51 protein-coding genes and 1 pseudogene (1 of these 52 running past the window's edge) are annotated in these 56,447 nt (G+C 67.0%); 27 read left to right on the top strand and 25 right to left on the bottom strand.

All coding sequences use genetic code 11. The features are described 5' to 3' along the window. The 4 genes in view from lpdA to B2R83_RS15840 are tightly spaced (at most 4 nt apart) and all read right to left on the bottom strand, a layout consistent with a single transcriptional unit that may run on beyond the window. A protein-coding gene (gene lpdA, locus B2R83_RS15855; protein ID WP_292043274.1) for a dihydrolipoyl dehydrogenase crosses the window boundary here: on the bottom strand, positions 1–540 show its 5' end (the start). 873 nt of this gene lie to the left of the window's left edge; the window shows 540 of its 1,413 coding nt (coding positions 1–540); its start codon is at positions 538–540; the stop codon falls past the left edge of the window. Between the two features lie 4 nt (positions 541–544). Then, positions 545–1,897 carry a dihydrolipoamide acetyltransferase family protein gene (locus B2R83_RS15850; RefSeq protein WP_292043272.1) on the bottom strand — a complete coding sequence of 451 codons (1,353 nt, stop codon included), beginning with the start codon at positions 1,895–1,897 and terminating at the stop codon, positions 545–547. Between the two features lies 1 nt (position 1,898). Then, positions 1,899–2,948, bottom strand: coding sequence for an alpha-ketoacid dehydrogenase subunit beta (locus B2R83_RS15845; RefSeq protein ID WP_414674437.1), 1,050 nt, complete (start codon positions 2,946–2,948; stop codon positions 1,899–1,901). 2 nt (positions 2,949–2,950) lie between these two features. Beyond that, a complete protein-coding gene (locus B2R83_RS15840; RefSeq protein WP_292043265.1) occupies positions 2,951–4,183 on the bottom strand; it encodes a 3-methyl-2-oxobutanoate dehydrogenase (2-methylpropanoyl-transferring) subunit alpha in 1,233 nt (410 codons plus the stop codon). A gap of 245 nt (positions 4,184–4,428) precedes the next feature. Here B2R83_RS15840 and B2R83_RS15835 point away from each other — a divergent pair, with 245 nt between their 5' ends. After that, a complete protein-coding gene (locus B2R83_RS15835) occupies positions 4,429–6,012 on the top strand; it encodes an EAL domain-containing protein (RefSeq protein ID WP_292043262.1) in 1,584 nt (527 codons plus the stop codon). A gap of 43 nt (positions 6,013–6,055) precedes the next feature. Here the strand turns inward: B2R83_RS15835 and B2R83_RS15830 are convergent, their stop codons facing one another. Both B2R83_RS15830 and B2R83_RS15825 read right to left on the bottom strand, forming a co-directional pair. Then, on the bottom strand, positions 6,056–7,948 hold the full coding sequence (locus B2R83_RS15830; RefSeq protein WP_292043261.1) for a CocE/NonD family hydrolase: 1,893 nt from the start codon (positions 7,946–7,948) through the stop codon (positions 6,056–6,058). Between the two features lie 182 nt (positions 7,949–8,130). Continuing rightward, positions 8,131–9,504: an amino acid permease gene (locus B2R83_RS15825; RefSeq protein ID WP_292043260.1), complete on the bottom strand. Its 1,374-nt coding sequence runs from the start codon at positions 9,502–9,504 to the stop codon at positions 8,131–8,133. A 450-nt stretch (positions 9,505–9,954) separates the two neighbouring features. Here B2R83_RS15825 and B2R83_RS15820 point away from each other — a divergent pair, with 450 nt between their 5' ends. Next, entirely contained in the window at positions 9,955–10,611 is a 657-nt protein-coding gene (locus B2R83_RS15820; protein ID WP_292043258.1) for a PEP-CTERM sorting domain-containing protein, read from the top strand. Here the strand turns inward: B2R83_RS15820 and B2R83_RS15815 are convergent. The 3 genes from B2R83_RS15815 to B2R83_RS15805 all read right to left on the bottom strand — a co-directional run bounded on the left by B2R83_RS15815 (position 10,608) and on the right by B2R83_RS15805 (position 13,212). Beyond that, positions 10,608–10,973 carry a hypothetical protein gene (locus B2R83_RS15815; RefSeq protein WP_292043256.1) on the bottom strand — a complete coding sequence of 122 codons (366 nt, stop codon included), beginning with the start codon at positions 10,971–10,973 and terminating at the stop codon, positions 10,608–10,610. The two genes, B2R83_RS15820 and B2R83_RS15815, sit on opposite strands and share 4 nt — an antisense overlap. Positions 10,974–11,072: 99 nt before the next feature. Then, positions 11,073–12,233, bottom strand: coding sequence for a DUF3616 domain-containing protein (locus B2R83_RS15810; protein ID WP_292043253.1), 1,161 nt, complete (start codon positions 12,231–12,233; stop codon positions 11,073–11,075). Between the two features lie 91 nt (positions 12,234–12,324). After that, positions 12,325–13,212 (bottom strand): RNA polymerase sigma-70 factor, encoded by an 888-nt coding sequence (locus B2R83_RS15805; RefSeq protein WP_292043246.1) that lies wholly within the window; start codon positions 13,210–13,212, stop codon positions 12,325–12,327. A 208-nt stretch (positions 13,213–13,420) separates the two neighbouring features. Here B2R83_RS15805 and B2R83_RS15800 point away from each other — a divergent pair, with 208 nt between their 5' ends. After that, positions 13,421–13,870 (top strand): carboxymuconolactone decarboxylase family protein, encoded by a 450-nt coding sequence (locus tag B2R83_RS15800; protein WP_292043289.1) that lies wholly within the window; start codon positions 13,421–13,423, stop codon positions 13,868–13,870. A 20-nt stretch (positions 13,871–13,890) separates the two neighbouring features. Here B2R83_RS15800 and B2R83_RS15795 read toward each other — a convergent pair whose 3' ends face one another. From B2R83_RS15795 to hmgA, 8 genes are all read right to left on the bottom strand, one after another. Further along, a complete protein-coding gene (locus B2R83_RS15795) occupies positions 13,891–14,877 on the bottom strand; it encodes a DMT family transporter (protein ID WP_292043238.1) in 987 nt (328 codons plus the stop codon). A 78-nt stretch (positions 14,878–14,955) separates the two neighbouring features. Continuing rightward, positions 14,956–15,969, bottom strand: coding sequence for an amidohydrolase family protein (locus B2R83_RS15790; protein ID WP_292043230.1), 1,014 nt, complete (start codon positions 15,967–15,969; stop codon positions 14,956–14,958). A 194-nt stretch (positions 15,970–16,163) separates the two neighbouring features. Continuing rightward, positions 16,164–16,574, bottom strand: coding sequence for a secondary thiamine-phosphate synthase enzyme YjbQ (locus B2R83_RS15785; RefSeq protein WP_292043223.1), 411 nt, complete (start codon positions 16,572–16,574; stop codon positions 16,164–16,166). Between the two features lie 40 nt (positions 16,575–16,614). After that, positions 16,615–18,921, bottom strand: a complete 2,307-nt coding sequence (locus B2R83_RS15780) for a putative bifunctional diguanylate cyclase/phosphodiesterase (protein WP_292043219.1) — start codon at positions 18,919–18,921, stop codon at positions 16,615–16,617. 125 nt (positions 18,922–19,046) lie between these two features. Beyond that, positions 19,047–19,748 carry an MBL fold metallo-hydrolase gene (locus B2R83_RS15775; RefSeq protein WP_292043212.1) on the bottom strand — a complete coding sequence of 234 codons (702 nt, stop codon included), beginning with the start codon at positions 19,746–19,748 and terminating at the stop codon, positions 19,047–19,049. Between the two features lie 57 nt (positions 19,749–19,805). Next, on the bottom strand, positions 19,806–20,612 hold the full coding sequence (locus tag B2R83_RS15770) for a TlpA disulfide reductase family protein (RefSeq protein WP_292043205.1): 807 nt from the start codon (positions 20,610–20,612) through the stop codon (positions 19,806–19,808). 57 nt (positions 20,613–20,669) lie between these two features. Beyond that, positions 20,670–21,998, bottom strand: coding sequence for a hemolysin family protein (locus B2R83_RS15765; protein WP_292043197.1), 1,329 nt, complete (start codon positions 21,996–21,998; stop codon positions 20,670–20,672). Positions 21,999–22,117: 119 nt separating this feature from the next. Beyond that, the gene (gene hmgA / locus B2R83_RS15760) at positions 22,118–23,425 is read right to left on the bottom strand and encodes a homogentisate 1,2-dioxygenase (RefSeq protein WP_292043191.1); all 1,308 of its coding nucleotides are present in this window, start codon (positions 23,423–23,425) and stop codon (positions 22,118–22,120) included. Positions 23,426–23,574: 149 nt separating this feature from the next. On the opposite strand from hmgA, the gene B2R83_RS15755 reads away from it, so the two are divergent. The 5 genes from B2R83_RS15755 to B2R83_RS15735 all read left to right on the top strand — a co-directional run bounded on the left by B2R83_RS15755 (position 23,575) and on the right by B2R83_RS15735 (position 27,868). Further along, the gene (locus B2R83_RS15755; RefSeq protein ID WP_292043186.1) at positions 23,575–24,480 is read left to right on the top strand and encodes a LysR family transcriptional regulator; all 906 of its coding nucleotides are present in this window, start codon (positions 23,575–23,577) and stop codon (positions 24,478–24,480) included. A 44-nt stretch (positions 24,481–24,524) separates the two neighbouring features. After that, complete coding sequence (gene hppD, locus B2R83_RS15750) at positions 24,525–25,613, top strand: 4-hydroxyphenylpyruvate dioxygenase (protein WP_292043184.1); 1,089 nt, start codon at positions 24,525–24,527, stop codon at positions 25,611–25,613. Between the two features lie 75 nt (positions 25,614–25,688). Beyond that, positions 25,689–26,036, top strand: coding sequence for a CidA/LrgA family protein (locus tag B2R83_RS15745; protein ID WP_036212656.1), 348 nt, complete (start codon positions 25,689–25,691; stop codon positions 26,034–26,036). Continuing rightward, entirely contained in the window at positions 26,029–26,766 is a 738-nt protein-coding gene (locus B2R83_RS15740; RefSeq protein ID WP_292043174.1) for an LrgB family protein, read from the top strand. Before B2R83_RS15745 ends, B2R83_RS15740 begins: the two co-directional genes overlap by 8 nt. Before the next feature lie 79 nt (positions 26,767–26,845). Further along, positions 26,846–27,868 carry a patatin-like phospholipase family protein gene (locus B2R83_RS15735; RefSeq protein ID WP_292043167.1) on the top strand — a complete coding sequence of 341 codons (1,023 nt, stop codon included), beginning with the start codon at positions 26,846–26,848 and terminating at the stop codon, positions 27,866–27,868. A 58-nt stretch (positions 27,869–27,926) separates the two neighbouring features. Here B2R83_RS15735 and B2R83_RS15730 read toward each other — a convergent pair whose 3' ends face one another. Beyond that, positions 27,927–28,523 (bottom strand): hemerythrin domain-containing protein, encoded by a 597-nt coding sequence (locus B2R83_RS15730; RefSeq protein ID WP_292043165.1) that lies wholly within the window; start codon positions 28,521–28,523, stop codon positions 27,927–27,929. A gap of 352 nt (positions 28,524–28,875) precedes the next feature. Between B2R83_RS15730 and B2R83_RS15725 the strand changes: the two genes are divergently transcribed. Further along, positions 28,876–29,898, top strand: coding sequence for a manganese catalase family protein (locus tag B2R83_RS15725; RefSeq protein ID WP_209586601.1), 1,023 nt, complete (start codon positions 28,876–28,878; stop codon positions 29,896–29,898). 55 nt (positions 29,899–29,953) lie between these two features. Beyond that, complete coding sequence (locus B2R83_RS15720; RefSeq protein ID WP_292043161.1) at positions 29,954–30,877, top strand: ZIP family metal transporter; 924 nt, start codon at positions 29,954–29,956, stop codon at positions 30,875–30,877. Positions 30,878–30,897: 20 nt separating this feature from the next. Here B2R83_RS15720 and B2R83_RS15715 read toward each other — a convergent pair whose 3' ends face one another. Then, positions 30,898–31,527: a dienelactone hydrolase family protein gene (locus tag B2R83_RS15715; RefSeq protein WP_292043144.1), complete on the bottom strand. Its 630-nt coding sequence runs from the start codon at positions 31,525–31,527 to the stop codon at positions 30,898–30,900. A 130-nt stretch (positions 31,528–31,657) separates the two neighbouring features. Between B2R83_RS15715 and B2R83_RS15710 the strand changes: the two genes are divergently transcribed. Both B2R83_RS15710 and B2R83_RS15705 read left to right on the top strand, forming a co-directional pair. Next, a complete protein-coding gene (locus B2R83_RS15710) occupies positions 31,658–32,251 on the top strand; it encodes a TetR/AcrR family transcriptional regulator (protein ID WP_292043142.1) in 594 nt (197 codons plus the stop codon). Positions 32,252–32,406: 155 nt separating this feature from the next. Then, positions 32,407–32,748: a hypothetical protein gene (locus tag B2R83_RS15705; protein WP_292043135.1), complete on the top strand. Its 342-nt coding sequence runs from the start codon at positions 32,407–32,409 to the stop codon at positions 32,746–32,748. Positions 32,749–32,819: 71 nt separating this feature from the next. Here the strand turns inward: B2R83_RS15705 and B2R83_RS15700 are convergent, their stop codons facing one another. Next, positions 32,820–34,163, bottom strand: coding sequence for an MFS transporter (locus B2R83_RS15700; protein WP_036212642.1), 1,344 nt, complete (start codon positions 34,161–34,163; stop codon positions 32,820–32,822). 195 nt (positions 34,164–34,358) lie between these two features. Between B2R83_RS15700 and cyoA the strand changes: the two genes are divergently transcribed. Genes cyoA through B2R83_RS15655 form a run of 9 tightly spaced genes read left to right on the top strand, consistent with a single transcriptional unit; the run spans position 34,359 to position 42,244 of the window. Further along, a complete protein-coding gene (gene cyoA / locus B2R83_RS15695) occupies positions 34,359–35,405 on the top strand; it encodes a ubiquinol oxidase subunit II (protein ID WP_209586606.1) in 1,047 nt (348 codons plus the stop codon). Positions 35,406–35,407: 2 nt separating this feature from the next. Continuing rightward, a complete protein-coding gene (gene cyoB / locus B2R83_RS15690; RefSeq protein WP_292043120.1) occupies positions 35,408–37,411 on the top strand; it encodes a cytochrome o ubiquinol oxidase subunit I in 2,004 nt (667 codons plus the stop codon). A gap of 7 nt (positions 37,412–37,418) precedes the next feature. Beyond that, on the top strand, positions 37,419–38,054 hold the full coding sequence (cyoC, locus tag B2R83_RS15685) for a cytochrome o ubiquinol oxidase subunit III (protein ID WP_051996673.1): 636 nt from the start codon (positions 37,419–37,421) through the stop codon (positions 38,052–38,054). Continuing rightward, positions 38,051–38,452, top strand: coding sequence for a cytochrome o ubiquinol oxidase subunit IV (gene cyoD, locus B2R83_RS15680; RefSeq protein ID WP_292043119.1), 402 nt, complete (start codon positions 38,051–38,053; stop codon positions 38,450–38,452). The genes cyoC and cyoD overlap by 4 nt, the downstream gene beginning before the upstream one ends. Continuing rightward, complete coding sequence (locus B2R83_RS15675; protein ID WP_292043118.1) at positions 38,453–39,256, top strand: SURF1 family protein; 804 nt, start codon at positions 38,453–38,455, stop codon at positions 39,254–39,256. A gap of 15 nt (positions 39,257–39,271) precedes the next feature. After that, complete coding sequence (locus B2R83_RS15670; RefSeq protein WP_307189298.1) at positions 39,272–40,612, top strand: ATP-binding protein; 1,341 nt, start codon at positions 39,272–39,274, stop codon at positions 40,610–40,612. Beyond that, positions 40,609–41,151: a response regulator transcription factor gene (locus B2R83_RS15665; protein WP_292043117.1), complete on the top strand. Its 543-nt coding sequence runs from the start codon at positions 40,609–40,611 to the stop codon at positions 41,149–41,151. Before B2R83_RS15670 ends, B2R83_RS15665 begins: the two co-directional genes overlap by 4 nt. 10 nt (positions 41,152–41,161) lie before the next feature. Continuing rightward, complete coding sequence (locus tag B2R83_RS15660; protein WP_292043116.1) at positions 41,162–41,554, top strand: c-type cytochrome; 393 nt, start codon at positions 41,162–41,164, stop codon at positions 41,552–41,554. Between the two features lie 6 nt (positions 41,555–41,560). Beyond that, complete coding sequence (locus B2R83_RS15655; RefSeq protein WP_292043115.1) at positions 41,561–42,244, top strand: MOSC domain-containing protein; 684 nt, start codon at positions 41,561–41,563, stop codon at positions 42,242–42,244. On the opposite strand, the gene B2R83_RS15650 is transcribed toward B2R83_RS15655, so the two are convergent. Next, positions 42,241–42,999 carry a ZIP family metal transporter gene (locus tag B2R83_RS15650; RefSeq protein WP_292043114.1) on the bottom strand — a complete coding sequence of 253 codons (759 nt, stop codon included), beginning with the start codon at positions 42,997–42,999 and terminating at the stop codon, positions 42,241–42,243. The two genes, B2R83_RS15655 and B2R83_RS15650, sit on opposite strands and share 4 nt — an antisense overlap. 83 nt (positions 43,000–43,082) lie before the next feature. Here B2R83_RS15650 and B2R83_RS15645 point away from each other — a divergent pair, with 83 nt between their 5' ends. From B2R83_RS15645 to B2R83_RS15630, 4 genes are all read left to right on the top strand, one after another. Continuing rightward, positions 43,083–43,517: an acetyltransferase gene (locus tag B2R83_RS15645; protein WP_292043113.1), complete on the top strand. Its 435-nt coding sequence runs from the start codon at positions 43,083–43,085 to the stop codon at positions 43,515–43,517. Between the two features lie 266 nt (positions 43,518–43,783). Beyond that, positions 43,784–44,878, top strand: a complete 1,095-nt coding sequence (locus B2R83_RS15640; protein WP_292043112.1) for a hypothetical protein — start codon at positions 43,784–43,786, stop codon at positions 44,876–44,878. Continuing rightward, a complete protein-coding gene (locus tag B2R83_RS15635; RefSeq protein WP_292043111.1) occupies positions 44,871–46,121 on the top strand; it encodes a cation:proton antiporter in 1,251 nt (416 codons plus the stop codon). Before B2R83_RS15640 ends, B2R83_RS15635 begins: the two co-directional genes overlap by 8 nt. Further along, positions 46,118–47,329: a YbdK family carboxylate-amine ligase gene (locus B2R83_RS15630; protein ID WP_292043110.1), complete on the top strand. Its 1,212-nt coding sequence runs from the start codon at positions 46,118–46,120 to the stop codon at positions 47,327–47,329. Before B2R83_RS15635 ends, B2R83_RS15630 begins: the two co-directional genes overlap by 4 nt. A 15-nt stretch (positions 47,330–47,344) precedes the next feature. Here the strand turns inward: B2R83_RS15630 and B2R83_RS15625 are convergent, their stop codons facing one another. Continuing rightward, positions 47,345–47,833, bottom strand: a complete 489-nt coding sequence (locus B2R83_RS15625; protein ID WP_292043109.1) for a MarR family winged helix-turn-helix transcriptional regulator — start codon at positions 47,831–47,833, stop codon at positions 47,345–47,347. A 118-nt stretch (positions 47,834–47,951) separates the two neighbouring features. Here B2R83_RS15625 and B2R83_RS15620 point away from each other — a divergent pair, with 118 nt between their 5' ends. Together B2R83_RS15620 and B2R83_RS15615 are read left to right on the top strand one after the other, a co-directional pair. Then, positions 47,952–50,762: a bifunctional diguanylate cyclase/phosphodiesterase gene (locus B2R83_RS15620; RefSeq protein WP_292043108.1), complete on the top strand. Its 2,811-nt coding sequence runs from the start codon at positions 47,952–47,954 to the stop codon at positions 50,760–50,762. A gap of 132 nt (positions 50,763–50,894) precedes the next feature. Continuing rightward, entirely contained in the window at positions 50,895–53,420 is a 2,526-nt protein-coding gene (locus tag B2R83_RS15615; RefSeq protein WP_349681054.1) for a PBP1A family penicillin-binding protein, read from the top strand. 8 nt (positions 53,421–53,428) lie between these two features. On the opposite strand, the gene B2R83_RS15610 is transcribed toward B2R83_RS15615, so the two are convergent. The 3 genes and pseudogenes from B2R83_RS15610 to B2R83_RS15600 all read right to left on the bottom strand — a co-directional run. Continuing rightward, positions 53,429–54,004 (bottom strand): M23 family metallopeptidase, encoded by a 576-nt coding sequence (locus B2R83_RS15610; RefSeq protein WP_292043107.1) that lies wholly within the window; start codon positions 54,002–54,004, stop codon positions 53,429–53,431. A 64-nt stretch (positions 54,005–54,068) separates the two neighbouring features. Further along, on the bottom strand, positions 54,069–55,934 hold the full coding sequence (locus tag B2R83_RS15605) for a sensor histidine kinase (RefSeq protein WP_292043106.1): 1,866 nt from the start codon (positions 55,932–55,934) through the stop codon (positions 54,069–54,071). Positions 55,935–56,031: 97 nt separating this feature from the next. Next, positions 56,032–56,447 (bottom strand): annotated as a pseudogene (locus tag B2R83_RS15600) (hypothetical protein); the annotation flags it as partial.

Here is a 56,447-nt window from a genome sequence, read left to right as displayed (position 1 = left end):
CTGCGGAATCTCACCAGGCGAGAGCGCTTCGGTCGAGGAGATGACCGGACCGCCGAAGGGCATGAAGGGCAGCTCCACCGCTTCGGAACCGCTGGCCAGCAGCATGTGCTCGCAGCGGATGCGTACCGAGGCCACGCTGTCGCCGTCGGCGCGCACCTCGACGGTCTTGCCGTCCAGGATGGTCGCCCAGCCGTTCACCAGCTTGACGCCGTTCTTCTTGAGGAGGGCGCCGACCCCGCCGGTCAGCTTCTTGACGATGCCGTCCTTCCAGGCCACCGTGCGTTCGAGGTCGATGCGCGGGGCGGCGGTGGAGATGCCGAGCGGCGAAGTCTCGGCCGCATAGCTGCGCGCCTTGCAGAACTCCTCGGCTGCGTGGATCATCGCCTTGGATGGGATGCAGCCGATGTTCAGGCAGGTGCCGCCGGGCGCGGCGCCTTCGACCAGCACGGTCGGCACGCCGAGCTGGCCGGCGCGGATGCCGGCGACGTAGCCGCCCGGCCCGCCGCCGATGATCAGGAGTGTGGTAGTCAGTGTCTCCATATGCTCACTCCACGAAGATGGTGGCCGGGGTTTCGAGGTAACCGCGGATGGTCTGCACGAACTTGGCCGCCACCTGGCCGTCGATGACGCGGTGGTCGAACGAAGACGACAGGTTCATCATCTTGCGCGCCACCATGGCGCCATCCTTGATCACCGGACGGTCGACGATGCGGTTGGGGCCGATGATCGCCACTTCCGGACGGTTCAGCACCGGGGTGGTGACGATCCCGCCCAGCGGGCCCAGGCTGGTGATGGTGATGGTCGAGCCGGTCAGCTCGTCGCGGGTGGCGCGGCCGGCGCGCGCGGCATCGGCCAGGCGCGCCACCTCGGCGGCCGCTGCCCAGGGGTCGAGCGTCTCGGCGTGGCGCACCACCGGCACCATCAGGCCGGCCTCGGTCTGGGCGGCGATGCCCAGGTGCACTCCCTCGAACTGGGTGAGGAGGTTGTTGGTGTCGTCGTAGCGCGCGTTCATCATCGGATACTGGCGCAGCGCCAGCACCACGGCGCGCATCAGGAGCGGCAGGAAGGTCAGCTTGCCGCGCTCGGCGCCATACCTGGCGTTGAGCTGGGTGCGCAGGGCTTCCAGTTCGGTGACGTCGACTTCTTCCACGTAGGTGAAGTGCGGGATGTTGCGCTTGGCTTCCTGCATCTTCTCGGCGATCTTGCGGCGCAGGCCGATGACCGGCGCCGATTGTTCGCCCTCGCGCTTGGCGTAGCGCTCGTCGCGGCCTGCGGTCTGCGCGCTAGCGCGGCGGCCCGCCACGTGGGCGTCGAGGTCGGCGTGCAGGATACGGCCCGCGGGGCCGCTGCCGTGCACGAACTGCAGTTCGATCCCGAGGTCCCACGCGCGCTGGCGCACGGCCGGCGCGGCCAGCGGCTTTTCGCCCTCGGCGCGCATCGGCGCCGGGCCGTTCTGGTACGAACGCTGCTGTGGCGCCTGCGGTTTCGATGGCGGTGGCGCCGCCGGCGCGGCCGCCCTGGCGCTCGTAGCGTGCGAGGCCTCAGCCTGCGCCACCGCTTCCAGCTGCGGTTCCGCGACTTCTTCGCTTGGTGCCGTTGCGGTGGCGGACTTGACCGGTTCCTGTTTCGCCTTCTCGCCGGAGAAGTTGCCGGCGCCTTCGACCTCCAGGCGGATCAGCTCCGCGCCCACCGCCAGCGACTGGCCGACCGCGCCGCCCAGGCTGGTGATGGTCCCGGCGACCGGCGAGGGAATCTCGACGGTGGCCTTGTCGGTCATGACGTCGGCCAGCACCTGGTCTTCCTTGACCGTGTCGCCCGGCTGCACGTGCCAGGCGACGACTTCGACCTCGGCGATGCCTTCGCCCAGGTCCGGCATCTTGATGACATGAATGCCCATATTATTTTCCCTCCAGCGCACGTTTCAGGGCCGCGCCGACACGGTCGGGCCCAGGGAAATAAGCCCATTCCTGCGCATGCGGATACGGGGTGTCCCAGCCGGTGACGCGCTCGATCGGCGCCTCCAGCTGGTAGAAGCAGTGTTCCTGCACCAGGGCCGCCAGCTCGGCGCCGAAGCCGCTAGTGCGGGTCGCCTCGTGCACGATGACGCAGCGCCCGGTCTTCTTGACCGAATTGACGATGGTCTCCAGGTCCAGCGGCCAGATGCTGCGCAGGTCGATCACCTCGGCGTCGACGCCGGACTCAACCGCCGCCGCTTCCGAGACCCAGACCATGGTGCCGTAGGCCAGCACGGTCACGTCATTGCCCGGGCGGACGATGTTGGCCTTGTCCAGGTCCACCGTGTAGTGCCCGGTCGGCACGTTGCCCAGCGCGTGGCCGGACCATGGCACCACCGGACGGTCGTGGTGGCCGTCGAAGGGGCCGTTGTACAGGCGCTTGGGTTCCAGGAAGATCACCGGGTCGTCGTTCTCGATCGAGGCGATCAGCAAACCTTTCGCATCGTAGGGGTTGGACGGCATCACGGTGCGCAGGCCGCATACGTGGGTGAAGAAGGCTTCCGGGCTCTGGCTGTGGGTCTGGCCGCCGTAGATGCCGCCGCCGCAGGGCATCCGGATCACCATCGACGAGGTGAATTCGCCCGCCGAGCGGTAGCGCAGGCGCGCCGCTTCCGACACGATCTGGTCGGTGGCCGGGTAGAAGTAGTCGGCGAACTGGATCTCGACCACCGGGCGCAGGCCGTAGGCCGCCATGCCCACCGCGGTGCCGACGATGCCGCCTTCGGAGATCGGCGCATCGAACACGCGCGACTTGCCGTATTTCGCTTGAAGGCCATCCGTGACGCGGAACACGCCGCCGAAATAGCCGACGTCCTGGCCGTACACCACGACGTTGTCGTCGCGTTCCATCATCACGTCCATGGCCGAGCGCAAGGCCTGGATCATGGTCATCGGCATGGTTGCCGTTTCTTTTGGTATGTCGTCTCGCGCCATGCTCACACTCCCAGTTCCTGGCGTTGCCGGCGCAGGTGCTCCGGCATGTCCTTGTACACGTCCTCGAACATCGTGGCGGCGCTCGGGGCGCGCTCGTCGCCCAGGATGCCGTAGGACTCGGCTTCTTTCTGGGCCGCGAGGACTTCCGCCTCCAGTTCGGACTGCACGCGCTCGTGCTCCTCGTCCGACCACCAGCCCTGCTTGGTCAGGTACTGGCGCAGGCGGGCGACCGGGTCGCCCAGCGGGAAGTGCTGGAAGTCGTCGGCCGGGCGGTAGCGCGAGGGGTCGTCCGAGGTCGAGTGCGGGCCGGCGCGGTAGGTGACCCATTCGATCAGGGTCGGGCCCAGGTTCGAACGGGCGCGTTCGGCCGCCCAGCGCGACGCGGAGAGCACGGCCAGGAAATCGTTGCCGTCCACGCGCAGCGAAGCGATGCCGCTGCCGATGCCGCGGGTGGCGAAGGTGACGCTCTCGCCGCCGGCAATCGCCTGGAAGGTCGAGATCGCCCACTGGTTGTTGACCACGTTGAGGATGACCGGCGCGCGGTACACGTGGGCAAAGGTCAGGGCCGTGGAAAAGTCGGATTCGGCGGTGGCGCCGTCGCCGATCCAGGCCGAGGCGATCTTGGTATCGCCCTTGATCGCCGAGGCCATCGCCCAGCCCACTGCTTGCGGATACTGGGTGGCCAGGTTGCCGGAAATGGTGAAGAAACCGGCGCGGCGCACCGAGTACATCACCGGCAGCTGGCGGCCCTTGAGCGGGTCGCGCTCGTTCGACAGCAGCTGGCAGATCATCTCGACCAGCGGCACCTGCTTGGCGATCAGCAGGCTCTGCTGGCGGTAGGTCGGGAAGTGCATGTCGCCGTCTTCGAGGGCCAGCGCCTGGGCCGTGCCGAGGGCTTCCTCGCCGAGCGAGAGCATATAGAAGGACATCTTCTTCTGGCGCTGGGCGATGACCATGCGGGCGTCGAAGATGCGGGTTTTCATCATGGTGCGCAGCCCGAAACGCAGCAGTTCGGGATCGACCTCGGGCGCCCAGGGACCGACGGCGTCGCCGTTCTCGTCCAGGACGCGGATCAGGCCGGTGGCGATGTCGCTCGTATCGAGCGGCGCCACGTCGACGGGCGGACGCCGGACGGCGCCGGCGGGACTCAATTGCAGGTACGAAAAATCGGTCTTGCAGCCCGGGCGGCCGGTAGGCTCCGGTACATGCAGCGACAGAGGCTTACTCTGACTCATAAACGCTTCCCCTTTGTAAGGTGACTTGCGGCAAGCATGATAAGGCGAACGGCCGCGCACACGAAGTCCTTTTCATATTGCTATGCAGCATAGCGAGCCCGGCAGGGTAGGTGCTCACGCTATTGCATGCTGTATCGGCGGCGGTACAAGGGCGTGTCAGGCGCCCGGTGCGGATTGCGGGCCGCGCGCGGCGTCTGTAGTATGGGACTGCCGCAGTATGCCTTCATGCCCGCGCGCAGGGAAACATGAAAAAGACCGCCGTCGTTCTGCTGACGCTCCTGCTGGCGACTGCCGGGATCGGCGGGCCGATCCTGCTTGCCATCGAGGAATCGCAGCGGCAAGCCTTCAAGGCGGAAAGCGCGCATGCGCTCGGCTATGCGCGTGACGTCGTGATGCGCGGCGACGAGACCGCCGCGCAGGTGGCCGCTGCCGTCAAGCGGCTGGCCCCGTACGCGGACGCACCCTGCGCGCCGGCGAGTATCGACCTCATGCGCGAGATCGACCTCGGCTCGACCTATATCCAGGCGGTCGGCTACGTCGAGGGCAACCGGATGCTCTGCTCGTCCATCGTCGGCAGCGCGCGCGTGCTCGAACTGGGCGAGCCCGCCTACCGCAGCGAGACCGGCGCCGTGGTGCGCACCGACGTGCACTTTCCGTTCGCGCCCCAGTATGCCTTCCTGGTTTTGCAGTACGGCAGCTATGCCGCCATCCTTCACGCACAATTGCCGATCGATACGGCCAAGAGCGAGCCTGACGTGTCGCTGGCCGTGGTGCCGCTCGACTTCTACGCGCCGATCAGTGCCCGCGGCCATATCGACCCCGCCTGGTCGAAACGCCTCGGCAGCGCGCGCGAGGCGGTGTTCGAGGAGGATGGCCACGTCGTTGCCGTGGTGCGTTCTTCGAGCTTCGGCACGGTCGGCATCGCCGCCGTGCCGCTGCACTACCTGGAAGACCGATCCCAGGATTTCGCGGCCCGGCTGGTGCCGGTAGGCATGCTGGCCGGCATCGCGCTGGCCTGCGCGATCCTGTACCTGGCGCGCCAGCAGATGGCCTTGCCCTATGCGGTGCGCTCGGCGCTGCGGCGCAAGGAATTTTTCCTGGAATACCAGCCGGTGGTCGAACTGCGCAGCGGCCGCATGACCGGCGTCGAGGCCCTGGTGCGCTGGCGCCGGCCCACCGGCGAGATCGTCATGCCCGAGCTGTTCATTCCCATCGCCGAGCAGGACGACACCATCGTCAAGCTGACCCACCAGGTGCTGGAACTGGTCTGCCGCGATATCGGCTTCTACCTCGAGACGCATCCTGACTTCCATATCGGCATCAACGTGGCGCCGGCCGACTTCCATGCGCCCGATTTCCTCGACAAGCTGCAGGCCACGCTCGAGCAGATGGGCGCGCATCCGTCCAGCATCATTCTCGAGGTGACCGAGCGCGGCATGCTCGACCCAGTGGTCGCGCGCGAGACCTCGGGCGCCTTGCGCCGGCACGGCTTCGCGATCGCGATCGACGACTTCGGCACCGGCTATTCGAGCCTGTCCTACCTCGAATCGCTGGAGCTCGATTTCCTGAAGATCGACCGCAGCTTCATCGAGGCGATCGGCACTGGGGCGCCGACCAGCCAGGTGGTCGGGCACATCATCGCCATGGCGCGCGACCTCGGGCTGCGCATGATCGCCGAAGGGGTCGAAAGCCAGGCCCAGGCGGAGTTCCTGCTGCGGCACGGGGTGCAGTACGCGCAGGGCTGGCTGTTCGGACAGCCGATGTCCTTCGCCGAGGTCCTGCGCCGGATGGAAGAGGCGGAGGAACCGGCGGCGCGTGTGGCCGGCTAGGACCTCGCCGGCCGCGCCGCCAGCGTCGAGCCGCCGGGCTGCCTCACTGCACCACCGGCAGCTCGATATAGCTCTGGTTGGCGGCGTCGTGGTGCACCGCATTGTCCGCCACCACCCCGGTCTTCTCACTTTCGTTCGGCCCGCCGGTATTCAGGTTGCGCACGAATTTCGGGAAGTTGGACGAGGTGACTTCGACGCGGATGCGGTGCCCGGCACCGAACTGGATCGCGGTGGCGATCGGGCTCGGACGGATGGTCACGACCTCACCCGGCGTGAGCATCTCAGGCTTGTCGAAACCCTTGCGGTAGCGCGCGCGGAAAATGGTGTCGCCGATGATCCAGGCGGTGCCGTCCGGCGCTACGTCGACCAGCTTGACGGCGAAGTCGGTATCCTTGGCGTTCGAGGAGACCTTCAGCACCGCATCCACGAAACCGGCCACGCTGACGGCCTTCGGCAGCGGGTCGCTGGTGTAGACCAGCACGTCGCTGCGCGCCTCGACCGGACGCTGGTCGAAGGCGCCTGGCACCACGATGCCGCCGTTGCAGCAGTCGCCGCCGCCGATGGTCTGCACCGGATTCATCGGGTCATAGCGGTAGCGATCGGCCGCTTCGCCCGCACCGGGCGCCTGCGGCAGCAGGCGGCCGTCGCCGTACAACGAGTTCGCCTTCCCGCCGGAGCGCAGGTACAGGCGCATCGGCTTGGCTTTTTCCGGCGGCCAGGTGCCCGCGCTCTGCCAGCGGTTGGCGCCCATCTCGAAATAGCGCACGTGCGGGGTATTCGCGGGGAAGGCCTTGGTGTCGCCCTTCAGCCAGCGGTCGAACCAGCCGTAGATGGCGCCGTCGACGTCGAAACTGGTATCGCCCATATTGCGCTCGCCGATGGTGTTGTTCGGGCCGAGACGGGAGAAGGCGCAATGCACGTTCGGCGCCACCACCGCGTACTGGTTGGCGCTGGCTTCCTTGTCGGTGCCGGCCGCGGCGGCGTGCTTGAACAGCTCGAGGTTGGGGCCGATCGAGACGTCGTACCAGCTGTTGAACCACAGCGCCGGCACGCCCCAGCCCATGCCTTCGTGGTACAGGCCGCCTTTTTGCCAGGCCGGGTCGCTTGGCGTGCGCTTGATTAGTTCTTCAAAGGTGCCGGCCGGCTCGCCCAGCGAGCTCAGCAGCTGGTCGACCGGCAGGTGCTTGATCTGCTTGTTCCAGTCGACCTGCGGCTTGGCCGGGTTCAGGTCGTTGTAGGCCTCGACGCGGGCGCGCAGCTTGTCGTCGGCGATGGCGGGCAGCTGGGCGCGCAGCGGATTGTCGACGCCGTACAGCCAGACGAAGAACAGGTTGCGCGGCACGCCGCCGGTGTACCAGTTGCCTTGTTCCTGGAAGCGGCCGACCTTGCCGATGCCGGCGCCGGACGCCATCGGCACCATGGCCGCGTGCGCCGGGTGGTTCAGGCCGGCGAGGGCCAGTTGCCACTCGGCCGAGGACGAGCAGCCGAGCGTGCCGACCTTGCCGTTCGACCAGTCCTGCCTGGCGATCCAGCTCAGGGTGTCGTAGCCGTCGTTCTGCGGATTGCCCAGGATTTCCCAGTCGCCGCCCGAGAAGTAGCGGCCGCGCTCGCTCTGTACGATGAAGGTGTAGCCGCGCTTGACCGATTCGAGCACGTAGCGCTGGGTCGAGCCTTTCAGCTTGCCTTCGTTGTACGGCGTCTTCCACAGGATGGCGGGCAACTTGCCGCTGGCGTTCTTCGGCATGTAGATGTCGGTCGACAGCGTGATGCCGTCGCGCATCGGCACCATCACGCTGAGGCGGGACGTGGCGATCAGCGCCAGTTCCTTTTCCAGGGCTTCCTGGCTGTACTTGCTGTAGTCCTGCGCCGCGACGACGACGTGGGCGTCGGCCGCGAACAGGGCGAGTGCGACGAAACTGGCGACAATCTTCTTCAAGCTGACTCCTTCGGCTCATGGATGAGGAATGGCCGGGCGGCGCTGGGCGGCCCGGACAAGCACATGGAATGATGCTCCACTGGAGTAATACTTTATCAACAGTCCGGCTGTTGAGCTAGCGCAACATGACAAAATGACTCGCCAGTCATGAAACCCGCGCGCGCTGTCGCTTTATCGCGTCTTTACGCCACCGGTGCGATCGTGGCGCCTGCCAGCTTGCGCTGGCGCAGCCAGTAGCCCAGCGCCAGCAGGGCCAGCCAGGCCGGGATCATCCACACCGACAACTGCAGCCCCGGCGTCAGGTACATCACCACGATGATGCCGGCCAGGAAGGCCAGGCACAGGTAGTTCGTGAGCGGGAACCAGGGGCTGCGGAAGGCGGTCGCCTGGCCCGCCGCCTGTTTGGCGCGGCGGAAGCGCAGGTGGCTCCAGCACACCATGCCCCAGTTGATGACTAGCGCCGCCACTGCCAGGCCCATCAGCATGCCGAAGGCGTCGCGTGGCAGGAAATAGTTGACGCAGATGCAGATGCCGGTGGCCACCGCCGACACGCCCAGGGCGGCCAGCGGCACGCCGCGCTTGCTGACCTTGAGCAGGGCGCGCGGCGCGTTGCCCTGTTCGGCCAGGCCGAACAGCATGCGACTGTTGGCATAGGTGCAGCCGTTGTAGACCGACAGGGCGGCCGTCAGCACCACCAGATTGAGGATGTTGGCCACCGCATTGCTGTCCAGCGCGGCGAAGATCAGCACGAAGGGGCTGCCGCCGGTGACGACCTTCTGCCACGGATACAGCATCAGCAGCACGGCCAGGGCGCCGACGTAGAAGATGGCGATGCGCCAGATGGCCTGGTTGATGGCGCGCGGGATGGTGCGGCCCGGGTTGTCGGCTTCGGCCGCGGTGATGCCGATCATTTCCAGGCCGCCGAAGGAGAACATGATGACCGCCATCGACAGCGCCAGGCCGGCGAAGCCGTTCGGGAAGAAGCCGCCGTGCTGCCACAGGTTGGCCACGCCGGCCTGGGGACCGGCCGTATCGCTGATCAGGAGGTACAGGCCGAACACGATCATGCCGACCACGGCCGCCACCTTGATGATGGAAAACCAGAATTCCAGCTCGCCGAAGGTTTTCACGTTGAGCAGGCTGAGGGAATTGACGAGCACGAAGAAGGCGAGCGCCGAGACCCAGGTCGGGATGTCCGGGAACCAGTACTGGACGTAGATGCCGAGCGCGGACAGCTCGGCCATGCTGACGAGGATGTACATCACCCAGTAGTTCCATCCGGAGACGAAGCCGGTCATCGGGCTGCCGTACTTGCTGGCGAAATAGCCGAAGGAACCGGCGACCGGCTCGTCGACGATCATTTCGCCGAGCTGGCGCATGATGAGGAAGGCGACCAGGCCGGCGATCGCATAGCCGAGCAGGGCGGAGGGGCCGGCTTGCTGGATGGTCTGGGCCACGCCCAGGAACAGGCCGGTGCCGATGGCGCCGCCGAGGGCGATCAGCTGGATGTGGCGGTTCTTTAAGCCGCGTTTGAGTTCATGCTTGGCGGTGTCCATCGTCGGCCTTAAGCGAAAGTTGCCTTAAAGCCAGCGATTCTACTGCAAGCAGGGCCGCGATGGACGGCGCGCCTCCCGAAAGGTGGTCGACACGCCGCCCGGGCGGATCAGAAGCGGCGGTAGCTGCGGCGTCCCATCGGATAGCGTTGCGCCATCTTGCCGCCGAATTTTTTCCAGAGCAGGCCTGCAATGGCCATCATGATCATCTTGCGCATGGCGATTCTCCAATCAATGAAAGTGGACGGGCCACGGTGTGGCGTGGCGATGGAAACAGCTTAGCAAAAGGACGATTCAGGCGGCGCGAGCCTCAGGAAGCGAGTGTCGGTAAATTTGACACGCGCTCGATCTTCAGGACGCCGACGCGGACTACTTGATTAATTCTTAAGCAAACTTTCCTGCAGGCATAAAGATTGCTTGAAAGTCGGTTACAACATTTCATAAGGATGTCCCATGAAGCTCACGCCTGGCCTGAAAGCCATCGCCTGCGTCGCCATGTTTGCGGCGAGCCAATTTGTCGCGTCGAATGCCGCGGCTAGCCTGATCGACTTCGAAGAGGTCGCCGACTGGACCGAGCTCACTCCCTCCGGCATGAGCGCCTCAGGCTACAAGCTGGCCATGGGCGACGGCGGAAATGCCGGTGCTTTTTCCTTCATCATTGCGGGCACCGGCGACAGTACAGGGCTGAGCGGGAATGGCAGCACGCGCCTGGTGAACTTCAATGGCGCGAACGTGACCCTCTCGGCCGCGAACCAGGGGGCGTTCGACCTGTTCAGTTTCGACGGCGGCGAGAGCTGGTTCGGCGACGAGCACTTCTGGGCAGACCGGATCAGCGTGGTCGGGACCCTGGCAGGCGGCGGCACCGTCACCCAGACCTTCGACCTGGACCTCGTCAAGCATGCTGTCTCGGGCATGCAGACCTTCACCCTGGACGCCAGCTTCCGCAAGCTGCTGTCGGTCACCTTCAGCGGCATCGGCGGCAATCCGGAATTTTCGATCGATAACATTTCGGTGAATGCGGTGCCGGAGCCGGCATCGGGCGCACTCCTGCTGCTGGGCGCTGCCGGCATTGCGGCCGTGCGGCGCCGGCGCGCCATGCCCAGGGCTTAACCCGGCATCAGGAAGAAGGCGATGACACCTGCCAGGCTGGCGCCGAGCATCATCAGCAAGAAGCCCGACATGCGGGCCAGCGACACCAGGCGGCCGCCCTGGGGACGGCTGCGCAGCAGGTAGAGGGGAATGCCGATCGGCGCCATCGCCACCACGGCCGTGCTCATCCAGCGTGGGCGCCGGTACAGCCGCGCCTCGCTGTCCAGGCGATACCAGTAATAGGGCAGGAAGCTCAGCAGGAAGGCCGAGAGCAACATCCACCACACGGGCATGTGTACGTGGGAGGCGGCGTACAGGGCGTCGGACATGCCGCAGGCAAACATGAGCGCCAGCAGCGCCCACAGGGTATTCTTGGGAGTCATTGCGTTGATTCAGGAGCGAGGCGTCGAGAATACCACCGGCGCCTGGCCGCGAAATTCAACAAAAATCACGGGCGTGCGGAAATATGCGCCCTTCATGAATTATTTCGCAGGCTTGCCAGCAAGGGGGCGCTCGCGCCGCGGCAGCGTGAAGACGTCCGCCACCAGGGTACTGTCGCCGATCTGCCGGCTGGGCGAGGCTGAATCGTGCACCACCAGCAGCGTGTCGCGCCCATTCTTGTCGACCGCGAATAGCGCGATGCCTTCGGGGTGATCGACCCCATGGCCGAAGGGCAGCTCCAGCACCCGTTCGAGCTGGTCCGCCGCCATCACGCATTCCTTGCCAGGCTGGGTTGCGCCGCGCCAGCGGAACAGGGTCACCGGCCCGTCCAGGTCCATGGTCGGCCCGGCCAGCACGAGGATGTCCTTGCCGTGCACGCACAGGTCGCGGATGCCGAGCCCGCCCAGGTCGAGGAAGTGCTTGCGGTACAGGCGACCATCGTCGTCCACCGGGGCCAGGCGCAAGCGGCCCGGCTGCTCGTCCTCGACGAGCGCCACTTCCACTACCAGCGCCCAGCCGCGCAGCACCGGCCCGCGCAGGCCGAGCAGCAGGTGCTTGCCGGCCACGGCCAGGCCCTCGATGTCGAAACCGTTGTCCTTGCCGGGAATGGACAGGAAGGGACCGAGGTGCTCGTCCTTGCGCAGCAGGGCGGTCAGTTCGTTGCCCTGATGGTCGCCGCGCAGCATCGCGGCAGTGCGCAATTTGCCTTTGCGGGTGCTTTCCTTTTCCAGGGTGTAGCCGTCGCCGTCCCGGCACACCGGGATCCGCGCCAGCAGGTAGCGGTTGGCATCCAGGCTGACGCTGGCGAGGCGCTTGTGCGCCTTCCTGACGCCGTCGCCGTCCTTCGGCTGCTTGCGCCGCAGGCTGTGCGAGCCGGCCAGCCACAGGTACTTGCCGTCGCAGGCCAGGCCCTCGATGTCGGCCTCGTTGATGTCGTCCTCGGTGGCGCCGTGCGCCGGCAGCGGCAGGTCGAGATAGTCGTGCAGCGCATACTGGCGGTGGTCGCGCGTGAAGCTGCTGCGGCCGGTGCTGTCGACCTCGCACACGGTCAGGCGTTCGATGCTGACCGATTCGTCGTTGGCGAGCCAGAGCGAGCTGCCCATGCGCAGGGCCACGGACAGGCCGTCGCGCAGTTCCTTGCCGTAGCAAAGCTCGTCGCGCTCGGGATGAAATTCGAGGAGGACGATGTTGGACGGGTGCATGCAGGCTTCCTGGCGGACGTGTGCGACATTGCCGGGGAAAGATAGCATGGGCCTGAGCAGGCCGGCGCTCAGCAGTGCGGTGCTGGCGGTTTCAAAGCTCTTGCGGGACGGCTGCCAGCTTGTCCGGATTACGCATGATAAAAACCGCCACGATCCGCTCTTCATCGACGATGAATGACTGCACGGATTCCAGCTTTCCCTGCACATAGCGCAGCACACCCGGCTCGCCATTCACGAGGGCGGTCTTATATGAAACCTGCATGGGAAACTGGTGCTCGAGCGTCCAGAATACGCCCGCAACCCTTCCCGCACCCTTGAGGATATGCATGAAGGACTTGACCTTTCCCCCGCCGTCAGCCACCAACTGCACGTCGTCGGACATCAGGGCACGCATGTCCGCGCGATTTCCCTGTCTTGCGGCTTCAATGAAGCGGCCAAGCAATGCGCGATGCTTATCCTTGGGGACGTCGAAGCGCGGGCGTTCCTGCTGGACGCGCACCGATGCACGATGTACGAGCTGCCGGCAAGCCGGTTCCGATTTCTTGACGACCTCGGCGATCTCGGCATAATCGGCATCGAATACTTGCCTCATCAGGAAAGCCGCCCGCTCTTCGGCGGACAGGCGTTCCAGGACCCACATGAGCGCAACCGAGACGTCGTTGGCCTGCTCGAGCGCGCTCTCGGGCGTGTTTTCGTCGAGTTCGACCAGGGGCTCCGGCAGCCACCAGCCGACATAGGCCTCACGATCGACCTTTGCCCTGCGCAGGCGATCGATCGCGAGACGGGTCGTCACGGTCACCAGCCATGCTTCCTGCGACACGATGTGCTCTTTCGGCGCGTCGTGCCAGCGCAGCCATGCATCCTGCACGACGTCCTCGGCGTCCGCGCGGATACCGAGCATACGGTATGCAATCGAAAACAGGCGCGGGCGAAGCGCGTTGAATATTGTTTGCGTATGTGTGCTTGCGCCATCGGTCATAGCATCCTCGCGTCCTTTTCATTCGGGCGTGCGGGTATCGGGAAGCGACACCTCTTTGCTCTTAGACGAACCGGCTTCGCTCCTTGTGACAGGCTCCGGGATTTTTTTGTGAACCGGCATGGCCTGTCACGAACGGGCCATGGCAGCCGTCTTACCGGCAAGGATGACGCATATCGGCGTCGTCGACATCACACAAGGAGAAGATCTCATGAAACGCCCAAACTGGTTCCAGGTGTCCGCGGAAGGCGCGAAGGCCGTCGGCGCACTTCACCATTACGTTACAAGCGGCACGACGCTGCCGCCGGATCTCATCCATCTGGTATTCCTGAGAGCCTCGCAACTGAACGGCTGTGCCCACTGCATCGATATCCATACCCGCGACCTCATCAAGACCGGCATGACGATCGACAAGATCGTGCTGGTGCCGGTATGGGAGGAGGCGGAATATCTCTTCTCGGATCGGGAACGGGCCGCGCTGGCATGGACGGAAGAGGTGACGCGTGTGAGCGAAACCCATGCTTCCGACGATGCGTATTGCGCGGCGCTGTCCGTATTTGGAGAAAAGGATCTCGTCGACCTGACACTCGTGATTGCGGCAATGAATGCGATTAACCGGATGGGAATCAGCTTCCGGATGAAACCGCTTGCGAAAGCGTGATCCCAGGCCGCTGCGGCGGTCTAGCCTTTAGGCTGCCGGGGAGCCGGCCGCCCGGTCGGCGCACCCCGCGTCACCAGCAGCACGCCGCCGCACACCAGCACCAGCGCCGCAAGATTGGTCCAGGTCAGGACGTCCTCGTCCAGCCAGATGCCGGACAGGGCGGCGCCAAACAGGGGCACCAGGAAGGCGAACATGCTGACCAGCCCGACCGGATTGTGCTTGAGCAGCAGGCTCCACAGGGTGAAGGCGACCGCCGACAGCGCGGCCAGGTAGAGCAGCAGCAGGCTTGAAGCCAGATCCAGCTGTCCGAGGCTGCCGCCCGTCAGGTAACCGGCCGCCAGCAGGACCAGGCCGCCGATCGCCAGCTGCCAGGCCGTCATCGTCATCGCATCCATGCGCTGCGAGACGCGCTTGCCATAGATCGACGCGGCCGACAATACGAAGGCGGCGAGCACGATGAAGCCTTCGCCCTGCAGGCTGACGCCGCTGCCCAGCAGGCTGGCGTCGGCATTCACGGCCAGCACGCCGGCCAGGCCCAGCGCGCAACCGACGGCCTTGCGCGCCGACAGGCGATCGTCCTTATAAAGGAAGTGCGCCAGCAGGACGCTGAAGAAGGTGGTGGTGGCGTTCAGGATCGAGGCCCGCACGCCGGTGGTGTAGGCCAGTCCGATGTAGAAGAACACATACTGCAGGCTGGTCTGGGCTATTCCCAGCAGGAAGACCTGGCGCAACTGACCACGAGATGGAACCGGGAACTTCTTTTGCAGCAGCCAGGCGGCCAGCGCCACGCCGATTCCGGCCAGCAGGAAGCGGTAGCCGGCGTAGACCAGCTTGGACGGGATGTCCTGCTGCGTGATGCCCAGCAGGGCGTAACCGGTCTTGATGGCCGGGTAGGAGCTGCCCCACAACAGGCAGCACAGGGTCGCCAGCGCGACGACGAGCAGGGGGCGGGCAAAGAACGGGGTTTCGGGCTGCGCTGCGCGGCCGACGGATGAAGCGGGGAACATGCGATGATCGGTCCTGTCTGACTGTCATCAGACATCATACAACATATGGCCGCGCGATGTTGGAAGGACGACAAGCGATCAGCGCAGGTAGGCTGCCACGTTTCCCGCGATCCGTTTGCGTTCCGCCTCGGTGAGCGGCAGCGCGCGGAAGGCCGCCCAGGCTTCGCGCGGCTTCATGTTGGTGGGCGTGGCCGCATCCGAGCCGTACAGGATCTTGTCGACTCCCACCTGGCGGATGCGCTCGACCATCTCGCGCGCATGCGCCTGGCTGATGTCGGGTGTCGCGATCGAGGCCACGTCGAAGTACAAGTTGCGGGTGTTGGGGTCCTTGCGCGCGGCCGCCTCGGCGAACACGCGCATCACCTCGTTGGCCGGCGGATCCTCGTAGCCGGGACCGCTGCCCGCGAAGTGCGCCACCTGCACCATGGTTCGGGTGGCCTCGGGCATGAGCTGCTCGAGGAAGGCGCGCGCCTGCGCTTCGCCATAGGGGCGCTCCAGCGAAATCGAAGCGCGCATGTGGACCGCGATCGCCATGCGGTGCCGGTTGGCGGCGCGGAACACTTCCTTCAGGCGCGCGACGTGCTCGGGCTTGTCCAGCTGGACGTCGGAATTCCCGAAGTGCATCTTGATCCCGGTGCGCAGCTGCGGGTGCGCCGCGCAGCGCTCCAGTTCGGCAAGCGCATAGTCCTTGAGCGGATTGAAGCCGCAGAAGGCGCGCAGGCGCTCCGGATACTTTGCCACCTGGGCGGCGGTCCAGTCGTTCTCCGCCTTCACCCTGGCGTATTCGTCCTCGACCACGCGCGAGGGGCGGCCGTACATATAGGCCGTCGACATCACGGCGGCGCGGCGGATGCCGGCTTCGTCCAGCAGGGCGACCAGTTCGGTCACCGGGATGTCGTGCGGCGCGTCGGGGCCCGGTTTCGGGGCGATGAAGGCGATGATGCCGGGGCTGAACAGGTGCTGGTGGTGGTCGGCGGCGACGACGATCGCGGCTGGTGCGGCCGGGGCTGTCGTTTGACCCGCGAATGCGAGCGCGGGCAGGGCGAGCAGCAGGGCGGCGCCCAGGCGCAGCTTGGCGAACAGGAGCGGCATGGCGAGACCTCTGGCTGGAGAACGAGACTCCAGACTAGTCGCGCCGGATCGCGCTGTCCACGGAAAATGGATACATATGGCCCGGAAATCTGCGGCCGTTCTCGCTGCGCCTTCGCGGGTGCAGCGTCACGGCCTGCATGCAGTGTAGATCATCGACCGGTCCGGGTCTTCCCCCACGGCTGGGGGAAATCTCCTCAGACGACGGTGACCACGACCCGCCGGCGGTGCGGCGCGCTGCGGTGCTCGTACAGGTAGATGCCTTGCCAGGTGCCGAGCAGCAGGCGGCCGCCACCGACCGGCACGCTCAGGCCGGAACCCGTCAGCATGTTGCGCACATGGGCCGCCATGTCGTCCGGCCCTTCGGCATCGTGGCGGTAGGCCGGATCGCCGTCGGGGGCGAGCCGTTTCAATACGGTTTCGAGGTCGCGCCGCACGTCGGGGTCGGCATTCTCGGTGATGAGGAGCGAGCAGCTGGTATGCTGCACGAAAACATGGGCCAGGCCGCATTGCACCTTCGCTGCGCGCACCACCTCGGCCACCGCCTCGGTGATGTCGCGGGTGCCGCGTCCTGGGGTAGGGATGTCGAGGATGCTCTGGTGCGCCACGCTGTGCTCCGGTTCTGGTCCGGGGCACAGCTTAGCAGAATCAGGCGGCGCTGCGCGAGGATGCCAGGCCGTCCAGCACGGCGAGCAGGTCGTCGAGCGGCGCCGGGCGCGAGAACAGGTAGCCCTGCATCAGCGGACTGCCGTTCCCGCTGAGGTAATCGGCCTGTTGCGCGGTCTCGATGCCCTCGGCCACCACGCGCAGGCCGAGGTGCTCGGCCATCGCCAGGATCGACTGCACGATCGCGGTGCCGTTGACGTCGTTCGGGGTGTCGCGGATGAAGCTCTTGTCGATCTTGAGTTCGTAGAGCGGCATGCGCTTGAGATAGGCCAGGTTCGAATAGCCGGTGCCGAAATCGTCGACCGAGAAGCGGATGCCCAGGGCCGCCAGTTCGTGCATGCGGGCGATGGTCTGGTCCAGGTCCGATACCAGGAGGCCCTCGGTGACTTCAAAGATCAGCTGGCCGGCCGGCGCACCGGTCTCCTCCAGCACCCGGGCGACCGTCTCCACGAAGTCCGGCTGGCGGAACTGCGCCGGGCTGACGTTGATCGAGAGCGGCAGCGGATGGCCGGCCGCGCTGAGTCGCAGCCAGGCTTCGCAGGCCTGGCGCAGCACCCAGGTCCCCAGCGGGACGATCAGGCCGGTGGTTTCCGCGATCGGGATGAACACGTCCGGCGGCACCAGGATGCCGTCGGCGCGGTGCCAGCGCATCAGGAGCTCGGCGCCGACCGGCTGCTGTTCGCGGTCGACCTGCAATTGCAGGTGCATGGCCAGTTCGCCCCGCTCGAGGGCATTGGCGAGGTCGCGCTCGAGCGTGAGTTTTTGCTCGGCCTCGGCCAGCATGGTGGTCTCGAACAGGGCGACGCCATTGCGGCCGCTCGCCTTGGCCTGGTACATCGCGGTGTCGGCTTCACGCAGCAGGTCGTGGGCGGTCTGGCCGGCGCGCAGCGGCAGGGCCACGCCGATGCTGCCCGTCGAGCGGTACACGTGCTCGTCGATCGTGACTTCCTCGCCCAGTGCCGCCAGCACCTTGTGCGCCACCTTGAGCGCGGCGGCAGCGGCGGTGTCGGGGTCGTCGCCCAGGTCGTTCAGCAGGATGACGAATTCGTCGCCGCCCAGGCGCGCCACGGTGTCGCGCGCGCGCACGGTCGCGACCAGGCGCCCGGCCGCGCTGCGCAGCAGGGCGTCGCCGGTGGCGTGGCCGCGGGCGTCGTTGACGTACTTGAAGTTGTCGAGGTCGATGAACAGCACGGCGCCGAGCGCGCCGCCGGCATTGCGGGCGTCCACCAGGGCGTCTAGGCGCTCGGTGAACAGGCGCCGGTTGGGCAGGCCGGTCAGCACGTCGTAGAAGGCCAGGTGATGGATCGCCTTGGCCGAGTTGCGGCGCTCGGTGATGTCGCGCCCGACCACCACCCAGTGGGTGCTGCGTCCGCCGTCGCTGGCGAAGGGCACCATTTCCATCTCGGCCCAGAAGGGCTCGCCGGCCTTGGTGTAGAGCTGCAGTTCGGCCTTGATCGCTTCGCCCCGCGCGACCGCGCGCAGGATGCGCTCCACCTCGTCGGGATCGGTGTCCTGGCCGTGCAGCAGGCGCATGCTGTGGCCGATGATCTCGTCGCGCCGGTAGCCGGTGCGGCGCTCGAAGGCTTCGTTGGCGGAGATGATCGGCTGCTGCGCGCCCGGCGTGTCGATGGCGTGGGCGATCAGCACCATGTCGTTCAGGCGCGCCACCGCGGCCGAGGTCAGGCGCAGTTCGGCGTTCAGCTCGTGCAGCTTGTCCTGCTTGGACTCCAGGGTTTCGGCGAAGCCATGCACCTCGCCGAGCGTGTCGGCCAGGCCCTTGACCAGGGCGCCGCAGGTCATCGTGATCAGGGCGCCGACGCACAGGTAGTTGAGGGTGACGATCAGCGAGGACAGCAGTTCGTCGTGGCCGAGGCCGGCGACGTAGAGCTTGGCGTGGCCGGACAGGCCCAGGCCCAGGATGGTGAGGGCGCTGACGACCAGCGCCCCGAGGGCCTGGCGGGTGCCGAGCAGGACCACGGCCAGCACCGGCGGCGCCATCAGGAAGATCTGGCTGACCGCGCCGACGCCGAGCATCAGGCCGACGCCGACCAGGAACAGCATCGCCAGGAAGTTCAGGACGCGCAGCGTGTAGGGAAGGCGGTCGAACCACCAGATCGCGAAGATCCAGGCCAGGGCCACCGCGTCCATCGCGGCGATCTGCCAGAGGCCGTCGACCATGGCCAGGATCGCGCTGGGCACGGCGGCCACGATGCCGAGCAGCAGGACCGCCGACATCAGGGTCGAGAAAATGCGTGCGCGCCACTGGGCCAGGTCGTCAAACTGTATCATGCATCAGCCTTCGCGCACCGCCGAGAGAGTTTCTTAAAGTGCAATCAAATTTCTATGGATGCAAGATTATACCCGGTATTGACGAATCTGCTTGTTGCTTGTTGGGAAAACGCAGCAGGCTTCGCTCAGACGCTGTGCGCCAGGCCCAGGTTGCGGTTGGCGGGCACCGCCACATCCATCAATTTCGGTCGCGGCAGGTCCAGCGCGGCCATCAGCGCCACGAAATCCTCGCGCGAGCGGCCGGCCAGGCGCGCGTTGTGACGCTTTTCCCAGCCGATGGTGGACACCGACTGTCCTTTATAGTCGTGGCCGGGCCAGACGCGGGTGCTCTCGTCCAGCGCGAACAGCTTGCGGGTGACGCTGTCATACAGCGCGGACGCGGAACCGCCCTGGAAGTCGGTGCGCCCGCAGCCGTCCACCAGCAGGGTGTCGCCGGTGAACAGGTTGCCGCGCCACAGGTAGCATATGCTGCCCGCGGTGTGGCCGGGGGTGTGGATGACGGCGATGTGCTCGCGCCCGCCGAAGGCAATGAGGTCGCCGTCCTGCAGCTGCACTTCGGCCGGCGGGATGCCGCAACCGCTCGGCACGCAGGCCTTGGCGCCGGTCAGGGCACGCAGCTTGCCGGCCGAGGTGACGTGGTCGGCATGGGCGTGGGTCTCCAGCACGTGGGTCAGCCTCAATCCAAGGCGCTCGATGTGCGCGAGGTCGCGCTGCCAGTGGCGGTCGACCGGGTCGATGATGACCGCTTCAAGGCTGCCAGGTGCGGACAGGATGTAGGTGTAGGTCGAGGATTCGGCGTCGAACAGCTGGATCGGGTTCACTTGCATGGGCTCTCCTGGGTGCGGCGTGAGTTGTACCACAGGATTGCTGGCGGGGGAAGGCGGCTAGCGCTCCAGCGCCCCCAGCTTCTCCCTCAAGCTTGCCTCCGACAGCTCTCCCACATGACGGAAGCGCAGCCTGCCTTGCGCGTCATAGAGCAGGGTGGTCGGAAAGCCCACCGCCCCGGTACGCGCGCCCAGCTGGCCGGCCGGGTCGATCACCACGTTCTCCATGCGCAGGCCCTGCGCCGTCAGGAAAGCCTGGACCGTGCTTGCGGACTCGCGCTGGTTGACGAAGACGAAGCCGACGTCCGGGCGCTTGCGCTGCATCGCCGCCAAGGCCGGCATCTCGCGCCGGCAGGGCGGGCACCAGGTGGCCCACAGGTTCACGACCAGCGGCTTGCCCTGGAAGGCGCGCAGCGGCACCTCGCTGCCGTCGAGCCGGCGCACGCTGAGCTCGGGCATGGGCGCATGCGGCGGGGCGAAAGCCGGCAGCAACAGGCTGCCGCCCATCCAGAGCGCGATCCCGGCCACGCTCGATACCAGCAGGGGGCGGCGCAGGCCTGGGGCGCGGCGGGTCAGCTCGGCGCCCACCACGCAGGCGACCACCAGTCCCGCGGTTGCGTCGAAGCCGCCGTCGCGGAAGTCCAGCGCGGCCCAGGGTGTATCGAGGAACAGGTCGTGGTGGCGCAGCACGAACACGGCGCGCGCGGCGACAAAGCCGGCGAGCAGCATCTTCCACAGGATCGGGCCCGGATCGAGCGCGCGGCGGCGCCGGAACCACTCGGCCAGCAGGTTGGCCAGCAGGATGCCGCCCACGACCAGCAGCACGCCGGTGGGCAGGACAAGGGGGCCTAGTGTGACAACATCCATCGCGCGCTTTCCCTGGTTGAGATAGCGCGACGATACCGCAACAGGCTTAGCAGAAGATTAATCCCGCTCCGGTTCCGGGTCGATCGGCACGTAGCGCGAGATCATGATGCGGTCGATGCGGTTGCCGTCCATGTCCATGACCTCGAAGCGGAAGCCCTGGTGGTCGACGATTTCGGCCGGCTTCGGGATGTAGCCGAGCTGGTAGAGCAGGAAGCCGGCCAGGGTGTGGTAGGCGCCTTCGTCCTCGCCGGGAAATTCGAGGGTGGTCTCGAGCAGGTCGCGGAAGCGGTCCAGCGAGATGCCGCCGTCCACCAGCCAGCTGCCGTCCGGGCGCCGCACGGCGTCGGCGTCGTGCTCCTCGCCGGCCACGGTGACGTCGCCCACCAGGGCGCTCATCACGTCGCTGAGCGTGACCATGCCCTGGATGTCGCCGTACTCGTCGACGATCAGGGCCAGCTCGGCGCGGTTCTTCTTGAACATCTCGAGCAGGGCCATGGCGCTCACGGTCTCGGGCACGTACAGCAGCTCCTGCACCGCGCCGTCGAGGTCGACCGCGTCGAGCGAACCGATGCGCACTGCCTGTGCGAACAGGTCGCGCGCCATCACGTAGCCGAGGATATGCGAGCGGTCGCCGCGGCAGACGGGGTAGCGGCTGTAGGGATTGGTGGCGATGGCCTCGAGGTTCTGCTGGCGGTCGTCCTCGAGGTCGAGGATCACCAGGTCGACGCGCGGCGTCATCAGGGACTTCAGGTGCTGGTCGTCCAGGCGCAGGGCGCGCTGCACGATGTCGTATTCGGTTTTTTCGAAAACGCCGGTGTCGGCGCCTTCCTTGATGCTGCCGATGATGTCTTCCTCGGTCGGCGCTTCCTCCTTGGCTGCGCGGATGCCCAGCACGCGCACGATGGCGTTGGTGGCCAGGGACAGGAACTTCACGAACGGCGACATGATCACCGAGAGCGTGCGCAGCGGCTGCGAGATCAGGGTCGCCACCGTTTCCGGGAAGGCCATGGCGATGCGCTTGGGGACCAGTTCGCCGAAGATGATCGAGGCGACCGTGATCGCGATCACGACCACGGCGAGCGCGACTTCGCGCGCATAGGGGCCGATCACCGGCAGCGTCGCCAGTTCGGGCGTGAGGTGGCTGACCAGGGAGGCCTCGCCGAAGGCACCGTTGAAAATGCCGATCAGGGTAATCCCGACCTGCACGGTCGAGAGGAAGTGACTGGGGTCGTCGGCCAGCTTGAGGGCGGCGCGCGCCCCGCGGTTTCCTTCTTCGGCGCGCCGTTCCAGGCGCATGCGCTTGGCCGAGACCAGTGCCAACTCGCTCATGGCGAACACTCCGTTCATCAGGATGAGGAAGGAGATGATCAGTATGTCGGTTAACACTGGCGCGGGGCCTCCGTCGGACTATCCGGGCCGCGACCGGTCACGCGCGAAAATGGCGTACGCCACATCATCGCATGCCGGAAGGGGTTTCCGCCACACGAATTGCCAACTTGGCATCGTTACGGCGCCAAGCGGAAATGCTTGACGATGCCCGCCCAGCACTGCTGGTAGTCCGCCTGCAGCTGGGGCGAGGACAGCGCGTACGGGGTCGGCACCAGCACGTGGCGGGTCTCGAACATGAAGGCCATCGTGTCCGCCACCTTGTGCGGCTTGGCGGTATCCGCGCTGCTGGCCTTGTCGAAGGTGGCAGCGTCCGGTCCGTGCCCGCTCATGCAGTTGTGCAGGCTGGCGCCGCCCGGCACGAAGCCTTCGGCCTTGGCGTCGTAGGCGCCGTGGATCAGGCCCATGAATTCGCTGGCCACGTTGCGGTGGAACCAGGGCGGGCGGAAGCTGTCTTCGGCGACCAGCCAGCGCGGCGGGAAGATCACGAAGTCCAGCGTGTCCACGCCCGGGGTGTCGCTGGGCGCCTGCAGCACCAGGAAGATCGACGGGTCCGGATGGTCGTAGCTGATCGAGCCGATGGTGTTGAAGTGGCGCAGGTCGTACTTATAGGGGGCGTAATTGCCATGCCAGGCGACCACGTCGAGCGGCGAGTGGCCGATCTGGGCGCGCCACAGGCCGCCGCAGAACTTCGCCACCAGCTCGAAGTCGCCTTCCAGGTCCTCGTAGCGGGCAATCGGCGTGAGGAAGTCGCGCGGGTTGGCCAGGCCGTTCGAGCCGATCGGGCCCATGTCGGGGAGGCGCAAGAGGGCGCCGAAGTTCTCGCAGATGTAGCCGCGCGCCTGTCCGTCCGGCAGGCTGACGCAAAAGCGCACCCCGCGCGGGATCACGGCGATCTCCTGCGGTTCCACCGCCAAGAGACCGAGCTCGGTGGCGATCGCCAGGCGGCCCGCCTGCGGCACCACCAGCAGCTCGCCGTCGGCGCTGTAGAAGTAGCGCCCTTCCATGTCCTTGTTGGCGGCGTACAAGTGGATCGCGCAGCCGCTCATGGCTTCGGGCGAGCCGTTGCCGGCCATGGTGACCCAGCCGTCGATGAAGTCGGTGGGCGCGTCGGGCATGGGCAGGGGGCTCCAGCGCAGCTGGTCGGGCGGCGCCGGGGTGTCGAAGCGCGAGACGATGCGGCCGGCGTCGAGCGGGGTGAAGCTGCCTTGCACGGCGGCCGGGCGGATCCGGTACAGCCAGGAGCGGCGGTTGTGGCTGCGCGGGGCGGTGAAGGCGGTGCCCGAGATCTGTTCGGCATACAGGCCGTAGGCCACGCGCTGCGGCGAGTTGCGGTGCAGGGGCAGGGCGCCGGGCAGGGCTTCGGTGGCGAACTCGTTGCCGAATCCGCTCATGTATCCGCTCATCGTGGCGGTGGACTCGCTCATGCTCACTCTCATGGTGGTTGGATGCCGCTACTCTAAAAGAATCCCGCATGTTTTACGAGATGAATAGAAAAATGTAGACTATTCACCATCTAAATACTGCTGGTCGCGCGGCTACGGCGCGCCCACAATGCAGCCCAGACAGAACGCCCATGATCGAACCGCACGATATCGACCTGAACCTGCTCTCGGTATTCCAGGAAGTCTACCGGGAACGCCAGATCTCCTCGGCCGCCCGCAAGCTCGGGCTGAGCCAGTCGGCGGTGAGCAATGCGCTGGCGCGGCTGCGGCGCGCTTTTGGGGACGAGCTGTTCGTGCGCACCGCGAGCGGCATGCAGCCGACGCCGCTGGCGACGCAGATGGCCGAACCGATCGGCGTGGCGATGGCCCAGGTCGCGCTGGCGCTGAACCAGCGCAGCCGCTTCGACCCGGCCACCAGCAGCAGGCGCTTCGTGCTGGCGATGACGGACGTGGGCGAGATCTACTTCATGCCCACCCTGATCGAGCGCTGCAAGCTGCTGGCGCCGCTGGTCGAGATCAGCTCGATGCGCGCGGGCAGCCTGGCGCTGAAGGAGGAAATGGAAGGCGGGCGGGTGGACCTGGCGGTCGGGCCCTTCGAGGACATCTCGGAAGCGCTGTACCAGCGCCAGCTGTTCCGCCAGCCCTACGTGACGATGATGCGCAAGGGTCACCCGCTGGGGAAGGGCGAAGTGACGTTGGCGCGGTTCGTGAAGGCCGAGCACATGCTGGTCGATGCGAACGAGAGTCCGTACGACCGCATCAACGCGCTGCTGGCGCGCGCCGGGGTCGGGCCCTCGGTGCGCTTCCGGGTGCCGCACTTCACGGCGGTGCCCTATATGGTGGCTACGTCCGACCTAGTGGTCACCGTGCCGCAGAAGCTGGCCGAACGCGCGGCGCTGCCCTTCGGCCTGGAGTGGATCGTGCCGCCGCTGGAACTGCCCACGCTGCAGACCAACGTGTTCTGGCACCGGCGTTACAACCAGGATCCGGGCAACCAGTGGCTGCGCGGATTGCTGGCGGAAGTATTTGCGGAGTAGGAAGTATTTTGAACCTGACCAACGAGACACAAGGAAGAGAAGAAATGGCAGACCTGTTTGAGAATCCCATGGGCCTGATGGGCTTCGAGTTCGTCGAGTTCGCGTCGCCGACCCCGGGCGTGCTGGAAGAAGTGTTCGAGAAGCTGGGCTTCACCAAGGTGGCGGTGCACCGCTCGAAGCAAGTGTCCTTGTATCGCCAGGGCGGCATCAACTTCATCATCAACAACGAGCCGAAGAGCTACGCCGCCTACTTCGCCGCCGAGCATGGCCCGTCGGCCTGCGGCATGGCCTTCCGCGTCAAGGACTCGCACAAGGCCTATGCGCGCGCCTTGGCCCTGGGCGCCCAGGCGGTCGAGATCCCGACCGGCCCGATGGAGCTGCGCCTGCCGGCCATCAAGGGCATCGGCGGCGCACCGCTGTACCTGATCGACCGCTTCGAAGACGGCAAATCGATCTATGACATCGACTTTGAATTCATCGAGGGCGTCGAGCGCAACCCGGTCGGCCACGGCCTGAAGATTATCGACCACCTGACCCACAACGTCTACCGCGGCCGCATGGCCTTCTGGGCCGGCTTCTACGAGAAGCTCTTCAACTTCCGCGAGATCCGCTACTTCGACATCAAGGGCGAGTACACCGGCCTGACCTCGAAAGCCATGACCGCGCCGGACGGCATGATCCGCATCCCGCTGAACGAAGAAGGCAAGGCCGGCGGCGGCCAGATCGAGGAATTCCTCATGCAGTTCAACGGCGAAGGCATCCAGCACATCGCGCTGCTGACCGACGACCTGATCAAGACCGTGGACAGCCTGCGCGAGGCCGGCGTGCCGCTGATGAAGGCCCCGCCCGATACCTATTACGAAATGCTGGACGGCCGCGTGCCGGGCCACGGCGAGAACCCGGAAGAACTGAAGGCGCGCGGCCTGCTGCTGGACGGCGCGGTCAAGGACGGCAAGCCGCGCCTGCTGCTGCAGATCTTCGGTGAAGCCCAGCTCGGCCCGGTGTTCTTCGAATTCATCCAGCGCAAGGGCGACGACGGCTTCGGCGAAGGCAACTTCAAGGCGCTGTTCGAGTCGATCGAGCGCGACCAGCTGCGCCGCGGCGCGATCGCGGGCGCCACCGCGGAGGCCTGAGTCCGGGTAGCGGGGCGGCGCACGCCGTCCGCCCCGTTTTGCTATCCTGAGCGCTTTGCATATCGCCAAAGCCTCATGCTCGCCGCCTTCACCATCCTCCTGCTGTTCCAATGCCTCGGCGAAGGCATCGTCTTCCTGTTAAAACTTCCGCTGCCCGGCCCGGTCGCCGGCATGCTGCTCCTGATGGCCGCCTTGCTGGCCTGGCCGCCGCTCGAGAAGCGCATCGAGGAAGCCGCCAACACCCTGCTGTCGCACCTGTCGCTGCTGTTCGTGCCGGCCGGCGTCGGCATCGTGGCCACCGCGGCCAGCGGCAGCGGCCACTGGTTCGCCATCCTCGCCTCACTCGTCGCCAGCACCGCCCTGACGCTGGCCGTGACCGGCTTGCTGCTGCGTGGACTCGGGAAGAAGGGCGGCGATGCTTGAGTTGAACCAGTTCTCCCAATTCTGGGTCTACCTGTCCGCCTCGCCGCTGCTGGGCCTGACCATGACCCTGTGCGCCTACCTGGCGGCGCACCGCATCACCGCCTTCTTCAAGGGCGCGCCGCTGGCCAATCCGGTGGCGATCTCGATCGCCCTGGTGGCCTTCGTGCTGTGGCTGTCCGGCATGTCCTACCAGCGCTACTTTGCCGGCGCCCAGTTCGTGCACTTCCTGCTTGGCCCCGCCACCGTGGCGCTGGCCTTGCCGCTGGTGCGCCAGCTGCCGCGCCTGCGCAAGGCGGGCCGAGCGCTGGCCTTCGCCCTGGTGCTGGGATCGGTGACGGCGATCGTCTCCAGCGTGGCCATCGCGCTGCTGCTGGACGCCAGCCCGCAGCTGGCCGCCACCCTGGGCCCCAAATCGGCCACCTCGCCGATCGCGATGGCGGTGTCGGAGCGCCTGGGCGGCATTCCGGCCCTGACGGCGGCGCTGGTGATCGGCACCGGCATCTTCGGGGCGATTGCCGGCCCCTGGCTGTTCGACCGCCTGCGCATCGCCTCGCCGGCGGCGCGCGGCTTCGCCCTCGGCCTGGCCTCGCACGGCATCGGTACCGCCCGCGCATTCCAGTCGGGCGCCGAGATGGGCGCGTTTGCCGGGCTCGCCATGGGCCTGAACGGTGCCTTGACGGCCGTGATCGCCCCCTGGCTGGTGCCCGCGGTCATGCGCTGGCTGGGCTGAAGATGCCTATCGGCAGCGTTGCGCCGTCAATTCACTCAAATCACTAGACTTCGGCTATTTGTATGCGAAGGAGTGTGGCGTGACGACGGCAAGCAAGAAGATCAGCCTCGGGCTGCAGGGCGGCGGCACTTACGGCGCCTATACATGGGGCGTGCTCGACCGGCTGCTGCAGGAAGAGCGGCTCGAGATCGTCGCCCTCAGCGGGGCCAGCGCGGGCGCGATCAATGCGGCGGTGGTCGCAGATGGCATGGCGCGCGGTGGCGGACGGGCAGGGGCGCGCCGGGCGCTGGACCGCTTCTGGCATGCGCTAGCGGGCACGGCCATGTTCAGCCCGCTGCAACGGACCCCGGCCGACCACCTGGCCGGCGGCTTCACCATGCGCCATTCGCCGGCCTACCAGATGCTGGAAATGGCCGGCGCGCTGGCAGGGCCGGTGCGGGAAATGCCGCTGACGGTCAATCCGCTGCGCCAGTTTCTGAGCGTGATGATCGATTTCGAGCGGGTGCGCGCCTGCGAGGAGCTGCAGGTGTTCGCCAGCGCGACCAACATCAGGACCGGCAGCGGCAAGCTGTTCCGGCGAGAGGAACTGGACGCGCAGAGATTGATGGCATCGGCCTGCCTGCCGACCGTGTTCGCCGCCGCCGAGGTCGACGGCGAGCTGTACTGGGACGGCAGCTATGTGGCCAACCCTCCGCTGGCCCCGCTGGTGGAAGGGGGCGCCGAAGACCTGCTGGTGGTGCAGATCAACCCGGTCGCGCGCATGGAGGCTCCGCACAACATGGCCGACATCAGCAACCGCGCCAACGAGATCGCCTTCAACATCAGCTTCCTGCGCGAGGTGAATGCGCTGCTGCACAGCGGCGCGGTGCCCGACGAGGAAGCCGGCGATTCGACCGTGGTCGCGCCGGTGCGCCTGCACCTGATCAGCGCCGCGCGCGCACTCAAGGAACTCAGCATCTCGAGCAAGTTCAATGCCGAGCCGCGCTTCCTGCAGATGCTGCACGATCGCGGCGCGGCCGCCGCCGATGCCTGGCTGGACAAGCATTTCGACGATATCGGCCGGCGCACGACGCTCGATCCGGCGCTGGTGTTCCGCCCCTGAGCGGGCAAAGAAAAACCGGCCAGAAGGCCGGTTCGGTCTGCGGAGCCTGCCTGAGCAATCAGGCCGGGTTCGACTTCCAGGTCTTCTTCGGTCCGAAGGCCTTGACGGCGAACAGCGCGCTGGCCAGGCCCACCACCAGGGCGGCGCCGCTGCCGCCGAAGCCGACCGCGTGTTCCTTGGCCAGCTTGCCGGCCTTCGGCCCCACCAGCTGCATGCGGCGGCGGGTCATCTGGGCGCCCAGCTCGGACAGGGCTTCGCGGCTCAGCTTGGCCTCGGCGTGCGGCAGCAGGGTGGTTTCCTCGTCGGCCACGTGGTGCATCACGTCGCGCATCAGTTCCATCACCAGCTTGTCGTGGCGCGGGTCGGAGCCGCTGGTGCGGCGCAGTTCGGCGATCAGGCGGCGCATTTCCATGTGCTCGGGCTCGGCCTTGTGCATGAAGGGCTCGCTGCTATCGCGCTGGCGCATCACCGGGTAGAAGATTTCTTCCTCGAGGGTCGCGTGGATTTCGAGCGCGTCGCAGATGGTGTCGGCCAGCGCCTTCTTGACGCGCGGCGGCTTGTCCTTTTCGTACTGGTGGAAGGTGACCATCACGTGCGAATGGTCGAAGCGGATCATGTTGGTAATCGTCGGGCTCAGCTTATTCAGATTAAACATCGTTACCCCCTTTGTGGTCATATATTCAACATGGTAGTGTGCCGCCGCTCTTCTTTACTGTAGGAGCGCGCGCCGCGCCCCTGTCGGTCCAGACCGCAGCCCGGCGCGCGTCCAGGCCCGCATCCTCGATCGATGGGCAAAACCTGCCGGATAAATACTCTTATTTATCAATTCCAACATTTCCATCAAGTTCATGTGTGTCGCTCTAGTCCTACAAGCTCACGCGCGAACACCCGATCCTCACTGCAGGGTCGAACTGCCACCATGAGACATACGGATACCGGCCACGGCCGGTGCCATTGGACGGCGACGCCCCGGCGCGCCCAATGACTCATCATCGGAGGAATTGTCCATGTTTGCACACAACAAACGCTTGCAGTACACGGTCCGCGTCAGCGAACCGAATCCCGCCCTGGCGAACCTGATGCTGGAACAGTTCGGCGGCCCGCAGGGCGAACTCGCCGCAGCCATGCGCTACTTCACCCAGGCGGTTTCGGAAGACGATCCAGGCCGCAAGGACATGCTGTTCGACATCGCCACCGAGGAACTCAGCCACCTCGAGGTGATCGGCCACATCGTCGCCATGCTGAACAAGGGCGCCAAGGGCCGCCTGGCCGAGGCCGTGGACAGCGAAGCCGACATGTACAAGGCCATCACCGGGCCGGGCAACGACAGCCACATCACCCAGGTGCTGTACGGCGCCGGCACCCCGCTGGTGAATTCGGCCGGCGTGCCCTGGACCGCCGCCTACATCGACTCGATCACCGAGCCGACCGCCGACCTGCGTTCCAACATCGCAGCCGAGGCGCGCGCCAAGATCGTCTACGAGCGCCTGATCGCGCTCACCGACGACCCGGGCGTGAAGGAAGCGCTGGGCTTCCTCATGACGCGCGAAGTGGCGCACCAGAAGTCCTTCGAGAAGGCGCTGTATGCCATCGAGCCGAACTTCCCGGCAGGCAAAATGCCGGCCGACCCGCGCTTCGCCAGCGTGTACTACAACATGTCGCAGGGCCCGGGCGAGATGCGCGGCCCCTGGAACCAGGGCGCCGACTGGGACTTCGTCACCGACCGCGAGAAGCAGATGGCGGTCGACGGCGGCTCGGGCGAGGCCGAAGTGGCCCTGCCGAGCGGCGACATCGACATCCTCAAGCAGATGGCGATGCGCACCATGTCCGACCCGATGTCCTCGCCGCGCACCGGCGCCGAACTCGGTATGAGCATGCAGTCGGCCGGCGGTGGTACGATGGCAGGGCAGTCCGGCAGCGCCATGGGTAGCGCCGAGCTCGGCTCGAAAGGCGGCCAGCTCGACGACACCGGCATGAGCAAGCCCCAGGACAAGGGCACCGCCAAGGGCATGAAGGCAATGAAGAAGTAAGCACGCGTCGCGCGGCCCGCCCAGGCCAGCCGCGCGGTATTTCTTTAGGGTTTGCATGGATACGAATGCCGAAAAAGCGCATGACAACCGGCTCATCGCAGTGCGTGCCCTGCTGCGCGCGCTGACTTTCCGCCGCGTCGTCGGCTTCCTCATCTGCGGCGTCGGCTGCATCCTGCTGCTCGGCAGCCTGGCCGAACAGATCATGAACGCGAATCCCAAGATGCGCCTTGCCCTGCTGGGCGGCGCCACCGCCGCGGCGGCCACCGCGCTGGGCACCTTGCCGGTCCTGTTCGCACAGAATTTCTCGAAACGCAGCTACGACTGCTTCCTCGGTTTCGGCGCCGGCGTGATGCTCGGCGCGACCGCGTTTTCGCTCGTGATCCCCTCCATTGCCGCCGCCAAGGCCGCCGGCGCCGGCAGCTGGGAAGCGAGCCTGATGACCGGCGCCGGGATCATGGCGGGGGCGGGCGCGATCCTGCTGCTCGGCCGCGCCGTGCAGTCCGACGGCATCCTCGACCGGGGCGATGCCGGCGTGTCGATCCGCCGCGCCTGGCTCTTCGTCTGGGCCGTGGCCCTGCACAACCTGCCCGAAGGGATGGCGATCGGCGTCGGCTACGCCGGCATCGACATCGAAAAGGCCAATGCGCTGGCCACCGGGATCTCGATCCAGGACGTGCCGGAAGGCCTGGTCGTGGCGCTGGCCCTGCGCACGGTCGGCTACAGCCGCCTTACCGCGGTGGGCCTGGGCGTCGTCTCCGGCCTGATCGAGCCGGTGGCGGCCGCCTTCGGGGTTGCGCTCATCGGCATCGCCGGAGGCTTGCTGCCCTTTGCGCTGGCGGCGGCGGGCGGGGCGATGCTCTTGGTGATCGTCAACGACGTGATTCCCGAATACCGCCAGAACGGCAACGGCACCTTCGCCAGCATCGCCCTGGTGTTCGGTTTCATCCTGATGACGGTGCTCGATACGGCGCTGGCGTGATGGTCCAGGGCGGGGCGTGGTTACAATCGTGTGCCCAGGTGCCGGACGAACCAGTCGGTAGCGGCCTGGGCGACTTCGTCGAGCTTGCCCGGCTCCTCGAACAGGTGGGTGGCGCCGGGAATGAGCAGCAGGCGCTTGTCGCAGCGCAGTTCGGAAAGCGCCTGGCGGTTCAGGTCGACCGCCACGCCATCGTCGCCGCCGACGATCAGGAGCGTAGGGGCGACGACGGCGGCCAGGTCGGGACGCCCGCCGCGCGACACGACCGCCGCGATCCCCGAGCCGTCGCGCGCCGCCAGTTGCAAGGCCGCGGCCGCGCCGGTGCTGGCGCCGAACAGGCCGAGCGACAGGGGCGCGGTGAGCGGCTCGGTGCCGAGCCAGGACGCGGCCTGCCCGAGACGGTCGGTCAGCAGGGCGATGTTGAAGCGGTTCTCGTAGCTGCGATCTTCGTGCGCGCTGAGCAGGTCGAGCAGGAGGGTGCCGACCCCGGCGTCGCGCAGGCGCGCGGCGACCAGGCCATTGCGCGGACTGTGGCGGCTGCTGCCGCTGCCGTGCGCGAACAACACCATGCCGATCGGGCTTGCCGGAAGCTCGAGCATGCCCTCCATCCGGGCCGCGCCGGCTGCGATCGTGACCAGTTCCTTGCGTGTCATGGCGCCCTCCGCGTGACTGGAAACTTTGACCTGCCCTGATGGCGAAGATTCACCGAGGATCTTGTATGCGGCGCTTGACTTCCCAAATATGATGGGCGTAATATGACCTGCATCATATTTTGGAGACGTCATGAGCACATCAGCCAAGGCCAGCAAGCGCGAGCAGTCCCATCATCGCATCGTTGAGGCGGCCAGCCGGGCCGTGCGGCGCCATGGCTACGCCGGCGTCGGCGTGGCCGAGGTGATGAAGGAGGCCGGCCTGACCCATGGCGGCTTCTACGCCCATTTCGAGTCGCGCGATGCCTTGCTGGTCGAGGCGATCGAGCACGCCGGCGCCATCAGCAGCGCCGTGCTGGACGAGCGCATCGCCGCGCGCACGCTGGAGACCGGCAATGCACTGCAGGCGCTGATCGAGCTCTACCTGTCCGACGAGCACCTCGCGCATCCGGAGCATGGCTGCGTGGTCGGCGCGCTGGCGAGCGAAATGCCGCGCCAGGAGGAGCCGGTGCGCATTGCCTCGGTGCAGCGCGCCGACCGCCTGGTGCGCCGGGTGGCGTCGACCTTGCCGGAAGGCGCCGACCCATCCCTCGCCGGCGTGATTGCCGGCGCCCTGGTGGGCAACCTGCAATTGGCCCGCATCCAGGGCGACAATGCCGAGGGCAGGGCTGCGTTGGCTGCCGCCCGCCAGTCACTGGTGGCCTTGTTCACCTCTCGTCCTGCCTGATGCCGCCGGCCACCGGCGAAAACGTGGCCAAGCGCGATGCCGAAATATGATTCGAATCATATGATGTGCATCATTTTTTTGAATCATAATATGATGTCCATCATATGAAATTCATCATATTCCCTTGCTCATCCTCCGACTCGAAAGGAAATGCCATGCACATCCAGAATGCCACCGTCCTCGTCACCGGCGCCAACCGCGGCCTTGGCGCCGAATTCGCACGCCAGGGCCTGGCGCTCGGCGCGAACAAGGGCCTCACCAACGGGGTGCGGGATGCACTGCGGGAGCAGGGCACGCAGGTTCTGGGCGTACACGTCGGCATGATCGACACCGACCTGACCCGCGGTTTCGACCTGCCCAAGCTGAGCCCGGATACCGTTGTCGCACGCAGCTTCGCCGCGCTCGAGGCCGGCGCCGGCGAAGTGCTGGTCGATGAGATCACGCGCGCCGTCAAGCAGGGCTTGAATGCCGAACCGCCGTTGTACACGCTGGCCTGAGGTTCCGGCAAATAAAAAACGCCCCGCGGCGCCTGGCGCCGCGGGGCGTTTTCACGTCCGGCTAGAGAAGCTCAGTCGCGGATCTCCAGTGCGCGGTTCAGGCTCAGCGCCGCCAGCGAGCCGACCGCACCCGACAACAGGTACAGCGACACATAGCCCAGGCCGAAGTGCGCCGACAGTCCCAGTGCGACCAGCGGGGCGAAGGCCGCGCCGACCAGCCAGGCCAGGTCCGAGGTCAGGGCCGCGCCGGTGTAACGGTACTGCTGCTTGAAGTTCGCGGTCACCGCGCCGGCAGCCTGGCCGTAGGAGAGGCCCAGCAGCGCGAAGCCGACCAGGATGAAGGTGTTCTGCCCGGTGACGCCGCCGTCCATCAGCGAAGGCACGGCGAGCGAGAACAGGCCGATCAGCACGGCCAGGGTGCCGAGGGTGGTGCGGCGGCCGACCCGGTCGGCGATGAAGCCGGAGGCAAAGATTGCCAGCACGGCCAGGCCGGCGCCCCACATCTGGACGACCAGGAACTCGTCCATCGGGCGGGTGTCGTAGAGCTGGATCCAGGACAGCGGGAACACCGTCACCAGGTGGAACAGGGCGTAGCTGGCCAGGGCGGCCAGGGCGCCGATGGCGATGTTGCTGCCCTGCGATTTCACCAGTTCGCCGACCGGGGCCGGGTCGAGCTCGTGGGCATCGAGCAGGCGCGAATACTCGCTGGTCGACACCAGGCGCAAGCGGGCGAACAGGGCCACGATGTTGATCGCGAAGGCGCAGAAGAACGGGAAGCGCCAGCCCCACACCAGGAAGTCGTCCTGCGACAGGTTGGCGAGCAGGTAGGCGAACAGGCCGGCGGCGATCAGGAAGCCGACCGGGGCCGCCAGCTGGCCCAGCATGGCGTAGAAGCCGCGCTTGTTTTCCGGCGCGCTCAATGCCAGCAGCGAGGGCAGGCCGTCCCAGGAGCCGCCCTGGGCGACGCCCTGGCCGATGCGCATCAGGGACAGGATGACGATCGCCGCCGCGCCGATCCGGTCATACGAGGGCAGGAAGGCGATCACGCAGGTACTGGTGCCCATCAGGAACAGGGCAACCGTGAGCTTGATTTCGCGGCTGAAGCGGGTCTGCAGCCACATGAACACCACGGTGCCGAGGGGGCGCGCGATGAATGCGAACGAGAAAACGATAAACGAGTAGAGTGTCGCTTCAAGCCGGTCGGCCCACGGGAAAAAAACCGCTGGGAACACGAGAACTGAAGCAATTGCGTAGACGAAGAACTCGAAATATTCCGAGGCGCGGCCGATGACCACGCCGACGGCAATTTCTCCCGGGTGGATCTCGCCGTCCCGGGCGTTGATGTTGCGAGCCCCGCTGGTAGGGTGGGTGATGGGAGCGGCACCTGCGCCGCCGTACGTCGTCGTGCTTTGCATATCTTCGTCTCCTTGGGGTCAACACGGCCTGCAGCAGTTTGAGCGCTGCACCCTGTTTCTATTGTATTTCTCGACAATCCCAGCGATGTCGTAATTGCAATATAGCAAGGGTGGGACAAAGTGTCCAATGGTTGCCGTAGGCCGTTGGCGTTACAGTAGCATGTTCTTATTCCCATGTAACGTTAGATACCTAGCATGATTCCTAAAATTGTCCGCCGCGGACTCCCATTACTTCCGCTTGCAGCGCTCGCCGGCTGCAACACGGTCGTCATGAATCCCACCGGCGATATTGCAAAACAGCAGGCAGACCTGATTACCATTTCTGTCCTGCTCATGTTGATCATCATCGTCCCGGTGATGATCCTGACGGTCCTGTTCGCATGGCGCTATCGCAAGGGCGCGAACGCGAAATACGAACCGGACTGGGACCACTCGACCAAGCTCGAGCTCGTGATCTGGGGCGCACCCCTGCTCATCATCATCGTCCTCGGCCTGATCACCTGGGTCTCGACCCACAAGCTGGATCCCTATCGTCCGCTCGACCGCCTCGATGAGAACCGCCCGATTCCGGCTTCGACCAAGCCGCTCGAAGTGCAGGTCGTGGCGCTCGACTGGAAGTGGCTGTTCATCTATCCGGAGCAGGGCATCGCTTCGGTGAACGAACTGGTCACCCCGGTGGACGTGCCGATCCGCTTCAAGATCACCTCGTCGACCGTGATGAACACCTTCTACATCCCGACGCTGGCCGGCATGATCTATGCGATGCCGGGCATGGAGACGACCCTGAACGCCGTGCTGAACAAGCCGGGCGACTACAAGGGCCTGTCCGCCAACTTCAGCGGCGAGGGCTTCTCGCACATGCACTTCGCCTACAAGGGCGTGACCGGCGGCGAATTCGACGCCTGGGTGCAGAACATGAAGTCCAAGCCGGGCCTGCTGGACCGCGCCGACTACCTGACCCTGGAAAAGCCGTCCGTGCGTGAGCCGGTGCGCTACTACGGCCAGGTGGAAACCGCGCTGTTCAACCGCATCCTGAACCGCTGCGTGGCCGAAGGCAACGTCTGCATGAACGAGCAGATGTCCCAGGACCACAAGCGCAACGCGATCGCGGCCGCGGCCAAGCGCCTGCCGAGCAAGGCCCAGCTGGAGCAGATGGCCCAGCTGGCGGAAGCGGAAATGTGCATCACGCCGGAAGCCGGTGGCCCGGCCGTCGGCATTCCTAACAATTCTGTGAAGAAGTAATCATGCAAGACTCTCTCGACCTGACGAAGCTACTCTTCGGTCGGCTCAGCTGGGACGCGATTCCGTTCCACGAACCGATCCTGATCGCGACCTTCGCCGGCGTGATCGTCGGTGGCCTGGCCCTGGTGGCCCTGATCACCCACTTCCGCCAGTGGGGCAACTTGTGGAACAACTGGTTCACCAGTATCGACCACAAGAAAATCGGTATCATGTACATGATCCTCGGCATCATCATGTTCCTGCGCGGCTTTGCCGACGCACTGATGATGCGCGCCCAGCAGGCCTTCGCCTTCGGCGCCAACAAGGGCTTCCTGCCGCCGGACCACTACGACCAGATCTTCACCGCCCACGGTGTGATCATGATCTTCTTCGTGGCGATGCCGTTCGTGACGGGCCTGATGAACTACGTCGTGCCGCTGCAGATCGGCGCCCGCGACGTGGCTTTCCCGTTCCTGAACAACTTCTCCTTCTGGATGACCACCATGGGCGCCGTGCTGGTCATGGCCTCGCTGTTCGTGGGTGAATTCGCACGTACCGGCTGGCTGGCCTATCCGCCGCTGTCGGGCATCCTGGCAAGTCCGGGGGTCGGGGTCGACTACTACATCTGGTCATTGCAGATCGCGGGGGTAGGTACCTTGCTTTCCGGGGTCAACCTGATCGTCACCATCGTCAAGATGCGCGCTCCGGGCATGGGCCTGATGAAGATGCCGGTGTTCGTCTGGACCTCGCTGTGCACCAACATCCTGATCGTGATCACCTTCCCGATCCTGACCGCCGTGCTGGCCATGCTGGGCATGGACCGCCTGTTCGACACCGCGTTCTTCACGAACGACCGTGGCGGCAACGCGATGATGTACGTGAACCTGATCTGGATCTGGGGCCACCCCGAGGTCTACATCCTGATCCTGCCGGCCTTCGGCATCTTCTCGGAAGTCGTCTCGACCTTCTGCGGCAAGCGCCTGTTCGGCTATACCTCCATGGTCTATGCGACCTGCGTGATCATGGTCCTGTCCTACCTGGTGTGGCTGCACCACTTCTTCACCATGGGTTCCGGCGCGAGCGTCAACTCGTTCTTCGGGATCACGACGATGATCATCTCGATCCCGACCGGCGCGAAGATCTTCAACTGGCTGTTCACGATGTACCGCGGCCGTATCCGCTTCGAACTGCCGATGATGTGGACCGTGTCGTTCATGCTGACCTTCGTCATCGGCGGCATGACCGGCGTGATGCTGGCCATCCCGGCGGCCGACTTCGTGCTGCATAATTCGCTGTTCCTGATCGCTCACTTCCACAACGTGATCATCGGCGGCGTCGTGTTCGGCCTGTTCGCCGGCTTCAACTACTGGGCTCCGAAGATGTTCGGCGTCAAGCTCAACCAGTTCTGGGGCCACGTGTCCTTCTGGCTGTGGTCGATCGGCTTCTGGGTCGCGTTCACCCCGCCGTACATCCTGGGCTTCATGGGCGTCACCCGCCGCATGAGCCACTTCGAAGATCCGTCGATCCAGTGGCTGTTCCAGATTTCGCTGGTCGGCACCCTGATGATCGCCGGCGGTATCGGTGCCCTGCTGCTGCAGTGCTTCTTCACCTGGAAAGACCGCGCCAAGCTGCGTGACGTCACCGGCGACCCGTGGGATGGCCGTACGCTGGAATGGGCGACCTCGTCGCCGCCGCCGGACTACAACTTCGCGTTCACCCCGGTCGTGCATGACAACGACACCTTCGCCGACATGAAGAAGAACGGCTACCAGCGTCCGCTGAAGGACTTCGTGGCGATCCACATGCCCAAGAACACCTGGGCCGGCTTCGTCATCTCGGCACTGGCAGCGGTGGTGGGCTTCGGCATCATCTGGCACATGTGGCTGCTGGTCGCCGTGTCCTTCGTCGCCATGATGGCCGCGATCATCGTCCACACCTTCAACTACAAGCGCGATTTCTACATCCCGGCGGAAGAAGTGGCCCGCACCGAGGAAGCGCATACCCGTCTGATGAAGAGCTACGTCTGAAACGATTATGGCAAATAATGTAACCATGAACGGCGGCCTGACCGCCGACGAGGTGACCGCGCGCTACATGGTGCGCGAGCACCATCCGGAGCAGGGCACGCTGCTGGGCTTCTGGATCTACCTGATGAGCGACTGCCTCATCTTCGCGTCCCTGTTCGCCACCTACGCGGTGCTGGGCCGTAACTACGCCGGCGGTCCGACCGGCGCCGAGCTGTTCGACCTGACGCTGATCGCCATTAACACTGGCTTCCTGCTACTGTCGTCGATCACCTTCGGCGTCGCGATGATCTCGGCGCAAGCCAAGAAGCTGGGCGCGACCCTGCTGTGGATGGGCGTGACCGGCCTGCTGGGCGTGGCCTTCCTGTCGCTGGAAATCTATGAGTTCCTGCACCTGATCCACCAGGGCGCCGGTCCGCAGCGCAGCGGCTTCCTGACCGCGTTCTTCGCACTGGTCGGCACCCACGGCCTGCACGTGCTATTCGGCGCGATCTGGCTGGTGACGCTGATGGTCCAGCTGGCCAAGCACGGCATCAATACCGAGAACTTCCGCCGCCTGCAGTGCCTGTCGCTGTTCTGGCACTTCCTGGACGTGGTCTGGATCGGCGTGTTCACCTTTGTCTACCTGATGGGAGTGCTGCCATGAGCGACCACATCCACCACCACGAGGTCGATCACGACGGCCATACCAGCTTCGTGACCCATTACTCGATGAAGGATTACGCGATCGGCTTCGTGCTGTCGCTGGTCCTGACCGCGATCCCGTTCTGGCTCGTCATGGGCAACGTGCTGCCGCCGGAGACGACGAAGTACGTGATCATGGGCTTCGCCGCCGTCCAGTTCGTCGTGCAGATGATCTACTTCCTGCACATGAACTCGAAGTCGGAAGGCGGCTGGAACATGATGGCGCTGATCCTGACCGTGGTCCTGCTGGTGATCGTGCTGGCCGGTTCGATCTGGGTCATGTCCCACATGAACGCCAACATGATGCCGGCCATGGGTGGTGCAAGCGACACCACCCACGGCATCCACGACATGCAGTAAATGCAGCACCCGCGCGACCAGCAGGCAGGTCCTGCCGCCCATCCGCCACGCAGCGCTTTCGCGCGGCGGATGCTGGCGGTGGCGGCCCTCCTGCTGCTCGCGCTTTTTTTTGCTCTCGGCACCTGGCAGGTGGTTCGCCTGCAATGGAAGCTGGACCTGATCGAGCGCGTTCAATCGCGCGTGCATGCGGCGCCTGTGGCGCTGCCTCCTCCGGACCGCTGGGCGCAAGTGACCCGCGAGTCCGACGAATACCGGCGCGTACGCCTCGCCGGGCACTACCTTTACGAACTCACCGCTCCCGTCCAGGCTTTGTCCGAACTGGGCGCGGGCTTCTGGCTGCTCACGCCGCTCTGTACGCCGGAAGGCCACATCGTCTTCATCAACCGCGGCTTCATTCCTGCCGCCGACAACAAACCCGGGACCTATCCCGCCCGCCGTGCCGCCGCCGATCCATGCGCGAACGGTGGGGAAGGGGTCGAGGTCACCGGCCTGCTGCGCATCAGCGAGCCAGGCGGCGGCTTCCTGCGCGAGAACGACCCGGCGAACAATCGCTGGTTCTCGCGCGACGTGCAGGCGCTGGCCGCCGCACGCGGCCTGTCGAACGTCGCGCCGTTCTTTGTCGATGCCGGCAAGAACCAGGATCCGGCGGCGGCGCCCGAGCGCGCCGTCGGCGGCCTGACCGTGGTCTCCTTCGTCAACAATCACCTCGTCTATGCCCTTACTTGGTATGCGCTGGCCCTGATGGTGCTGGTTGCATGGTGGTGGGTCAGCCGTCATGGCGCTACAATGCGCGACGATGACTGACGCTACCCCACGGGCATGATCCAGAACCCCCTCGATTTCTTCGCCAAGGCGGCCCGCAGCTCGCCCCAGGCGGCCGCCGCGAACGTCGAGTTCGCCGCCGGCCACAAGAACATGCTGCAGCTGATCGAGCTGCGCTGGATCGCCGTGATCGGCCAGGTCACGACCATCGCCTCGGCGATCCTGATCTTCGGGATCGAGCTGCCGCTGCTGCCCATGCTGCAGGTGCTGGCCTGCCTGATCGCCTTCAACGTGGCCAGCCACCTGCGCTGGCACGAGCGCCGGCCGGTCTCCAACAGCGAGATGTTCATGGCCCTGCTGGTGGACGTGGCCAGCCTGACCGTGCTGCTCTACCTGTCGGGTGGCATCACCAATCCCTTCGCCTTCCTCTATTTGCTGCAGGTGATCCTGTCGGCGGTGCTGCTGGAAGCGCTGTGGACCTGGACCATCGTCCTGATCACCATCGCCTGCATGGCCGGCCTGGCCATGTACGCCCAGCCGCTCGCGCTGCCGTTCGACCATGCGCGCGGGATCTCCAGCCTCTACATCCAGGGCCTGCTGGTGTGCTTCGCGCTCAACGCGGCGCTGCTGGTGATGTTCATCTCGCGCATTTCCGACACCCTGCGCGACAAGGCCGCCCAGCTCGCGGCGCTGCGCCAGCAGGCGGTGGAAGAAGAACATATCGTGCGCATGGGCCTGCTGGCCTCGGGCGCCGCCCACGAACTGGGCACGCCGCTGGCCACCGTCTCGGTGATCCTGGGCGACTGGAAGCGCATGCCGCAGTTCCGCAACGACCCCGACCTGCTCGGAGAAATCACCGAGATGCAGACCCAGCTCCAGCGCTGCAAGACCATCGTCAGCGGCATCCTGCTGTCGGCGGGCGAGGCGCGCGGCGAGTCGGCGGTGCGCACCACCGTGCGCAGCTTCCTCGACGGCGTGGTGAGCAGCTGGCGCGCGAGCCGGCAGGCAGCAAGCTTCCAGTACAATAACCGTATCCTGGAGGACAGGCCGGTCGCGTCCGATTCGGCGCTCAAGCAGACCATCGACAACCTGCTCGACAATGCGCTCGAGGCCTCGCCCGACTGGGTCGGCCTGGACGCCATGATCGAGGACGGCATCCTGCACGTGATGGTTACCGACCGCGGGCCGGGCTTCGCGCCGAGCATGCTCGGCCAGATCGGCAAGCCCTACCAGTCGACCAAGGCCAATTCGGGACGCGGCCTGGGCCTGTTCCTGGCCGTGAACGTGGTGCGCAAGCTGGGCGGTTCGGTGGTCGCCGCCAACCGGGCGGAGGGCGGGGCGCAGGTCAGCCTACGGCTGCCGCTGGCAAGCATCGAACTGGAAGAGGAAGGCATTTGACAGACACTACTGAGCGCCTGCTGCTCATCATCGAAGACGACGAGGCGTTCGCGCGAACCCTGAGCCGCTCGTTCGAGCGGCGCGGCTACCGGGTGCTGGTCGCACCGGGCCACGAGGAAGCGGCGGCGCTGCTGGCGGTGCATACGCCCGGCTACGCGGTCGTCGACCTGAAGCTCAAGGGCAACAGCTCGGGCCTGGCCTGCGTGCAGCTGCTGCACGAGCACGACCCGGACATGCTGATCGTGGTCCTGACCGGCTTCGCCAGCATCGCCACCGCGGTGGAGGCGATCAAGCTGGGCGCGGTGCAATACCTGGCCAAGCCGTCCAACACCGACGACATCGAGGCCGCTTTCGGGCACGTGGCCGGCAATACCGACGTCGAGGTCACCAACCGCTCCACCTCCATCAAGACGCTGGAGTGGGAGCGCATCCATGCGGTGCTGGCCGAGACCGACTTCAACATCTCGGAAGCGGCGCGCCGCCTCGGGCTGCACCGGCGCACGCTGGCGCGCAAGCTCGAGAAGCAGCGGGTCAAGTAGGGATCAGGCCATGAACTCGCGCCTGCTGCCGGCCTTCCTGGCCCTGTCGCTCGCCGCTCCGGCCCTGCAGGCCGCCGATCCTCTCGCCGCCGGCAAGGCCGCCTTCCAGCGCTGCGCCAACTGCCACCAGGTCGGGCCAGGCGCACGCAGCAACTTCGGTCCGCAGCTCAACGGCATCCTCGGCCGCCGCGCCGGTTCCGCGCCCGATTTCGACTATTCGCCCGCCTTCAAGAAGGCCGGCTTCACCTGGAACGAGAAGAACCTGGCCGCCTTCCTGCGCGACCCGGACGAGGTCGTCCCAGGGAACAAGATGCGCTTCTGGGGCTTGCGCAGCGAGCGCCAGATCGCCGAGCTGCTGGCCTATCTGCGCGCGCATCCGGCGGCGCCCGCCGGCGCCCGGTAGGCTGAGATGGGCCGGGAGCTTGGGGCGGTGCGCGCGATCGCCGTGCGCGCGCCCGGCACGCCGGGGCCGGCAAGCATGGAGCGTGCCCTGGCCGTGACCGGCTGCGGTCTCGCCGGCGACATGCACGCCGATGCACGCTCGCCCAGGCAGGTCCTGCTCGCCGGCGCGCCCGCCTACCGGTCGCTCGGGCTGCCGCCGCATGCCTTGCGCGAGAACCTGCTGCTCGACGTCGACACCGCCGCCATGGCCTCCGGCACGGTACTGTGCATCGGCGCGCAAGTACGGCTGCGCCTGAGCTTCCAGTGCGAAGCCTGCGGCGGCCTGGACCGGCACGCGCCTGGCCTTGCGCGCGCCATCGGCGCCAGGCGCGGCATCCTGGCACGGGTGCTCGCCGGCGGCGAGATCAAGCTTGGCGATCCGGTCATCGTGCTGGAAGAGCGCCTGTCCGCGATGCCGGAAGACTGGCGCGAGCGCGTGGCCCGCGTGATCGAGGCGGTGCCGCCGGGACAGGTGATCGGCTATGCCGACCTGGCCCATGTGGCCGGCGTCCAGTCGAGCTATTGCCGGGCCTTTCCGCGCCTGCTCGACCGGCTCGGGCCTGCATATGCGGCCAGGGCGGTGCCGGCCCGCGCCGAAACGCAACTGCCGCGCTGGGATGGCACCGGCTATCATGCGCAGGCCGAAGTCTAGCCCCCCAGCTTGCTGAGCGAGTACGCGGCCAGGAAGCCGGCCACCGTGATCAGGCCGGCGAAATCGTGGGTCTCCTCGAAGGCCTCGGGAATCATGGTGTCGACCAGCATGGCCAGGATCGCGCCCGCCGCCACCGCGGTGGTCGCCGCCACCACCTGCGGCGGAAAATGGCGGAACACCGCGTAGCCGAGCAGGGCGGCGATGCCGGAGACCACGGCGATCCCGCCCCAGATCCCGAAGATGTAGCGCGCGGAGCGCCCGGCGCGCTTCATCCCGGCGGCGCTCGACAGGCCTTCCGGAATGTTGGACAGGAAGATGGCTGCCACCGCGACGACGCTGACGCCGCGCCCGCCCAGCATCGACAGGCCGATGACAATCGATTCCGGGATCCCGTCGAGCAGGGCGCCGACCGCGATCGCCGTACCGCTGCCGCCGTTCTCGCTGGCCGGGGGCTGGCATCCGGAGCGCTTGCGGTGGCGCGCGCCCCGCTGCGACAGCCACCAGTTGGCCAGCGTGTACACCGCGGCGCCGCCCAGGAAGCCCAGCGCCGTGGCGGGGAAGCCGCCGGTGTGGAAGGCGTGCTCCATCAGTTCGAAGGAGAGGGCAGAAATCAGGACGCCGCTGCCGAAGGCCATGACGGCGGCGATCAGGCGCTGCGGCACCGCGAGCCGGTAACCGAGCGCGGCGCCCACCAGCAATGCGCCGCCTGCCAGCAATCCCCATAATCCTGCCTGCAGCCATGTTGGCAACGTCATAGGCCCTCCCGCCCTGTTGCCGCGATTTTACGCACAGTAAGCCTGCTTTGAGGCACAATTGCGCTCTTTATAAGAAAAACGCCATGCGCATCCGGCTCTCGACCCCATCCGACACTGCCGTCCTGGCGGACATCTGGCGCGCCAGCGTGCGCGCCACCCATGACTTCCTCCTCGATGCCGACTTCCGCGAGATCGACACCCTGGTCTCCGAACACTACCTGCCGGCCACCCGCGTGTGGGTGGCGCTGGACGCAGCGGGCCGCGCCTGCGGATTCCTGGGACTGAGCGGCGCTCACGTGGACGCCTTGTTCATCGACCCGGCCAGCCGCGGCCAGGGAGCAGGGCGCCGCTTGCTGGCGCATGCCGAAAGCATCGCCGGGCGCCTCACGGTCGACGTCAACGAGCAGAATCTGCAGGCGCTCGGTTTCTACCGCCACATGGGTTTCACGGCGACCGGACGCTCGCCGACGGATGACGCCGGGCGTCCTTATCCGCTGCTGCACATGCGTCAGGAATGAACCGCTCACCGAGCATGCATATAAATACATTTGGACAAATTAGGTTGCCTTCGCACTATTTTTAGTCCATCATAGATGGGTGGTGCCAGCCAGCAACGGCCCGGCACCCGATCAGCGATGAGGCGGTTGAGTCCGTTTCTTTTCGTCCCCCGCATCGTGCCGGGGGACTTTTTTCGGTGCCGCGGCCCATCCTGCCGCGGCTGGCGCGATCGCGGCGCCTGCCGGCCCACCGCCAGGCCTGCCCTGTGCGCACCACCGGAGGAAACTTGAACGCACCGTTTTCCCCGACGACCCAGGCAGCCCGGATCGTCACGCCCATGTCCAAGCGCCGTCCTCCGCCAGCCATGCTGGCCGCCATGCTGGCGCTGGGCGCATTCCACGTTCCCGATGCTGCCGCGGCAGGCCGCAAGTCCGCGCCGCCGCCGGTTGCCGATTTCACCCAGCTGACCGGCACCCGCGCCGGCAGCTGCGCGGCGCCGGTCGAATCAGGCCTGGCCACCCTGGGCGCGCCGACCCTGCGCCATTGCGCCTGGAGCCAGCACCTCGAAATGCTCTACTGGCAGGACGTCTCCGCCAGCCCCAACACCTGCCTGCCCGCGCCGGCGATTGCCTGGCACCGCCTTGGCGCCGGGGTCGGCGCGGTACTGCGCCCATGGAGCGCGGCCTGGAACGGCCAGTCGATGCTGGTCCAGACCGGCGGCAGGGTGCAGGCCGGCATGGTCTGGCAAGGCGAGGGCGGGCAGTGGTCGGCAGTGCTGTGGCGCTGGCGTCCGTCCGACCGGCTTCCGACCCGCAACTGGCAGGCCGGCCACTGGAAGAAGGTCGCCGAGGCCGTGCGCGCGATCGACGCCGCCAATCCGGCGCCGCAACGCACGCCCTTGATGACGGCCTGGCTGGACGCCACCAACGGCAAGCCGCGCCTGCAGGCGGCCGATTCCTGGCGCTGGGTCAGCGAGGCAAGCTGCCTCGACCTGCGCACGGCCAGCCTGGGCCAGGCCCAGATGCACCTGCCTTATTCGCGCGACGACGCCCGCCTGGAGCAGCGCAGCGCGATGCAGGTGCTGCTGGCGCGACGCTTCCCGGCGGCCGAGTGGCTGCGCAACTTCAGCCTGATCGAACCCTCCATCTCCGGCGACCGTACCGGCGCCAAGTTCCTCGCCGTCTGGCGCGAGAACACGACGGTATCGGGCCAGTTGTGGATTCCGTTGCGCGACGCCGGCGGCATCGTGCGCGCGCGCATCTCGAGCGAACTGCCGGCCGCCCCCGCACCCGCCCTGCAAGAGGCGGCCAAGGCGCGCGCCGCCGTGCTCGAGCGCGAATTGAGCACGCTTGCCCACGCCTGGGAGGCCCGCCATGAATGAAGATTTCTCGACACCCCTGTGGCTGTTGTCGCCGCTGGCCGTTCTGGGCTTCGGCCTGATGCTGGCACTGGTGCTCGGCATGCTGCTGCAGCGCTTCAAGGTGCCCAAGCTGTATGGGGCCGTGCTCGCCGGGCTGCTGCTGGGCGCGACCGGCGGCAACCTGATCGACCGTCCGCTGCTGGCGCAATTCCAGGAACTGCTCAACGCCGCCTCGGCCCTGGTGCTGTTCGAGGTCGGCCGCAAGATGGACCTGGCCTGGCTGCTCAAGAGCGGCCGCCAGGGCGGCAGCCTGCTGCTGGCCACGCTGGCGCGCTTCGTGGCGGTGGCCGTGACCCTGCGCCTGCTCGGGCTGCCGTGGGGCGCATCGATCTTCATCGCCTCGATCCTGATCGCGGTGAACCCGGTGATCGTCAATTCGATGGCGGCCGACGAGAACGCCAGCGGCACCAGCACCTTCGCCACCGCCAACATGGTCGGCCTGAGCAGCCTGGTCGCGCTCCTGATGCTGGCGCTGACCATGGCGTGGACGCGCAGCCAGGGCGTCGATGCCGGCACCGGCTTCGGCGAGGAACTGATGCGCCAGGGCGGCAAGCTGGTGCTCGGCGCGGCGATCGCCTTGCTGTCCTACGGCCTGTATGCCGCCGCGACGCGGCTGTGCAAGGTGCCGGCCACCATGCGCCCCGGCATGCTGCTGGCCGCGCTGCTGATCGACCTGGGCCTGTGCTCGGTGTCGGCGGCCAGTTCGCTGCTGTCCCTGCTCTTGATGGGCCTGCTGCTGCGCAACGTCGAGCGGCGCGACAACGTGTTCCAGGCCCAGCTCAAGACCGCCCAGGACATCGGCTACGTGCTGCTGTTCCTGATGTCGGCGGCACTGGTCGACCTGCAGGGGCTGGCCCAGGGCTGGACGCTGCTGGGCGCGCTGGCCGTGTTCGCGGTGCGCATCCTGGCCACCCGCGCCGCGCTGGTGCCGGCCACGGCCTGGGACCGCACCAAGAAGCACGCGATGGCCCTGCAGATGTGCTCGCTGGTCAGCTATGGCGGGCTGGTGGTCGACACCACGCTCAACGCCTATACCGGCCTGGATCCCGCCTCCAGCGAGATGATGGGCGCGCTGCTGGCCCTGAACGTGCTGCTGGCGCCGGGCCTGACCTGGCTCGGACTGCGCATGGCGGGTGAAACCTACCGCCAGGGCGCGCCCCACGAGGAACGCAGCGTTGGCTACAAGGAGGAGATGAAGGCATGAGCGCACCCCTGAACAATGACGAAGCGGCGCGCCTGGCGCAGGCCCAGGCCCAGGCGGTGTCGGGCAAGGGTCCGGCCTTCCTGCCGGACTTCAAGTCCTCGACCGTGGGCACGATGGGCATCGAGCTCGAGCTGATGGTGCTCGACCGCCTGACCTATGACCTGTTCCCGGCCGCGCCCGACATCCTGCGCATCCTCGACCAGCACGACAAGCCCTGGGTGCATACGCCCGAGATCACGACCTCGATGCTGGAAGTGGCGACCTCGATCCTGCAGTCCTACGGCGAGGCCAGCGAGCAGCTCGAGCACATCCGCAGCACGGTCCAGCGCGCGGCGTTCGAGGTCGGCGCCTCGGTGTCGGGCGGCGGCGCCCATCCGTTCCAGCGCTGGAACGAGCAGCGCATCTTCCCGAAGGAGCGCTATTTCGAATCCGAGCGCAAGTACGGCTACCTGGCCAAGCTGTTTACCGTGTTCGGCATGCACGTGCACATCGGCGCCGGCACGGCCGACGAGGCCGTGCGCCTGTGCGCCTGGCTGACCCAGCGTGCGCCGCTGTTCATCGCGCTCTCAAGCAATTCGGTGTGCTGGCAGGGCGAGGTGTCGGGCTTCTGCAGTTCGCGCAGCAACGTGGTCGGCGCCTTCCCGATGAGCGGCATCCAGCCGCACGAGTTCCGCAGCTGGCAGGATTTCCGCGACTATTTCGAGCGCCTGGCCGGCTTCGGGATCGTTAACAGCATCAAGGATTTCTACTGGGACGTGCGACCCAAGCCGGAGTACGGCACCATCGAGCTGCGCGTGCTCGATACGCCGCTGCGGCCGGAATACGCGGCCGCGCTGGCCGTCTATGCGCGCGAACTCTGCCTCGAATTCGCCGCCCAGCCGGGGCGCTGGCCGTCCAACGGCAGCCGTGAGCTGTACACCTGGAACCGCTTCAACGCCGCCCGCGACGGCGTCGACGCCAGCTGGATCGATCCGGAAACCGCCGTGTCGCTGCCGGTGGCGCAAGTCATCCGCGCCGACCTGGAGCGCCTGGGACGGCGCTCGACCGACCCGGGCTTCGCCCAGGCGCGCGCGGTGATCGAGGCTTTGATGAAGGATGGCGGCCAGGCCGGCCTGTTGCGCCGGCATCTGGCGGGCGGGGGCGGGATGAACGACCTGGCGCGGGTGGCCAGCGAGATCTTCGAGGCGCGCCAGCCGGCGCGCAGCTGAGCCGGCGCCGCCGGATCAGAGCTGCGCCAGGGGCGTGCGTCCGGCGGTCTCGTCGACGTCCAGCCGGGCAATCAGGCGGGCCAGGTTCTGCTCCAGCTGCTCCAGGGTTGCCGCGTCCAGGCTGGCCAGCGCATCGGGCAGCACCCCGGCGAAGGGCAAGGGCGCACGTTTCAGCACCTCGCGCCCGGCGTCCTGCAGGTGCAGCGCGACGTTGCGCCGGTCCGCGCCTTCGCGGCTGCCGGTGACGAAGCCGCGTTCGACCAGCCCGCGCACCAGGTTGCTGGCGGTCGATTGATGGATGTCGAGTTCGCGCGCCAGGCCGGTGGCCCCGATGCCGGGATGGCGATCGATGATCGACAGCGCCCACAGCTGGGCGCCGCCAAGGCCGGCCTCGCGCTCGACCTGGCGGAAATGGCTCTTGACTGCGTTGAAAACGATACGGAACTGCCGCAGGACGCGCTGTGGCTGCTCGTCCTCGACTGGGGGGGCGGGATTCTCTGGCATGGCGCGATCATAGCGGAAATTCGGCGCGCCAGCACAGGCGGTCGCAGCCTTTTCGCTGCCAACGTGGCCCGGCCGAAACGTGGCGCGGCCCCAGCCCGCATTTGCTAGCATAGGCGGCATGAATCGGCTGCTCGCCCATCCGCTGACACAGCGGCGGCGCCTCGTGTCGCGCGCTGCCGTGGCGACCCTCCTGGCCGGGCTCGCGCTGACGGCAACCCTGTTCGGCGTGGCGCGCGAGCTGGAGGCGGAGAATGCGCGCGCCGATTTCGAGCAGCGCACCGCCGTGCGCACGGCGGCGGTCACGCGTGCCTTTGCCGATGCCGTGCACGACATGCGCGCGCTCAACCTGCTGTTCACCGCCTCTGGCGGCGCGGTTTCGCGCGACGCCTTCGATGCCTTCGCCCAGCCGCTCGCGGCCGGCGACGGCTACCTGAAAGCCCTCGAGTACCAGCGCTTCGTCAGCCGCGCCGAGCGTCCCGCTTACGAAGCGGCGCGGCGCCGCTTCTGGCCCGGCTTCACCATCACCGAGCGCGGTCCGCGCGGTGAACTGCTGCCTGCGCGGCCTCGCGAGCGTTACCTCGTCAACGACTACGTGGTCCCGATCGCCAGCAATGCCGGGGTGTTCGGCTACGACGTCCTGTCCCATCCCGTCGAGCGTGCCACGATAGAGCGCGCGATCGACTCCGGCGAAGCCACCGCCAGCCCGGTGCTGCGCCTGGTGCAAGGCGACGGTTCGCTGCGCGGCATGGTGGTGGCGATGCCGGTTTACCGCACCGGCGCGGACCTGGCGAGCGTGGCGGCACGGCGCACGGCGGCCCTCGGAATCACGGCGGTCGTGATCGATACCGGCCTGCTGGTCGGTGGCAGCCTGTACGCGGGGCGCCTGTTGTCAGACAGCGATGCCGCGCTCACGGTGCATGGCCATACTGCCCGCGGCGAGCGCGTGGCCGTGTTCAGCCACCCAGGCGCGCCGCCCGCGCAGGAGCCCTGGGAGCGCTGGCTCGGCGGCGGGCCAAGTGCGCTCACCCGGGGTTTCACGGTCGCAGGGACCCGCTGGGAACTGACGGCGGTGCGCCTGGCGCGCGGCCTCGACAGCCAGGTGGGCTCGCTGTCGATCCTCGGCTACGGCTGCGTGTTGAGCGTCGCCGCCGCGGTCCTGGTCCAGCAGCGCAGCGCCCGCACCCGGCGCATCGAGTCGCTGGTCGAGCGCCGTACCGCGGACCTGGCCCTGACCACCGGCGCACTGCGCCTGCACCAGCGCGCCATCGAAGCCGCGGCCAACCCGATCCTCCTGATCAACGCCACCCGCCACGGCTACCCGATCGACTACGCCAACCCGGCCTGCGAACGCACGCTCGGCTACGGGCCGGGAGAGCTGGTGGGCAAGCCGCTGGCCAGCCTGGCGCGCCAGGACGCCGACGAGCCCGGGCTGGAAGAGTTGCGCCAGGCCCTGTACGAATGCCGCAAGGGCCACGCCCTGGTGCGCCAGGCCACGCGCGACGGCCGCGAGCTGGTCAGCGAAGTCTATATCGCCCCGGTCAAGGACGCGGGCGGCAAGACCGAGCATTTCGTGGTCACCACCTACGACGTCACGGTGGCCAAGCGCTACGAGGCCGAGCTGGCGCACCGCGCCCGCTACGACACGCTCACCGGACTGGCCAACCGCGCGCTGCTGGCCGACCGCATCGAGCGCGCCATCGCCAGCGCCAATGGCATGCCGGTGTGGGCGGTGGCGCTCGACATCGACCATTTCAAGCTGGTCAACGACACGCTCGGGCGCCGCCTCGGCGACGAGGCGCTGCGCGCCCTGGCCGCACGGATTGCCGGCGCGATCCGCCAGGCAGACACCGCCGCGCGCTCGGGCGGCGACGATTTCATGCTCGTGCTCACCGATTGCCGCGACGAGCGCCAGGCCGCGGCGCGGCTGCAGGCGGTGCGCGAGGCGCTCGCCGAACCGCTCGACGTCGACGGCCACACCCTGGTGTTCGGCTCCAGCGCCGGGGTGGCCGGCTATCCGGTCGACGGCCTGGATCCGGAAACCCTGGTCAAGCACGCCGAGGTCGCCATGTACCGCGCCAAGCAGACCGGCCGCAACGCGGTGCAGTTCTACGCCCCGCACATGAATGCGCACGCAATTGACCGGCTGGCCCTGGAAGGCGCGCTGCGCAGCGCCTTGCGCGAAGACCAGTTCGAGCTCTACTTCCAGCCGCAGGTGGAGCTCGGCAGCGGGTGCGTGGTGGGCACCGAAGCACTGATCCGCTGGCGCCATCCGCACTTCGGCACCGTGCGGCCGGAGCGCTTCATCGCGCTGGCCGAGGAAACCGGCCTGATCGTGCCGATCGGCGCCTGGGTCCTGCGGGCCGCCTGCCGCCAGAACCGCGACTGGCAGCGCGCCGGCCTGGGCAACCTCCGGATCGGCGTCAACCTGTCGGCGCGCCAGTTCTCCGAACCCGACCTGGTGCAGACCGTACGCACGGTGCTCGACGAGACCGGATTGAAAGCCGATTCGCTCGAGATCGAGCTCACCGAGAGCATGATGATGGCCGACGTCGAAGCGGCGATCGATACCATGCGCTGCCTGAAAGCGAAGGGGGTGAAGCTGTCGATCGACGATTTCGGCACCGGCTATTCCAGCCTGGCCTACCTGAAGCGCTTCCCGGTCGACGTGCTCAAGATCGACCGCTCGTTTGTGCGCGACATGGTCAGCCCGGACGGCGCGGCCATGGTCGACGCCATCATTTCGCTGGCGCACGGCTTGCGCATGCAGGTCATCGCCGAGGGCGTCGAGACCATCGAACAGCTCGACAACCTGCGCGCCTACGGCTGCGACGAGGTGCAGGGCCACATCTACGGCCGCCCGGAGCCGGTGCAGGCGGTCGAGGCGCTGCTGCGCAAGGGCAGGGTGGAGCCCACTCCGGTGCATGCTTGACGCGATTTCAGGCGCTGCCCGTAGCGCTGGCGAGCCGGACCGGGGTTGACGCGCCGGTCAGCTATACTTGTCGCATACGCAACGCGCACGGGCATCTGCGCTTCACCGGCAATCGCAGCAAGGATTTCTATAGTGGATCAGGAAGAAAAGAGCGGCACTCGCCGCAGCTCGGACGACAAGACTGGAAACGGCGCCCCTGGCGCCTCGCGCCGCGCAGCGCTCGGCCAGCATGGCAAGCGCCTGTTCGAAGGCGCGCGCGGACGCGCCCGGGCGGGGTACTCGATGGCGCAGGCGCGGCTGCGCGACCGCCCGCGCTGGGAACAGGCGGTACTGATCGGGCTGTGGAGCCTCGCCGCCGGCCTGATGGCCTTCTTCCTCTACCTGGTGATCCTGATTCCGCTCACGCCCGGCATCGACGACCTGCGCCAGGCCAGCACCGCGCGCCCGAGCGTGATCCTGTCGAGCGACGGCAAGGAGCTCGGCAGCTTCGAGAAGGGCCTGCAGGAGCGCGTCAAGCTGTCGCAGATCTCGCCGCACGTGATCAAGGCCCTGATCTCGACCGAGGACCACCGCTTCTACGACCACCACGGCGTGGATTTCCGGCGCGTGGCCGGCGCTTTCGTCGCCACCGTGAAGGGCGACCCGCAGGGCGGCTCGACCATTACCCAGCAGCTGGCCCGCAACATGTTCCCGGAAGAGATCGGGCGGGCGCGCAGCATCAACCGCAAGATGAAGGAACTGATCACCGCGATCAAGATCGAGAACACCTACAGCAAGACCGAGATCCTCGAGGCCTACCTGAACACGGTGCCCTTCCTGTACAACGCCTACGGCATCGAGATGGCGGCGCGCACCTATTTCGGCAAGTCGGCCGCCAAGCTGGACGTGCTGGAAGCCGCCACCCTGGTCGGCATGCTCAAGGGCACCCATTACTACAATCCGGTGGCCAACCCGGAACGCTCCAAGTCGCGCCGCAACGTGGTGCTGTCGCAGATGTCCAAGCACGGCGCGTTCAGCGAGGAGCGCTACCGCGCCTTGGCCAAGCGCCCGCTGCAGGTGCGGTTCGCGCGCCTGAACGACCGCAGCGGCAAGGACGACCACTTCACCGCCTTCGTGCGCAAGTGGCTGCTCGACTGGGCGGAGGAAAACGACTACGACCTGCAGCTCGACGGCCTGGTGGTGCACACCACCCTCGACATGGACCTGCAGGCGGCCGCCGTGCGCGCGGTCGAGCGCCAGGCCAATACGCTGCAGGCGATCGCCGACGTCGAATGGGCCTACCAGGGCATGCCGCGCTCGACCTCGGCCGGCATGTACACGTCGATGCGGCGCGAGGTCGATCCTTTCGCCTGGTATTGGCGTTCGCATGCGCGCGAACTCGACGCCTTCGTGCGCGAAAGCGGCGAATACCGCCAGGCCGTGGAGGATGGCGAAGCGCCGGCCGCGGCGCTCAAGCGCCTGAAGGCCGACCGCGAGTTCATGCGCGAGCTCAAGGCGAGCAAGTCGCGCCTGGAAGCCGGCTTCGTGGCGATGGACCCGCACACCGGCGAGGTCCGCGCCTGGGTCGGCAGCCGCAGCTTCGAGCGCGACCAGTTCGACCACGTGGCCCAGGCCGCGCGCCAGCCCGGCTCGACCTTCAAGCCGATCGTCTATGCCGCCGCCCTGGAGAGCGGCATTTCGCCCGACCAGACCTACCGCGACGTGGTGCAGGACATCAAGGTGGGCGGCACGGTCTGGCGCCCGACCGACATGTCCGGCAACAGCGGGGCCATGATGAGCATGCGCGACGGCCTGGTGTATTCCAAGAACACCATCACCGCGCAGGTGATGCAGCAGGTCGGGGTCAGCCCGATCGTGCGCCTGGCCCAGGGCATGGGCATCCGCCAGAGCAAGCTGGCGGCGGTGCCTTCGCTGGCACTGGGCACCAGCCCGGTGACCCTGCTCGAAATGGTCAGCACCTATAGCACCATCGCGGCCCAGGGCGAATACCGCAAGCCGGTGTTCGTGCGCCGCATCACCGACCGCGACGGCAAGACCATTGCCGATTTCGCGCCGGACGCCCCGGAACGGGCCCTGTCGCAGGATGCCGCGTTGAACCTGATCGACATGCTGCGCGGTGTGGTCGACCGCGGCACCGGCGGCGGCGTGCGCTACCGCTTCGGCGTGAACGGCGACCTGGCCGGCAAGACCGGCACCACCCAGAACAACACCGACGGCTGGTTCATCCTGATGCACCCGAACCTGGTGGCGGGCGCCTGGGTCGGCTTCAACGACAACCGCGTGACGATGCGCAGCAGCTACTGGGGGCAGGGCGGGCACAACGCGCTGCTGCTGGTCGGCGACTTCATGCGCAGCGCCGTCGACGGCGGCAAGCTCGATCCGAACGCGCTGCTGCCGGGCGAACGCAGGCCGACGGCGCGCAGGTACCAGGAGCCGGAATATGTCGAGGAAGGTCCGGGCGAACTCGAGATCGAGGAAGGGATGGAAGGCGGAGAGGTGCCTGACCCGGCGCCGATCGAGGATGAGGACGAGCCGGTCGAGGCGCCGATCCAGCCGGCGCCAAGCCAGCCGTCGCCGGTGCAGACCGCACCGCCGCCAAGCCAGCTGCCGGACGTGCCGCCTCCGCCGCCAAGCTCGGGCGACGAAGTCATCATTTAATCGCTTCCTTACGGCTGGCCGGCCGCCGAGGCCCGGCCCGATGCACTTTCCTGCGCCTGGGCCGGCGCTTCGCCGCGCAGCAGCGGATAGGGATTCACCGGCCCGGCCTTGCCGTACACCCCGTAGTGCAGGTGGGGCGGCGTGGTGCGGGCGTTCCCGGTATTGCCGACGTAGCCCAGCACCCGGCCTTCCTCGACCCGCATGCCCGGCGCCACGTCCGAAAAACGGTCGAGGTGGGCGTAATAGTGACGCTGGCCGCCCGGTCCCAGCACCCACACCACCTGGCCGCCGAGGCGGTTGGTCTCGACCCGCAGCACGATGCCTTCGGTGGCGGCGCGCACCGCCGTGCCGCGTTTGGCGAAGATGTCGATGCCCTCGTGCCTGCGGCCCTCGCTGCGGCTTGCATGCCAGGTGTCGCGCAGCGCCTTGGGGCGCACGCCGCTGACCGGCATGGCGAGGGCGCCCGGCGCCGGCATCGCCGCGAGCCGCATCGCATACACGGCATGGCGCACCCAGGGCTCGAGCAGGCCCCAGGCGGCAATCAGGAGTACGGCAAGTAGCAGGCTGCGCAGGAAAATTCGCATGGCGGCATGGTCCATGAAGCGTTCAACAGTGAACACGTATGGGCGAAGCGCCGGATTTACAGGCTCAGGCCGGGTCGAGTGTGGGACGCGCCGATGCGGCCCCGTTCGCTTCCTGGGCCGGCGGCGTGTCGAGCGCCGGATCCTGGCGCAGCGGCAACACCAGGGTGAAGGTGCAGCCCTGGCCATGGCCTGCGCTGTGTACCGACACCTTGCCGCCATGCAGCGCGCTGAGTTCCTTCACGAGGGCCAGGCCGAGCCCGAGGCCGCCCTGGGCGCGGTCGATGCTGGTCGGGCCTTGCACCAGCACGTCGAAGATAAGGGGCAGGAGTTCCGGCGCCAGGCCGACACCGGTATCGCAGACTTCCACGACGACTTTCTCGCCGCTGGTCTTGCAGCGCACCGTGATGCTGCCGCCGGCCGGCGTGTACTTGATGGCGTTGTGCAGCAGGTTGTCGACGATCTGCTCGAGACGGGTGCGGTCGCCGTCGACCCAGCAGGGGACGAGCTCGGCTTCCCAGTGATGCTTGCCGGCATCGACCAGGCGCTTGGCCTCGACGCAGGAAAGCAGCACCTCGGACAGGTTGACCGGCGTGCGCTGCAGGACGATCTTGCCCGACAGGATGCGCTGCACGTCGAGCAGGTCGTCGACGATGCGGACCAGGTGGCGCATCTGGCGCCGGCTGATGTCGCGCGCATTCGCCGCCAGCTCCGGCTTCACGCCCGGCATGTCGAGCACGCTCATGGCGCCCGAGATCGCCGCCAGCGGGTTGCGCAGCTCGTGTCCCAGCATGGCCAGGAAGCTGTCCTTGGCCTGGCTCTGGGCTTCGGCCACCCGGCGCGCGCGCTGTTCGCTCACCAGGAGCTGCTCGCGCTCGTACTGCAGCGCCTGGCGCGCCGCGCTCTCGCGCGACAAGGCCTCGCTGGTGTAGTGCAGGCCGTCGAGCAGGGCGTCGACCTCGTCCACCTTGGTCGGGCGCGGCCGGGCGACCGCGCCGCGCGCCAGCCCATTGGCGACGCTGCCGGCCTGCTGCAGGGCGTTCGACAGCTTGTTACCGAAGAACACGGCCGTCAGGAGCGCCATGCCCATCAGCAGGATCAGCGCCAGCGTGGCATAGGTGGCGGCGGTGCGGGCGGCAGCTTCGATCTCGGCCACCGGCACCCCGATGACGATGGTCCAGCCGCTGGTCGCCGCACGCGTGTAGATGCCGTAGACCTCGGTTCCTTCATGGGTCACGTGGCGCAGCACGCCGCTGCCGGCATGCAGGGCGGCAGTGCGCATGTCGGGGTGCATCGGCTTGCCGGCGGACGCCGCCCCGTGGCGGTTGCGGGCGATGGTCACGCCCTTGGCGTCGAAGATGCCGACCAGCCAGGTGGGTTCGAGCGTGCTGTTGGCGAATACCCGCTCGAAGTAGCGGGCATCGAAGATCTGGCTCACCACGTAGCGAGGCCCCTGGCCTGGCGGCGACGCGACGTCCACCGACACCACTGCCCGTTTCGACGTGGGGCCGTAGAAATAGCCGGACACCCGGGTTTTCTCGGTGCGCAGCACTTCGTCGACGTAATGGCGCGTTTCACCCTTCAGCGCCGTGCCGAAGGGGGTGAGGGTGTTGAAGATCGGTTGGTAGCGCTCGTCCACCAGGGTGGTCCAGGACATCCGATCGTCCCCGTTCAGGCGCGTTGCGAGCCGGTACACCCGCTGAAAATTCTGCTCGCCGAGCGCTTCCGAATTGGCGATCACGCGCAGCAGGGCTTCCTTGACCGCGATCTCGCGGTCCACCAGCAGTGCGGTGGAACGCGCCGTTTCCTGCACGCGATGGATGCGCGATTCACGCTCCCAGTCCAGCAGCATGGACACGCCGATCCAGAACGCCAGGGCGACCGGGATCAGGATGGCGGCCGCCATCAAGTACAGATAAGTGCGCGTTTTCATGCGGGCATGGCGGCGGTGTCGGAAGATGGAAGCGCCATGATTGTGTCATGGCAATATGGCAAGCTTAACAGGTTTGATTGTCGGGCTGGGAGGTTTTTCAGCGCCCCTTGCCGGCCTCGGATTCCCAGCCGCGCTCGCGGGCCGCCCGTTCGGCCGCTGCGTCGAGCGTGCTGCCCTCGATCCGGGCGTCCACGGCATCGAGTACGGCCGGCGGCAATTGCGCAGACGCCTGGCGATAATCGGCTTGCGGCGCCGGGCTGTCAGCCAGCACCGGAATGCGCCAGCGGCCGCCTTCGCGGCAGGCCAGTCCGCTCGATCCGCCCAGCTGGAAAGTGCGGCAATACCCGCCGGACGCCGCCTGGAAGCTCAGGCCGACGCGCACTTCCCCCGTGCCGCCGTCCTGGGCCAGTTGGCCGTCGAGCGCCTCGGCGAGGCGCCCCCCGGCGGCCAGCTCGCCGCCTGGGCCCTGGGCCAGGGCCGGCGCGCCGCCGCCACCCAGCCATCCAGTGCCGA

Origin of the sequence: Massilia sp. UBA6681, from assembly GCF_002454935.1 — a bacterium.
GTDB classification, from domain to species: Bacteria; Pseudomonadota; Gammaproteobacteria; order Burkholderiales; family Burkholderiaceae_D; genus Telluria; species Telluria varians.
This window is presented reverse-complemented; position numbering and strand designations above follow the sequence as displayed.

What these genes read in the sequence shown, in the direction of transcription:
- B2R83_RS15845 (WP_414674437.1), bottom strand. Translation starts at nt 2,948, where the DNA reads ATGGCGCGAGACGACATACCAAAAGAAACGGCAACCATGCCGATGACC.
- B2R83_RS15645 (WP_292043113.1), top strand. Translation starts at nt 43,083, where the DNA reads ATGCGCATCCGGCTCTCGACCCCATCCGACACTGCCGTCCTGGCGGAC.
- B2R83_RS15605 (WP_292043106.1), bottom strand. Translation starts at nt 55,934, where the DNA reads ATGAAAACGCGCACTTATCTGTACTTGATGGCGGCCGCCATCCTGATC.
- B2R83_RS15725 (WP_209586601.1), top strand. Translation starts at nt 28,876, where the DNA reads ATGTTTGCACACAACAAACGCTTGCAGTACACGGTCCGCGTCAGCGAA.
- B2R83_RS15740 (WP_292043174.1), top strand. Translation starts at nt 26,029, where the DNA reads ATGCTTGAGTTGAACCAGTTCTCCCAATTCTGGGTCTACCTGTCCGCC.
- B2R83_RS15775 (WP_292043212.1), bottom strand. Translation starts at nt 19,748, where the DNA reads ATGCAAGTGAACCCGATCCAGCTGTTCGACGCCGAATCCTCGACCTAC.
- cyoA (WP_209586606.1), top strand. Translation starts at nt 34,359, where the DNA reads ATGATTCCTAAAATTGTCCGCCGCGGACTCCCATTACTTCCGCTTGCA.
- B2R83_RS15820 (WP_292043258.1), top strand. Translation starts at nt 9,955, where the DNA reads ATGAAGCTCACGCCTGGCCTGAAAGCCATCGCCTGCGTCGCCATGTTT.
- B2R83_RS15795 (WP_292043238.1), bottom strand. Translation starts at nt 14,877, where the DNA reads ATGTTCCCCGCTTCATCCGTCGGCCGCGCAGCGCAGCCCGAAACCCCG.
- B2R83_RS15610 (WP_292043107.1), bottom strand. Translation starts at nt 54,004, where the DNA reads ATGCGAATTTTCCTGCGCAGCCTGCTACTTGCCGTACTCCTGATTGCC.
- B2R83_RS15745 (WP_036212656.1), top strand. Translation starts at nt 25,689, where the DNA reads ATGCTCGCCGCCTTCACCATCCTCCTGCTGTTCCAATGCCTCGGCGAA.
- hppD (WP_292043184.1), top strand. Translation starts at nt 24,525, where the DNA reads ATGGCAGACCTGTTTGAGAATCCCATGGGCCTGATGGGCTTCGAGTTC.
- B2R83_RS15625 (WP_292043109.1), bottom strand. Translation starts at nt 47,833, where the DNA reads ATGCCAGAGAATCCCGCCCCCCCAGTCGAGGACGAGCAGCCACAGCGC.
- B2R83_RS15675 (WP_292043118.1), top strand. Translation starts at nt 38,453, where the DNA reads ATGCAGCACCCGCGCGACCAGCAGGCAGGTCCTGCCGCCCATCCGCCA.
- B2R83_RS15655 (WP_292043115.1), top strand. Translation starts at nt 41,561, where the DNA reads ATGGGCCGGGAGCTTGGGGCGGTGCGCGCGATCGCCGTGCGCGCGCCC.
- B2R83_RS15755 (WP_292043186.1), top strand. Translation starts at nt 23,575, where the DNA reads ATGATCGAACCGCACGATATCGACCTGAACCTGCTCTCGGTATTCCAG.
- B2R83_RS15815 (WP_292043256.1), bottom strand. Translation starts at nt 10,973, where the DNA reads ATGACTCCCAAGAATACCCTGTGGGCGCTGCTGGCGCTCATGTTTGCC.
- B2R83_RS15650 (WP_292043114.1), bottom strand. Translation starts at nt 42,999, where the DNA reads ATGACGTTGCCAACATGGCTGCAGGCAGGATTATGGGGATTGCTGGCA.
- B2R83_RS15630 (WP_292043110.1), top strand. Translation starts at nt 46,118, where the DNA reads ATGAGCGCACCCCTGAACAATGACGAAGCGGCGCGCCTGGCGCAGGCC.
- B2R83_RS15700 (WP_036212642.1), bottom strand. Translation starts at nt 34,163, where the DNA reads ATGCAAAGCACGACGACGTACGGCGGCGCAGGTGCCGCTCCCATCACC.
- hmgA (WP_292043191.1), bottom strand. Translation starts at nt 23,425, where the DNA reads ATGAGCGAGTCCACCGCCACGATGAGCGGATACATGAGCGGATTCGGC.
- B2R83_RS15805 (WP_292043246.1), bottom strand. Translation starts at nt 13,212, where the DNA reads ATGACCGATGGCGCAAGCACACATACGCAAACAATATTCAACGCGCTT.
- B2R83_RS15635 (WP_292043111.1), top strand. Translation starts at nt 44,871, where the DNA reads ATGAATGAAGATTTCTCGACACCCCTGTGGCTGTTGTCGCCGCTGGCC.
- B2R83_RS15800 (WP_292043289.1), top strand. Translation starts at nt 13,421, where the DNA reads ATGAAACGCCCAAACTGGTTCCAGGTGTCCGCGGAAGGCGCGAAGGCC.
- B2R83_RS15790 (WP_292043230.1), bottom strand. Translation starts at nt 15,969, where the DNA reads ATGCCGCTCCTGTTCGCCAAGCTGCGCCTGGGCGCCGCCCTGCTGCTC.
- B2R83_RS15620 (WP_292043108.1), top strand. Translation starts at nt 47,952, where the DNA reads ATGAATCGGCTGCTCGCCCATCCGCTGACACAGCGGCGGCGCCTCGTG.
- B2R83_RS15840 (WP_292043265.1), bottom strand. Translation starts at nt 4,183, where the DNA reads ATGAGTCAGAGTAAGCCTCTGTCGCTGCATGTACCGGAGCCTACCGGC.
- B2R83_RS15660 (WP_292043116.1), top strand. Translation starts at nt 41,162, where the DNA reads ATGAACTCGCGCCTGCTGCCGGCCTTCCTGGCCCTGTCGCTCGCCGCT.
- B2R83_RS15770 (WP_292043205.1), bottom strand. Translation starts at nt 20,612, where the DNA reads ATGGATGTTGTCACACTAGGCCCCCTTGTCCTGCCCACCGGCGTGCTG.
- cyoC (WP_051996673.1), top strand. Translation starts at nt 37,419, where the DNA reads ATGGCAAATAATGTAACCATGAACGGCGGCCTGACCGCCGACGAGGTG.
- cyoD (WP_292043119.1), top strand. Translation starts at nt 38,051, where the DNA reads ATGAGCGACCACATCCACCACCACGAGGTCGATCACGACGGCCATACC.
- B2R83_RS15850 (WP_292043272.1), bottom strand. Translation starts at nt 1,897, where the DNA reads ATGGGCATTCATGTCATCAAGATGCCGGACCTGGGCGAAGGCATCGCC.
- B2R83_RS15810 (WP_292043253.1), bottom strand. Translation starts at nt 12,233, where the DNA reads ATGCACCCGTCCAACATCGTCCTCCTCGAATTTCATCCCGAGCGCGAC.
- B2R83_RS15780 (WP_292043219.1), bottom strand. Translation starts at nt 18,921, where the DNA reads ATGATACAGTTTGACGACCTGGCCCAGTGGCGCGCACGCATTTTCTCG.
- cyoB (WP_292043120.1), top strand. Translation starts at nt 35,408, where the DNA reads ATGCAAGACTCTCTCGACCTGACGAAGCTACTCTTCGGTCGGCTCAGC.
- B2R83_RS15715 (WP_292043144.1), bottom strand. Translation starts at nt 31,527, where the DNA reads ATGACACGCAAGGAACTGGTCACGATCGCAGCCGGCGCGGCCCGGATG.
- B2R83_RS15705 (WP_292043135.1), top strand. Translation starts at nt 32,407, where the DNA reads ATGCACATCCAGAATGCCACCGTCCTCGTCACCGGCGCCAACCGCGGC.
- B2R83_RS15835 (WP_292043262.1), top strand. Translation starts at nt 4,429, where the DNA reads ATGAAAAAGACCGCCGTCGTTCTGCTGACGCTCCTGCTGGCGACTGCC.
- B2R83_RS15825 (WP_292043260.1), bottom strand. Translation starts at nt 9,504, where the DNA reads ATGGACACCGCCAAGCATGAACTCAAACGCGGCTTAAAGAACCGCCAC.
- B2R83_RS15730 (WP_292043165.1), bottom strand. Translation starts at nt 28,523, where the DNA reads ATGTTTAATCTGAATAAGCTGAGCCCGACGATTACCAACATGATCCGC.
- B2R83_RS15720 (WP_292043161.1), top strand. Translation starts at nt 29,954, where the DNA reads ATGGATACGAATGCCGAAAAAGCGCATGACAACCGGCTCATCGCAGTG.
- B2R83_RS15710 (WP_292043142.1), top strand. Translation starts at nt 31,658, where the DNA reads ATGAGCACATCAGCCAAGGCCAGCAAGCGCGAGCAGTCCCATCATCGC.
- B2R83_RS15670 (WP_307189298.1), top strand. Translation starts at nt 39,272, where the DNA reads ATGATCCAGAACCCCCTCGATTTCTTCGCCAAGGCGGCCCGCAGCTCG.